At 37.1% G+C, this 57,671-nt stretch carries 55 protein-coding genes, 1 tRNA gene, 1 rRNA gene, 1 pseudogene and 2 riboswitches (1 of these 60 running past the window's edge); of the genes and pseudogenes, 14 read left to right on the top strand and 44 right to left on the bottom strand.

Translation table 11 applies throughout. The annotated features are described in order from the left end of the window. The 7 genes from C9J35_RS17430 to C9J35_RS17400 form a co-directional block, all read right to left on the bottom strand. Positions 1 to 1,394: the 5' portion of a bifunctional homocysteine S-methyltransferase/methylenetetrahydrofolate reductase gene (locus C9J35_RS17430; protein WP_107925566.1), read on the bottom strand. It extends 454 nt beyond the left edge of the window; only the first 1,394 of its 1,848 coding nucleotides appear in the window; the start codon lies at positions 1,392 to 1,394; its stop codon lies off the left edge, out of view. Positions 1,395 to 1,489: 95 nt separating this feature from the next. Next, a riboswitch (SAM riboswitch) is annotated at positions 1,490 to 1,591 on the bottom strand. Positions 1,592 to 1,716: 125 nt separating this feature from the next. After that, positions 1,717 to 3,105, bottom strand: a complete 1,389-nt coding sequence (hemG, locus tag C9J35_RS17425) for a protoporphyrinogen oxidase (RefSeq protein ID WP_107925560.1) — start codon at positions 3,103 to 3,105, stop codon at positions 1,717 to 1,719. Positions 3,106 to 3,368: 263 nt separating this feature from the next. Continuing rightward, a complete protein-coding gene (locus C9J35_RS25110; protein WP_167396000.1) occupies positions 3,369 to 3,869 on the bottom strand; it encodes an IS3 family transposase in 501 nt (166 codons plus the stop codon). Positions 3,870 to 3,883: 14 nt separating this feature from the next. Next, entirely contained in the window at positions 3,884 to 4,102 is a 219-nt protein-coding gene (locus C9J35_RS25105; RefSeq protein WP_107925556.1) for a helix-turn-helix domain-containing protein, read from the bottom strand. Between the two features lie 129 nt (positions 4,103 to 4,231). Then, on the bottom strand, positions 4,232 to 5,521 hold the full coding sequence (locus tag C9J35_RS17410) for a globin-coupled sensor protein (RefSeq protein WP_107925554.1): 1,290 nt from the start codon (positions 5,519 to 5,521) through the stop codon (positions 4,232 to 4,234). Positions 5,522 to 6,073: 552 nt separating this feature from the next. Beyond that, entirely contained in the window at positions 6,074 to 7,360 is a 1,287-nt protein-coding gene (locus C9J35_RS17405) for an SEL1-like repeat protein (protein WP_107925552.1), read from the bottom strand. 74 nt (positions 7,361 to 7,434) lie between these two features. Next, a complete protein-coding gene (locus tag C9J35_RS17400; protein ID WP_107925550.1) occupies positions 7,435 to 8,451 on the bottom strand; it encodes a YdcF family protein in 1,017 nt (338 codons plus the stop codon). A gap of 180 nt (positions 8,452 to 8,631) precedes the next feature. Here C9J35_RS17400 and C9J35_RS17395 point away from each other — a divergent pair, with 180 nt between their 5' ends. Together C9J35_RS17395 and C9J35_RS17390 are read left to right on the top strand one after the other, a co-directional pair. Next, entirely contained in the window at positions 8,632 to 9,105 is a 474-nt protein-coding gene (locus C9J35_RS17395; RefSeq protein ID WP_107925548.1) for a hypothetical protein, read from the top strand. Continuing rightward, complete coding sequence (locus C9J35_RS17390; RefSeq protein ID WP_107925546.1) at positions 9,093 to 9,380, top strand: DUF2653 family protein; 288 nt, start codon at positions 9,093 to 9,095, stop codon at positions 9,378 to 9,380. Before C9J35_RS17395 ends, C9J35_RS17390 begins: the two co-directional genes overlap by 13 nt. Before the next feature lie 56 nt (positions 9,381 to 9,436). On the opposite strand, the gene C9J35_RS17385 is transcribed toward C9J35_RS17390, so the two are convergent. The 4 genes from C9J35_RS17385 to C9J35_RS23735 form a co-directional block, all read right to left on the bottom strand. Next, positions 9,437 to 9,868 (bottom strand): potassium channel family protein, encoded by a 432-nt coding sequence (locus tag C9J35_RS17385; protein ID WP_235616349.1) that lies wholly within the window; start codon positions 9,866 to 9,868, stop codon positions 9,437 to 9,439. Positions 9,869 to 9,958: 90 nt separating this feature from the next. Further along, on the bottom strand, positions 9,959 to 11,578 hold the full coding sequence (locus C9J35_RS17380; protein ID WP_107925542.1) for an S-layer homology domain-containing protein: 1,620 nt from the start codon (positions 11,576 to 11,578) through the stop codon (positions 9,959 to 9,961). Between the two features lie 100 nt (positions 11,579 to 11,678). Then, positions 11,679 to 12,860, bottom strand: coding sequence for an endonuclease Q family protein (locus C9J35_RS17375; RefSeq protein WP_107925540.1), 1,182 nt, complete (start codon positions 12,858 to 12,860; stop codon positions 11,679 to 11,681). A 74-nt stretch (positions 12,861 to 12,934) separates the two neighbouring features. Next, positions 12,935 to 13,105, bottom strand: coding sequence for a hypothetical protein (locus tag C9J35_RS23735; protein ID WP_167395999.1), 171 nt, complete (start codon positions 13,103 to 13,105; stop codon positions 12,935 to 12,937). A 152-nt stretch (positions 13,106 to 13,257) separates the two neighbouring features. Here C9J35_RS23735 and C9J35_RS17370 point away from each other — a divergent pair, with 152 nt between their 5' ends. The 4 genes from C9J35_RS17370 (at position 13,258) to C9J35_RS17355 (ending at position 15,046) form a co-directional block, all read left to right on the top strand. Continuing rightward, positions 13,258 to 13,836 carry a TetR/AcrR family transcriptional regulator gene (locus tag C9J35_RS17370; RefSeq protein WP_107925538.1) on the top strand — a complete coding sequence of 193 codons (579 nt, stop codon included), beginning with the start codon at positions 13,258 to 13,260 and terminating at the stop codon, positions 13,834 to 13,836. Positions 13,837 to 13,906: 70 nt separating this feature from the next. Beyond that, a complete protein-coding gene (locus C9J35_RS17365) occupies positions 13,907 to 14,260 on the top strand; it encodes a DMT family transporter (RefSeq protein WP_107925536.1) in 354 nt (117 codons plus the stop codon). After that, on the top strand, positions 14,260 to 14,574 hold the full coding sequence (locus C9J35_RS17360; RefSeq protein WP_107925534.1) for a DMT family transporter: 315 nt from the start codon (positions 14,260 to 14,262) through the stop codon (positions 14,572 to 14,574). The genes C9J35_RS17365 and C9J35_RS17360 overlap by 1 nt, the downstream gene beginning before the upstream one ends. Positions 14,575 to 14,737: 163 nt before the next feature. Then, complete coding sequence (locus C9J35_RS17355; protein WP_054768352.1) at positions 14,738 to 15,046, top strand: monooxygenase; 309 nt, start codon at positions 14,738 to 14,740, stop codon at positions 15,044 to 15,046. A 130-nt stretch (positions 15,047 to 15,176) separates the two neighbouring features. Here C9J35_RS17355 and C9J35_RS17350 read toward each other — a convergent pair whose 3' ends face one another. After that, positions 15,177 to 15,977, bottom strand: coding sequence for an ABC transporter ATP-binding protein (locus tag C9J35_RS17350; protein ID WP_107925532.1), 801 nt, complete (start codon positions 15,975 to 15,977; stop codon positions 15,177 to 15,179). Between the two features lie 5 nt (positions 15,978 to 15,982). Continuing rightward, positions 15,983 to 17,050 (bottom strand): FecCD family ABC transporter permease, encoded by a 1,068-nt coding sequence (locus tag C9J35_RS17345; RefSeq protein ID WP_107925530.1) that lies wholly within the window; start codon positions 17,048 to 17,050, stop codon positions 15,983 to 15,985. Between the two features lie 153 nt (positions 17,051 to 17,203). Then, a riboswitch (cobalamin riboswitch) is annotated at positions 17,204 to 17,391 on the bottom strand. A 189-nt stretch (positions 17,392 to 17,580) separates the two neighbouring features. Between C9J35_RS17345 and C9J35_RS17340 the strand changes: the two genes are divergently transcribed. Together C9J35_RS17340 and C9J35_RS17335 are read left to right on the top strand one after the other, a co-directional pair. Continuing rightward, positions 17,581 to 18,177 (top strand): biotin transporter BioY, encoded by a 597-nt coding sequence (locus tag C9J35_RS17340; RefSeq protein ID WP_107925528.1) that lies wholly within the window; start codon positions 17,581 to 17,583, stop codon positions 18,175 to 18,177. A 170-nt stretch (positions 18,178 to 18,347) separates the two neighbouring features. Further along, positions 18,348 to 18,920, top strand: a complete 573-nt coding sequence (locus C9J35_RS17335) for a YdhK family protein (RefSeq protein WP_107925526.1) — start codon at positions 18,348 to 18,350, stop codon at positions 18,918 to 18,920. 475 nt (positions 18,921 to 19,395) lie between these two features. Here C9J35_RS17335 and C9J35_RS17330 read toward each other — a convergent pair. From C9J35_RS17330 to C9J35_RS17310, 5 genes and pseudogenes are all read right to left on the bottom strand, one after another. Beyond that, positions 19,396 to 19,689 (bottom strand): annotated as a pseudogene (locus C9J35_RS17330) (winged helix-turn-helix domain-containing protein); the annotation flags it as partial. Positions 19,690 to 19,749: 60 nt separating this feature from the next. Continuing rightward, a complete protein-coding gene (locus C9J35_RS17325; RefSeq protein ID WP_054768351.1) occupies positions 19,750 to 20,292 on the bottom strand; it encodes an NADPH-dependent FMN reductase in 543 nt (180 codons plus the stop codon). 62 nt (positions 20,293 to 20,354) lie between these two features. Continuing rightward, complete coding sequence (locus C9J35_RS17320; RefSeq protein WP_107925524.1) at positions 20,355 to 20,972, bottom strand: nitroreductase family protein; 618 nt, start codon at positions 20,970 to 20,972, stop codon at positions 20,355 to 20,357. Between the two features lie 26 nt (positions 20,973 to 20,998). Further along, positions 20,999 to 21,982, bottom strand: coding sequence for a ring-cleaving dioxygenase (locus tag C9J35_RS17315; RefSeq protein ID WP_107925522.1), 984 nt, complete (start codon positions 21,980 to 21,982; stop codon positions 20,999 to 21,001). Between the two features lie 52 nt (positions 21,983 to 22,034). Further along, a complete protein-coding gene (locus C9J35_RS17310; protein ID WP_107925520.1) occupies positions 22,035 to 22,469 on the bottom strand; it encodes a MarR family winged helix-turn-helix transcriptional regulator in 435 nt (144 codons plus the stop codon). A gap of 185 nt (positions 22,470 to 22,654) precedes the next feature. On the opposite strand from C9J35_RS17310, the gene C9J35_RS17305 reads away from it, so the two are divergent. After that, complete coding sequence (locus C9J35_RS17305; RefSeq protein WP_167396001.1) at positions 22,655 to 24,628, top strand: catalase; 1,974 nt, start codon at positions 22,655 to 22,657, stop codon at positions 24,626 to 24,628. Positions 24,629 to 24,752: 124 nt separating this feature from the next. Here the strand turns inward: C9J35_RS17305 and C9J35_RS17300 are convergent, their stop codons facing one another. The 9 genes from C9J35_RS17300 to C9J35_RS17265 all read right to left on the bottom strand — a co-directional run bounded on the left by C9J35_RS17300 (position 24,753) and on the right by C9J35_RS17265 (position 33,083). Then, positions 24,753 to 25,220 (bottom strand): YusW family protein, encoded by a 468-nt coding sequence (locus C9J35_RS17300; RefSeq protein ID WP_107925516.1) that lies wholly within the window; start codon positions 25,218 to 25,220, stop codon positions 24,753 to 24,755. Between the two features lie 125 nt (positions 25,221 to 25,345). After that, positions 25,346 to 27,574, bottom strand: coding sequence for a YcdB/YcdC domain-containing protein (locus tag C9J35_RS17295; RefSeq protein WP_107925515.1), 2,229 nt, complete (start codon positions 27,572 to 27,574; stop codon positions 25,346 to 25,348). Positions 27,575 to 27,705: 131 nt separating this feature from the next. Then, positions 27,706 to 28,995 (bottom strand): glycoside hydrolase family 18 protein, encoded by a 1,290-nt coding sequence (locus tag C9J35_RS17290; RefSeq protein WP_107925513.1) that lies wholly within the window; start codon positions 28,993 to 28,995, stop codon positions 27,706 to 27,708. Between the two features lie 114 nt (positions 28,996 to 29,109). After that, the gene (locus C9J35_RS17285; RefSeq protein WP_054768350.1) at positions 29,110 to 29,664 is read right to left on the bottom strand and encodes a hypothetical protein; all 555 of its coding nucleotides are present in this window, start codon (positions 29,662 to 29,664) and stop codon (positions 29,110 to 29,112) included. Next, positions 29,648 to 29,776, bottom strand: coding sequence for a hypothetical protein (locus C9J35_RS24595; protein WP_268807935.1), 129 nt, complete (start codon positions 29,774 to 29,776; stop codon positions 29,648 to 29,650). The genes C9J35_RS17285 and C9J35_RS24595 overlap by 17 nt, the downstream gene beginning before the upstream one ends. A gap of 97 nt (positions 29,777 to 29,873) precedes the next feature. Further along, positions 29,874 to 30,377: a hypothetical protein gene (locus C9J35_RS17280; RefSeq protein WP_054768349.1), complete on the bottom strand. Its 504-nt coding sequence runs from the start codon at positions 30,375 to 30,377 to the stop codon at positions 29,874 to 29,876. Continuing rightward, a complete protein-coding gene (locus tag C9J35_RS17275) occupies positions 30,377 to 30,886 on the bottom strand; it encodes an RNA polymerase sigma factor (protein WP_107925511.1) in 510 nt (169 codons plus the stop codon). The genes C9J35_RS17280 and C9J35_RS17275 overlap by 1 nt, the downstream gene beginning before the upstream one ends. 138 nt (positions 30,887 to 31,024) lie before the next feature. Beyond that, positions 31,025 to 31,753, bottom strand: a complete 729-nt coding sequence (locus C9J35_RS17270; RefSeq protein ID WP_107925509.1) for a hypothetical protein — start codon at positions 31,751 to 31,753, stop codon at positions 31,025 to 31,027. Then, positions 31,746 to 33,083, bottom strand: coding sequence for an AAA family ATPase (locus C9J35_RS17265; protein WP_107925507.1), 1,338 nt, complete (start codon positions 33,081 to 33,083; stop codon positions 31,746 to 31,748). The genes C9J35_RS17270 and C9J35_RS17265 overlap by 8 nt, the downstream gene beginning before the upstream one ends. 752 nt (positions 33,084 to 33,835) lie before the next feature. On the opposite strand from C9J35_RS17265, the gene C9J35_RS17260 reads away from it, so the two are divergent. From C9J35_RS17260 to C9J35_RS17250, 3 genes are all read left to right on the top strand, one after another. Beyond that, a complete protein-coding gene (locus C9J35_RS17260; RefSeq protein WP_107925505.1) occupies positions 33,836 to 35,587 on the top strand; it encodes a methyl-accepting chemotaxis protein in 1,752 nt (583 codons plus the stop codon). Positions 35,588 to 35,653: 66 nt separating this feature from the next. Continuing rightward, positions 35,654 to 38,827 carry a non-ribosomal peptide synthetase family protein gene (locus C9J35_RS17255; protein ID WP_107925503.1) on the top strand — a complete coding sequence of 1,058 codons (3,174 nt, stop codon included), beginning with the start codon at positions 35,654 to 35,656 and terminating at the stop codon, positions 38,825 to 38,827. Further along, positions 38,827 to 39,504, top strand: coding sequence for a 4'-phosphopantetheinyl transferase family protein (locus tag C9J35_RS17250; RefSeq protein ID WP_107925501.1), 678 nt, complete (start codon positions 38,827 to 38,829; stop codon positions 39,502 to 39,504). The genes C9J35_RS17255 and C9J35_RS17250 overlap by 1 nt, the downstream gene beginning before the upstream one ends. Before the next feature lie 139 nt (positions 39,505 to 39,643). On the opposite strand, the gene C9J35_RS17245 is transcribed toward C9J35_RS17250, so the two are convergent. From C9J35_RS17245 to groES, 7 genes are all read right to left on the bottom strand, one after another. After that, complete coding sequence (locus tag C9J35_RS17245) at positions 39,644 to 40,654, bottom strand: ABC transporter substrate-binding protein (RefSeq protein ID WP_107925499.1); 1,011 nt, start codon at positions 40,652 to 40,654, stop codon at positions 39,644 to 39,646. Between the two features lie 10 nt (positions 40,655 to 40,664). After that, positions 40,665 to 41,426 (bottom strand): ABC transporter ATP-binding protein, encoded by a 762-nt coding sequence (locus tag C9J35_RS17240; protein WP_107925497.1) that lies wholly within the window; start codon positions 41,424 to 41,426, stop codon positions 40,665 to 40,667. 3 nt (positions 41,427 to 41,429) lie between these two features. After that, the gene (locus C9J35_RS17235) at positions 41,430 to 42,479 is read right to left on the bottom strand and encodes a FecCD family ABC transporter permease (protein WP_425312821.1); all 1,050 of its coding nucleotides are present in this window, start codon (positions 42,477 to 42,479) and stop codon (positions 41,430 to 41,432) included. Positions 42,480 to 42,975: 496 nt separating this feature from the next. Further along, the gene (locus tag C9J35_RS17230; protein WP_201262086.1) at positions 42,976 to 45,027 is read right to left on the bottom strand and encodes a HAMP domain-containing sensor histidine kinase; all 2,052 of its coding nucleotides are present in this window, start codon (positions 45,025 to 45,027) and stop codon (positions 42,976 to 42,978) included. Next, positions 45,014 to 45,700 (bottom strand): response regulator transcription factor, encoded by a 687-nt coding sequence (locus C9J35_RS17225; RefSeq protein WP_054768346.1) that lies wholly within the window; start codon positions 45,698 to 45,700, stop codon positions 45,014 to 45,016. The genes C9J35_RS17230 and C9J35_RS17225 overlap by 14 nt, the downstream gene beginning before the upstream one ends. 611 nt (positions 45,701 to 46,311) lie before the next feature. Beyond that, a complete protein-coding gene (gene groL / locus C9J35_RS17220) occupies positions 46,312 to 47,949 on the bottom strand; it encodes a chaperonin GroEL (RefSeq protein ID WP_107925491.1) in 1,638 nt (545 codons plus the stop codon). A gap of 59 nt (positions 47,950 to 48,008) precedes the next feature. Further along, positions 48,009 to 48,290: a co-chaperone GroES gene (gene groES, locus C9J35_RS17215; protein ID WP_054768345.1), complete on the bottom strand. Its 282-nt coding sequence runs from the start codon at positions 48,288 to 48,290 to the stop codon at positions 48,009 to 48,011. Between the two features lie 172 nt (positions 48,291 to 48,462). Between groES and C9J35_RS17210 the strand changes: the two genes are divergently transcribed. Then, positions 48,463 to 49,227, top strand: a complete 765-nt coding sequence (locus C9J35_RS17210; RefSeq protein WP_107925489.1) for a CPBP family intramembrane glutamic endopeptidase — start codon at positions 48,463 to 48,465, stop codon at positions 49,225 to 49,227. 209 nt (positions 49,228 to 49,436) lie between these two features. Here C9J35_RS17210 and tatC read toward each other — a convergent pair whose 3' ends face one another. From tatC to C9J35_RS17195, 3 genes are all read right to left on the bottom strand, one after another. After that, the gene (gene tatC, locus C9J35_RS17205; protein WP_054768344.1) at positions 49,437 to 50,255 is read right to left on the bottom strand and encodes a twin-arginine translocase subunit TatC; all 819 of its coding nucleotides are present in this window, start codon (positions 50,253 to 50,255) and stop codon (positions 49,437 to 49,439) included. Between the two features lie 17 nt (positions 50,256 to 50,272). Then, positions 50,273 to 50,458, bottom strand: a complete 186-nt coding sequence (tatAY, locus tag C9J35_RS17200) for a sec-independent protein translocase protein TatAY (RefSeq protein ID WP_268807934.1) — start codon at positions 50,456 to 50,458, stop codon at positions 50,273 to 50,275. 152 nt (positions 50,459 to 50,610) lie between these two features. Next, on the bottom strand, positions 50,611 to 51,246 hold the full coding sequence (locus tag C9J35_RS17195; RefSeq protein WP_107925487.1) for a redox-sensing transcriptional repressor Rex: 636 nt from the start codon (positions 51,244 to 51,246) through the stop codon (positions 50,611 to 50,613). Positions 51,247 to 51,493: 247 nt separating this feature from the next. Between C9J35_RS17195 and C9J35_RS17190 the strand changes: the two genes are divergently transcribed. Next, the gene (locus C9J35_RS17190; protein ID WP_107925485.1) at positions 51,494 to 53,437 is read left to right on the top strand and encodes an ABC transporter ATP-binding protein; all 1,944 of its coding nucleotides are present in this window, start codon (positions 51,494 to 51,496) and stop codon (positions 53,435 to 53,437) included. Positions 53,438 to 53,926: 489 nt separating this feature from the next. Here C9J35_RS17190 and tsaD read toward each other — a convergent pair whose 3' ends face one another. From tsaD to rrf, 7 genes are all read right to left on the bottom strand, one after another. Further along, positions 53,927 to 54,946: a tRNA (adenosine(37)-N6)-threonylcarbamoyltransferase complex transferase subunit TsaD gene (tsaD, locus tag C9J35_RS17185; protein WP_107925483.1), complete on the bottom strand. Its 1,020-nt coding sequence runs from the start codon at positions 54,944 to 54,946 to the stop codon at positions 53,927 to 53,929. Continuing rightward, positions 54,946 to 55,398: a ribosomal protein S18-alanine N-acetyltransferase gene (gene rimI, locus C9J35_RS17180; protein ID WP_054768343.1), complete on the bottom strand. Its 453-nt coding sequence runs from the start codon at positions 55,396 to 55,398 to the stop codon at positions 54,946 to 54,948. The genes tsaD and rimI overlap by 1 nt, the downstream gene beginning before the upstream one ends. After that, positions 55,391 to 56,098 (bottom strand): tRNA (adenosine(37)-N6)-threonylcarbamoyltransferase complex dimerization subunit type 1 TsaB, encoded by a 708-nt coding sequence (gene tsaB, locus C9J35_RS17175; RefSeq protein WP_054768342.1) that lies wholly within the window; start codon positions 56,096 to 56,098, stop codon positions 55,391 to 55,393. The genes rimI and tsaB overlap by 8 nt, the downstream gene beginning before the upstream one ends. Further along, entirely contained in the window at positions 56,095 to 56,544 is a 450-nt protein-coding gene (gene tsaE / locus C9J35_RS17170; protein WP_054768341.1) for a tRNA (adenosine(37)-N6)-threonylcarbamoyltransferase complex ATPase subunit type 1 TsaE, read from the bottom strand. The genes tsaB and tsaE overlap by 4 nt, the downstream gene beginning before the upstream one ends. Positions 56,545 to 56,655: 111 nt before the next feature. After that, positions 56,656 to 56,997, bottom strand: coding sequence for a hypothetical protein (locus C9J35_RS17165; protein WP_054768340.1), 342 nt, complete (start codon positions 56,995 to 56,997; stop codon positions 56,656 to 56,658). 266 nt (positions 56,998 to 57,263) lie between these two features. Next, positions 57,264 to 57,339 (bottom strand) — tRNA-Asp (locus C9J35_RS17160). 173 nt (positions 57,340 to 57,512) lie between these two features. Then, a 5S ribosomal RNA gene (rrf, locus tag C9J35_RS17155) occupies positions 57,513 to 57,628 on the bottom strand. Positions 57,629 to 57,671 lie beyond the last annotated feature (43 nt).

The following is a 57,671-nucleotide window of genomic DNA, read 5'->3' as shown; positions in this document are numbered from 1 at the left end:
GCCGCTACTGAAAAGTTTGCCTTTTTACGAAGTGGTTTTCCGGAAAATGATACCCCTTCATTTAACTGTTTAATAAGTTGAATAAGCTCCATTGAAGATACATCATAAACACTTGTCGCGCCGGGAAAGTCGCCTACCTTCGTGGGATCCCCAGTAACAGCTAAAATATCATGAATCCCAAGTGCATTTAAGCCCATCAAATGCGATTGTAGACCAATCAAGTTACGGTCACGGCATGTTATATGCGTCAGTGGTCGTATTCCTTGCGTTCCCTTCAGCAAAGCGCCCATTGCTACATTGCTAATGCGCGGGGAGGCTAAAGAATTATCCGCCATCATCACCACATCGGCACCTGCATCGTAGAGCTTTTTGGCACCTTTCATAAAACCATCAATTTCTAAATGTCTTGGTGTATCTAGTTCTACAATGATCGACCGCTCTCGCTTGACCTTTTCATGTAACGGCTCAAACGTTGTTGGTTCTGCCTCACGAACAATTTCAATCTTTTCTGGCTTTGCATACTTTTCTTCCACAGGTGCTAGCTCTTCTAAGTATTTTTTAGCCGCCGCAATATGCTTGGGTGTCGTTCCACAACAGCCCCCGATTAAACGTACGCCTTGATCGCGTAAAGCTACTGCAGCTCGACCAAAGTAATCTGCCTCTGACTCATATACCACACGTCCGTCCTCCACATCTAACAGAGAAGCATTCGGATAGGCTGACATAAATGCCTTGTCAGGAAGCTCTACGCCTTCAAACGCTTGAATAGTATGATGTGGGCCTAGTCGACAGTTAACACCAACTACATCCGCACCGAGTGTCTCTAACTCATGTAAGGCATGATTTAATGTCATCCCGTTTTGCAATACACCAGGTTCATGCATGGATACTTGTGCAATAATCGGTAAATTTGTTTTCGTACGTAGCATGGACAACGTTGCTGTTAACTCTTCAAAATCATAATATGTTTCTAGTAAAAGGCCGTCTGGATTGCCTGCAAGTAACACAGTTGCCTGCTCTTCAACAGTCACTAAGATTTCTTCTAAAGTTGCATCACTTTTACGAATACCACGAATTCCTCCAATTGTGCCAAGTACAAATTGTCCACCATCTGCCGCTGCACGCTTGGCAATCGTAATGGCCGCTTCATTGAACTGTTGCACACGCGCTTCTAAGCCGTAGCGCGCTAATTTAACCGCGTTGGCACCATATGTATTGGTTTGGATAATATCAGCGCCCGCAGCAATATATTCACGATGAATTTTTTCAATTAATTCTGGTCGTTGTACATTCATTTCCTCATGGCAGTATTCCAAGCCATAACCATATAACACTGTGCCTATTGCACCATCTGCTGTTAAGACGTGTGTTTTTAACTTTTCAAGCAATCCCATAAAACATAACCTCGCTTCCCTTGTTTTCAACATAAAATATAAAAAGCCTTCTTTTACAAAAAAGAAGGCTTTAACGAATCGTAATTGTTTTTTCCTTCTCATCTTCGGACCAACAAGGTCTTCTGGATTTAGCACCTGACACGAAGTTGGTTGCTGAAGCGTCACAGGGCCAGTCCCTCAGCTTCTCTTGATAAGAATGTATTATGAATTTTTTAAATAATTAAAAGAATCATATCGTTTACAAACGATAGAGTCAAGACTATTTCACGTAACAAAGGATTTTTCACACGAAATATATGTTTTTTGAGTTTTTCCTAAAAAATCAAGATAATTTTTCTGCTAGCTCTTCACCAATTTTTTTACCATTTTGAATACAAGCACCGATGCCTACGCCGAAATAAGAACAACCTGCAATTGATAAATTAGGATATCTTTCTGAAAGTTCAGCTGTTAGCCCCTTTAAAGCTTCCTGATGAGCCAAATCATATTTAGGCATTTGATTAATCCATTTTGAAACATTCACAACTGTTGGTTTCTCCTCAATACCTAAGCTTTTTCGCACATCATCTAGTGCTACTGCAGCCAGTTCCTGCTCTGTCATTGCTCGTAATTCCTCATACGCAGGGTTAATGCTCTTATAAAATAATCGCACAAGTAATTTACTGTCTGCTGAAGTATGCTTCCATTTTCGGCTCGTCCACGTTGCCGCATTGCATTGTAAATTAGCATTGTGTGACACGATAAAGCCCGTCCCGTCTGCTGGTAGGACAGCATCTGGTACATCAAAGCCTAAATAAATCGTAATCGCTGATGCTGTATTAAATCGTTCAAAATAATTATTTAATGACGTGTCCTGCAATAAATACTGTACCGCTTCGTTAGGTAATGCTAATACAATATGATCTGCTTCCATGTTCACACCATTTGCTAACGTAATTACATAGTGATTTTCTTGCTTCGTTACCTGTGTTGCGGCTATCCCTTTGAGAATTTCTACATCCGTTAATGTTTCTTCAAGTCGGTCAATAAGTGATGATAAACCTTTTTTAAATGAAATAAATTTTTTATTTGCAGCTTTCACAAATTGCTCACGGTTCGCATCAAAACCCTTGATCACACTACCATAATCATTTTTATAATCAATTAAATACGGTAACGTTGAGCCAATCGATAGTTGATTTAAGTCACCAGAGTATACACCAGCTAGTACTGGTGCTATTTGATTTTGAACAAGTTCATCACCTAAATAGTATGTTAAAAACTCACCAATGGAGCTTTCTTTTGTAAAGTCAACATTGGGCATTGTTAAATCTTTTAATGCCTCCTGTTTTCCTGCTTCTGAAACAAGTGTACTTGCTTCAAGAGATGCTAGACTCATTGGAATACCAAATGTCGTGTCTGTTGGAATTGCATGTAACTCATTATTAGTATAGATATAAGATATACCCGTTTCGTTGAATACAAGTTCTTCTTCAAACTCAAGCTCCTGTACTAGCTCCATGACCCCTTTATGTCGTGCCACTATAGAATCTGCTCCTGTTTCCATTATAAAGCCTTGTTCATAAGCGGAATGTAGCTTGCCTCCTAAATAGGCATTTTTTTCAATGAGCACCAGTTTTACATCCAAGTTTTTTTCCCTCACCTGGCGTTGTAAATAATGCATCGTACACAACCCTGTAATTCCGCTACCTAATACAACCACTGTTTTCATCTTAACCGCCCCTATTTCTTTATTTCTCTCCATTCAGTATAAACGCTTTTCGCAAAGAATTACGTTAAACCCTTTACAAATTTAGCAAAAATGGATTTTTCAACATAGCTTCCAAACATATCAGGGGTCTGCTTTATCTAAGTAATGTGCTATGTTTTTCGTGAACAAGATAAAAGACGTATGTGGCCAACTGAATATCGGTCACCACGATGTGTGCTCCTATCGCTTCTTCACTTTATTCTTTTGCTATCGCAGATAAATTGTCATAGGGTGTGACAACCCTTAGCCTCTAGCATATCATGGACGAGATTATACACTGGGCGATTCATTACTGTGTATGCAATAATTTCGCCATTACATAAATCAAGGACAGGTGATAAATAGCGTTTCTCACCAAATAGATGGAACTCTGTCACGTCTGTTACCCATTTCTCGTTCATATTCTTCGTTGTAAAATCACGTTGTAATATGTTTGGGGCAATTTTTCCGACTTTTCCTTTATACGAACGATACTTCTTCATACGGACTTCACATTTTATGCCAATGGCATTCATCAAACAATTAATCGTTTTAGGATCATGATGAATGCCGTATTTTTTTAGTTCTTTGGTAATCCGACGATAACCATAACGTCCTTTGTGTTCATGATAAATGGACTGAATTGCGGCTTTCACATCCGTGTATTTATCAGTACGATTCAAACGCTTTTCCCAGTAATAATACGTACTACGTGGAATATCAGCGACTTTGATGAATTCCACCACTTCATAAATTCCCTTTAGTTCATAAAATTAAGTACATTCATTTTATAGTCAGCTGAATATTTTGTATAGGATTTTAAGAAAGCCTCTACACCATTTTTTTGATAACGGCGAATCCAATCACTGACAACTCGATCTGTCACTCCGATATCTTTCGCAATTTCACTCATGGATTCATCTCCATTTAAGTATCGTTGTACTGCTTGAATACGTTGTTCAACACTTACCTTTGCCATAAAAAAAATCCCCGTAAAAGTTAGATTGGTGTCTAACTTTTACGGGGCAGATCAAAGTGAAGTAGCATGCTTTTATCATCTTATAGATAGCTCCAGTTTCTATGTCAAAAGCACAGTCAGGTCTCTAGTCTAAGTTAAATTTTGTGCGAAGTTTGCTAACTTGTCTGCTGAATCTGTTACTTCGTTAAAAGATAGTCCAAGCTCACTTAAAATTTCTGTAACAGCCTGTACTTCTTTTTCCATACGGTCATTTTGACATTTTGCTTCTGTCATAGCTTCCAATATTTTATTGAATTGACCTTTCGTTTGTACCATATTTTCCTCACCAGATGCTACCTCTTCTTGAATATTACTAAGTGAATAAACGAGTTTGTCTGTCCGCTCATTCGTTTTCTGCAATAATCTCGCCACTGCGGTGACTGATTCTTTCGTTTGGCCTGACAATTTCCGTACTTCATCTGCTACAACACTAAAGCCTTTTCCAGCATCTCCAGCACGAGCAGCTTCAATTGCAGCATTTAATGCTAGTAGGTTTGTTTGGTTCGCAATATTTGTTACAACATTCATAATCGATTCCATTTCCTTTGACATATCTGACAATTGTTCAATGTTATCTGTAATGTGATCGAGTGAGTGAATAATATTATTCATATTTATAGATTGGTGTTGTAATCGTTCTCGACCTTCTAGTGCCTGACTTTCGGCTAAAGTGGACACATGAAGAGATTTTTTTGCCAATTGTTTAATTTCATCGGATTGCATATTTAATAGATGAAAGGAGGCATTTGTTTCTTGAGAAATCGCAGCAAGACACTCTGAGGATTCTACAATTTTTTTTTCGACCTCTTCTTTTCCACGTTCAACGTTTTCCTTGAGTTGCACAACTGTATTCTCAAAAGACTCTAATACTAGCTGCTGTTCAAAATTTGAAATCTTAGAGATAGCACGAATCGTGTTGAATTGGTCAATCGGATGTGCTACATGTTTTTCTACTAAGTCTGTAAATGATATGCATAAATCTTGGAAAGCACAAATATACCATTGTGTTCTAAGTCCAATATGTACATGTACTTTTGCAATACTAACTCGTCTTTTATAAAAGTCTTCATCTATATTTCCATTAAACATTTCAACGATATGACGACGGAGTGTGACTTTCAACTTTTCCACAGAACTGTGTCTATTAATGATGTCAACTAAACTTTGCTCAGTAACAATCATGTCATAAAATCGGTCAACAATGTGATTAATATTGCCCTCAACAAATGGTTTGAACGCTTTTAAATATTGTAAATCTTGCTTTGTTAAATTGAGCATTTCAATCTGCTTTAGCATTGGCTGGTGATTAGAAATATCCATTTTAACGGTGTATTGTTGCAAATCTAATGCCGTTGCCTTTTTTTGCTTCTGAAAAATCACACATTTTCCCACTTTCATTAACGATTACTTTTGAAAAGCTGAGCCATATCCTATATCCGTTTACCAATATATATTTATAAATATTCAAAAATATTCCAATATCTTAAATAATATTACAATAAAATAACATCATATAATTCCACAAAAATAATCATAAATTTATTAATTTACACTTTCAAAATCTCTCATATACATTATACATTTTATCCCTGATTGTCAATTTAATGATACCCATTATATACCATTTATTTTATTATTTTGGTTAGGGAATTTTCTTCACTTACCAAAATAATGCATAAATAATAAAAAAGCTACTCCAATTTTTTTGAGCAGCCTTCATCATTTAATGCTTTTTATTCACGCTTCACGTCTTTACGTGTTTTAACCATTACAATTTTCATAATAATAATCTGTTATTTTAGCTAACATAAATACTGTTATCCATACCCTATGCTTACTATCCTATAAAAATACCTAAATACAGGTATTTATAATCATTAACAACCAATATCACAAATGAATATAAGTACCTATATGATTTTAATACTAACTTTACAATTTTTCTAATTCTTCAAGTAAAGCAGTGGCTTCTTCGATACCCGCTTCAGCTGCAAGCGCATACCATTTTTTAGCCTCTTTAATATTTCTTGGAATGCCTTCCGCTTTGTTATATATATGCCCAAGTTGTAATTTTGCCTCCGGGTCCCCTTGAAGAGCTGCTTGTTTGAACCAATGAATACCTTTTTCTATATTACGAATTCCTGTTAAACCTTTACTCCAAATAAAACCTAAATCGTAAAAGGCATCCACATGATATTGCTCCGCAGCTTTTTCATACCAATATAAACCGCGGTTCACATCTCTTGTTTGCCCTAATTGCCCTTCAAGATATATTCCACCAAGTCTGTATTGTGCCTCTATATAGCTTGATTCGGCTGATTTTTTATAAAAAAGAAATGCTTGCTCTTCATCAACTGTCACAGCCAAACCTTGCTCATGTATTATACCTAATGTAAACATAGCCTCTGCTACACCTTGTGTTGCGGCGAAGTCGAACCACTGCTTCGCAAGTGCCATATTTTCTGGCACACCTTCACCATTAAAATACATATCCGCTAAGTTATTTGCAGCATCTGCATGCCCTTGCATAGCTGCCGCTTCATATAGCGAGAAAGCGCGTTTATAGCTTTCCGTCACACCAATACCCTCAAAATAATAGTTACCCAACACATATTGAGCTTCTGCATTGCCCTGTAATACTGCTAGTTCAAACCATTTAATCGATTTTTCAGGCTGGAAGGATATGCTATCATTTGTACTATAATATTCCCCAAGCTCAAATTGAGCTTCAGCATCTTTTTCTTCAATGGCCTCTTTATATAAGTCAATTATTTCTTCATGATCTAAATCTTCCTCATCCAATACATCTACTTCTCTGTCTTGATGGATAAAATACCATTCCACTACATCTAGTACATCGTCAACAACCTCAGTTGTATACGCTAATTTCTCTAGTGAAGTAATTTGCCAAATTAAAATATAAATAGGGAGAGGGATTGCTTCACGTAATAAATCATCATATTCTGCTAAAAGCGTTAAAACATTTTCCTGTATCGTTTGTGTTTGCTCTGGATGTACAATTTGTAAATGACGTTGCTGATTTTTCCTTAAAAGCCCCTGTACAACTTGATACAGCATTTTTTGCAAGGTCGTTAGTTGCACTTCCTCAAAAGTCAGTAGTGCGATGTTTTGTGCAAACCATGTATTTTGTGTATGTGTTAGCTGTTGTAAGGATGCAATTCGTTCCTTATTTTGCTTTGCTAAAAATTGTCCATACATTGTTTTTCCCTCCCCTGCGCGCTATGTAAAAAAACTGCCTTATCATCATTATATGGAAGGCAGTTCAAGAATGGTTACACATATGCTCTCAGTATTATTCCTACAAATAATGTAATGAATAAAAAGACTGTCACATGAACCCATTTATACATTTCTAATAAACCTATAAATTCGCGAGTAAAAGCATTAGGTAAATAATAAAAAGCTGTTTTTGAGCCAACGCCTTCTGCATCGAGTTTCGCCCTTTTTGCATAAATACTTGCGCGAAATACATGGAAATTATTTGTGACAAACAAAGAACGATATTTTCTTCCTTGGGCATGTGCATCCATTATTGCTTTGGAGAAAGCCATGTTCTGTTCAGTATTTGTCGATTTATCTTCCATGAGTACTTTTTGTTCTGGTAAATGATGCACATCAACAATATATTTTTTCATAGCGTAGGCCTCAGATACTCTTTCATCATTCCCTTGCCCACCTGAAACAATAATAACAGGTCGTGCACCGTTTTTTTTATATTGCTTCACGGCTTCGTCTAAACGACTAGCTAAAAGAGGTGGCACTCTGTCACCAATTAACCCAGAACCAAGCGCAATAATATAATTAGGCTCATAAGTTAGAGGTGTAAAATGATACACAGTTGCATAGGCCAGCACACTCGTATATAAAAACATTGTATAGCCAAATATTAAAAAAGCATAGAAGAAAAGAATATGCCATATAGGATGTTGGATATTAATAAAAATAATAAATACATACCATATCATCATGATAAAAAAGCTTAGACCAACAATCGCCAATAATAAATTCCGAAATTTACGCCCTTCTTTTTCCAGCAAAACTTTACTATTAAAAAACATTGCAATCGACAATATAAACATAACACTAGGAAAGCTCCCTAGAAGAATTACTATCCCCATCTCCGACACGATTCCCTGCTCATTTGGGAGCAATAAAGGGTAATGCATGATTATTTCTCTCACTATAAACAACCCGAGTAAGCCTAGTACAACCGCGTTGATAAAACGCCTTTTCTCTGTTAAATACAATAGTAAAAACAGTGCTATAAATCCTATTAATGATTGAATCATTATGTTCACCCCATACTTTAGTGTTTTTCTAACTTTTATAGAGACACTTCTTGTTCATATATTTTGTTATTCCTTAATTTACGGAAGCGATTATTTTGTTTTTCCCGTTCATTCATGTAAAATTCCTATTAAGAACTATTTTATGACAAAACAAAAGATTATGTTGGAGGAATGTAAGTAATGAAAAAAATTCTTGTTGCTCTTTTTGCAGCGACACTCATGTTTGCGTCTGTTGGTGCGACACTTTTAGTTTCAGATACACCTACTGCAGAAGCAAAATCGTACAAATCAGGTAAAAAAGGCTTTTCAAACAATAACAATAGCTCAAATATCCAAAAAAATCAGGATACATCTAAAGATCAAAATAATGCAACAACAAATAAAAATACGACTTCTACAAAGAAAACAGATTCGGCAACTGCTAAAAAGGGTGGCTTCTTCTCTGGCGGTCTTATGAAAGGTTTAATGCTAGGTGGATTAGCAGGTCTACTATTCGGTAGTTTATTTAGTGGAATGGGTATACTTGGAAATATTTTAGGATTATTAATTAACTTTGCAGCGATTGCAGTTATTGTGATGCTAGTCGTAAAAATCTTCAATATGTTCAAAGATAAAAAACGCAAAGAACAGGAAGCTACACAATGGCACAAATAATTAATGAGCAAGATATCATAAATGCCATCTGCTTATCACAAGCATATCACAAAAAAATTCAACCAAATGAAGTAATGGTGGAGCTTATGTATGATGATGAAACAGGCTTTGGGGCAGAGGTTGAAATTGCTGGACAAACAGAAATTTTAAATACTGCTACAATGATTGGTGCATTACGTGTATGGATTAAAGACGTGCTACATGGCGATCCATTCTCAACGGGTATTGAGCTTGTGTTAGACAATGAAGAAGGCATTATTGCTAAACTTTCATAGTTATCAAAATAAAAGAGGTTCAATAAATCTGTAAACTAGATTTATTGAACCCTTTTTTAATTTTTACTAAATTTTTTTAATTTTTCTTGTTCCCCTTCTTCACTTGAAAAATTAATCATCGTTCGACCTAGCATTAAAAGCATAATAAACATAACCCCTGTACCAATCACTAGATAAATCATCGTAAATACTTTTGAAAAATCACTTGTTGGATAAAGTCCTGTCTCAACGCCTGTTGGAATTAGACTGACTACTGCAAAAAATAAGGCATCCAGCCAATCCCAACCTTCTATCCCCTTATAAAACATGGTACCCGAAAAAATGATTAAAGACAGCGTCGTAAACAATGATATAAATTGTGGTCGTTTAAATGCCCTCCATAATCCCCGCAATAATCTTTTTGTAGATAAAATAAAAGACAGCATTTCATTCTCCTTTACAACTAACAGCTTATTAAAAATATACTTGGTTTTTAAGTTAAACGTCAAAAGGTAGAGTTCCTGATTTGAAACCTCTACCTTTTGTTATGCCCCTACTAGATACTGTAACAGCAGGTACCTTAAGGATTTGCATAGTTTTTATTTCAATAGCTTACTAAAATTCACAAGTATTTTCGCTGCATGACTTCGTTTTGTCGAAGTAGCTGGTAAGAATTCACCATTACTACCTGTTACCATTCCAAACTCATATAGCATAGCGATTGCACGTTGTGTCTCCACGTTATATGTCGCGATATCCGTAAATGGCACATCATTTTTTGGAACATAAGCTTGCTTCAATTGTTGTTCATAGGCACGACTAATCATTAACGCTAATTGTGCACGACTAACGGGTTGGCCTGGGTTAAATTGTCCATTATTACCCTTTATAAGACCATAAGCATATGCAGCTGAAATTTCTTGTTGCGTCTCTGCATCATAGCTTGCGATATCTTTAAATGGCGCTTTTTCTTTTGTTGTTAAACCAAGGCTTCTTACTAACATCGTCGCCATTTGAGCGCGTGTTACATTTTGCTCTGGTTTAAACGTGCCATCAGAGTAGCCCTTCATAATACCCTCCTGTGCTGCCTTTTGAATAAAATCCTTGGCCCAATGGTTTTCTGTATCTGTAAAGCCTAATGTACCCTCAGTCGTAAACTTTACTGTTGGACTTTGTACACTTTCATTGCCCGCTGCATCTACTGCTTTTACCGCAACAGTATAAGCCGTATTATGTGCTAGGTTTTCAAGCTTAATAGTCGTTTTATCAGCACTCTGTGATGAAGTTAGCTGTCCATTTACATAGATATTATAATTTGTAACCCCTATATTATCAGTTGCTGCCAGCCATTTCACCTGTACTGTGGTACTATTTTCGACATTTACTCGTATTGCAGTAGATGCATCCCATAATTTACTTGTTTTAATCATTGGTAAAAATGCTTCGTTGGCAACTGCTAAGTATCCAGCTTCACTTAAATGAATATTTTCTGGGTTTGGTAGATAGTTTGCTACATCTTTTGCAACAACCTCAAAAGTAGGGACAAATACTGCACCCGCTTTCTCTGCGGTTGTTTTAATTGACGTATTCATGACTGCTAGTAGCACTTTAAATTGTGACTGTAAATCTTCGTTGAAGTAAGGGAAAGAATTATAGTAACCCATGACGTAAACTTGCGCCTGAGGATTTAAGCTACTAATTTCTTCTAAAATAGCCGCAATATTTTTCATTGCTTCATGAGAAGCTTTTAAAATTTGTGCTGCGTTCACGCCTGTTGCAATTGACTCGTTTAAAATTGGCAATAAATCATTAGCACCAACTGTTAGCGTTATTAACTCTGCTTCTTTAATAGACGCTCGAAGTTTTACCTGCTCACTTGTGTAACCAAAGCCGGTCACTGGTTTTTCCACATCGCTTTGTAAGTCTATCAACACATTTTTTGTTGTATAGCCTGAATAGGCAAATCCTTTGTTATAGGATGTTATCAATCCCTCTTGTTGCAAAACTTGCGCTACAAAATCTGTATAGCCCAATCCAATGACACCGACCTCATTCATACCATGTGCCAAGGAATCACCAAGCGCTACGTAATCTACTTGTTCAATCCAACTCGGTGCTATCGTATCATTCGTTTCCTGTGCACTCGCAACTACCGGAATTGTTAATTGCAACGCTAGTACACTAGCAGCTAAAAAACGGATTTTTTTTGAAAATTGCATATTCCTACTCCTCCTAACAATCTAATAGTAACTAGTTTACTAGATAAAGGATAAAAATAGGTTAAATAATTACAAGATTTTGCAATTTATCGTTGTACTGTTAGTTGTTGTTCTGTTCGATTTCAACTTTGCCATAAACACCGCCGCCACCAACAGCAATACCTAATTGACCTGTTCGTGCCAAATCAATCATTTTCGCAATTTTATGTGGCACGATTTGTTCAAGCTGTTCTACTGTAACTCGATGCAAGATAGCCATCTCTGTACCAAAAGCTTCGATTAAGCGTTCCATCGTTTTAGGCCCTAACCCTGGAATAAATTCAAGAGGTACTTGATGAATATAAGGAGGTCTCTCACGTCCATGTACTATCGGCTCTGATAATTCCTTGATACGCGTCGCAACCCCTTTTATAATTTGCTTACTGTCACAAACTGTACAGCTCGTTGCATCTGTTTTTAGCTGTTCACCACATTTTGCACATACTGTTTGATGGTATTTACCAAGCAAGGGATTTAATCCATAATTGGCAACAATGGTACGACCTTCCCATTCATGAAGCGCTTTTTTTAGTTCTGAGAAGTTTGGCTGCTTTAATCGTAGTTTTTGATATTCACGTGCTATTTTCCCGAGTGAATGTGCATCAGAATTTGTCACGAATGTATATTGTTGAAGTTCCCTTATACCACTCACCATTTCAGTATCTGAGCTTAAGCCAAGTTCAATCGCATCAATTAGCTGTGGATCAAATACTTCCGTCATACTGCGATGTACGCCTTTACCAAATAAGCTTTTAAAAGGTGTAAATACGTGTGCAGGAATAAAAAGTCCTCCTATTTCATACACTTTTTGTTGCAATGTTCGACCATCACAATAAATACGTTGAGAGCTCAAATGGATATTTTTCATATGTTTATGCATCCAATCAGAAAACTCCTTCATTTTCATAAGTGTTGGAAAATAGGCCAGTACATGAATGGGACCTTGACAGTTACTATCATATATTTCAATTTCTGAGCCTGGGATAACAATGGTCTTTTGAAAACGCAGTCCCCCTTCAGCTAATTCCTCCAATTCACCTTGTTCAATCATATTCGACATTTCCTCTATTACATCAGGTGATTGACAATCAATAATACCAATTATATCTAACCCTTTTCTAGCACTTGCTGTCTCTAGAATACGCGCAAATGTTAAATTTCTACTACCAGTTATCTTTACTGCACGCCCACTTAGCGTACGCCCAATATGAATATGTAAATCTGCATAATACTCTTTAAACACTGCAAACCTCTCCTTTAGTAATACTTTTTAATAAAATGAAAAAACCTTACATAGCTGCAAGGCATTTTTCATAATTATGATGGATGATTATTAGGAGTGCTATTAGAAGCCTGATAAGCACCCGAACCCTGTGGTGGCATTGTTGCAGAATCATACGCAACTAACGTTACACCTATCTTCTTCTCTAGCTCATTTATTTTATCGAGCTGCTGTTGATCTAATTGAGCAAACTTAACCTCTTCCATATTTCATCACTTATCCTTTCAAAAGTAAAGTTCCCGGAAAAGTTTTGATCTATACTAAAAAATAATTGACTGATTATCAGTCATTTCCTTTGACTTCATAGCCTCTATTCCGTAACATATTAAATAAGCATTGCAAAAGCGAGGGGTTTCATATGTCAAAAGAAGAAAAAATTATTCAAGCCGCTATTGAAGTATTTCGTGAAAAAGGGATTGAAAAAGCGAAAGTATCCGATATCGTAAAAGCTGCTGGGATTGCACAAGGTACATTCTATCTTTACTTTCCATCACGTCTATCCGTAATGCCAGCTATTGCAAAAGTCATGGTCGAAAAAATTATTGCTGCAATTGAACAAGGTGTTCATGGCCAAGAATCATTTGAACAACAACTTGAAAAGGTAATAAATATTGTCTTTTCGTTAACGGAAGAATATCGAGATGTCTTTGCTCTAATTTATGCGGGTATTACGCAGACCGAGCATATGAAAGAATGGGAAAATATCTATGCACCGTATTATGCATGGATGAACAATTTCTTATCATCGGCACAAAAACAGGGTATTATACGTGATTCTTTAAATACAACACGCTCCACGAAGCTTATTATTGGTTTAGTAGAATCGGCAGCTGAACAGATTTACTTGTATGATGACAGTGAGGATGCAACCATTAGACTCCAAAAGCTTGAACTTCTTGATTTTTTACACCATGCTCTCGGCTTACGTCACAACTAGTGACGTTCTCTTTTACGATAAAATTGACTGATTGTCAGTCATGAAATTCACATAAGAAAGGAATTTAATTATGCAAAAAGATTGGGTTTATGTTGGGTTAACGAGTTTATTTGAATTATTTTGGATATTTGGCTTTAATGTAGCAAGTTCTTGGTGGCATTGGATTATTATTGTATCCCTGATTGCTCTTGATTTTCATTTTCTCTCTAAGGCTTGTGAAAACCTCCCTACCGGCACTGTCTATGCAATTTTTGCTGGAGCAGGGACAATCGGTACGACTCTTATGGACGTTTTTATTTTTGATGGTGAATTTAATTCTATAAAGGCAATCTTTATGTTTATTTTAGTTCTTGGTGTTATTGGGCTTAAGTTGGCCGATAATTCACCAACAGATAAGGAAACAAAGAAAGGGGCAAAAGCATAATGGGTTGGTTACTAGTTTTATTAGCATCTATTGCAGAAATTGTTGGTGTCATAGGTTTACGTTTCTATAGTCAGAAAAAAACTGTACGTGATTTCTTATTATATATTGGCGGTTTTGGTCTGTCATTCGCTCTTTTATATGCCTCCTTTAACTATTTACAGTTAAGTATTGCCTATGTTGTCTGGATTGGCATTGGTACGGTTGGTGCAGTAGTTGTTAATATTATTTTTTTCGGGGAATCTAAAAACTTTACCCGAATCATTAGCATTATTGCCATTATCATTGGTGTAGCTGGTTTAAAAGCAGTAGCATAAAGCTATAATAGACATAATTACTTTTTCATATTTCAATGGCATCCGCTTCAGTCCATTATGTTGTTAACTATGGGGGAAAAATAAACACATTACACATTGAGGATGTCAGTTACCCACTAGTTTTGTATGTGATAGAAGGTAGCATTATAAAAGGACTGAAGGTATGGCTTATTTATTACAGGTTGACTTTACAATGGACGGACCTTTTGGCGTAGAGATGGCTGAGGGTTTGCAAAATTTAGCAAGAAGTATTAATGATGAAGAAGGTTTCATCTGGAAAATATGGACCGAGGATGCAACGGCCAAACAAGCTAGTGGCGTGTACTTATTCGATTCGAAGGAAAGTGCTGAAAAATATTTAACTATGCATTCTGCTCGTTTAACTAGCTTCGGTATTACTAATATTCGTGGCAAAATTTTTGAAGTTAATGAAACATTATCTACAATTAACCACGGTCCAATTCAAAAATAAAAAGTAAAAAGTAAAAATGGACGTTTCTCAAATAAATTGGGAAATGTCCATTTTTCATTTTTTTGACGTCATGCATCTTGCTTTTATAACATGTTCCTATGTACATGCTAACATAATTGCTTCAAGTATTTTAAATAGAAGGTTCTTTCAAAGCTTTTTTTGTGAATTGTTCAGACACATATGTTAAATAAGGTTTGCCCGTCAAATGGTGGATTTGAATATCTGCATATACACCAAATACTTCCCGTAGTAAAGCTGGTGTGAGCACTTCTTCTGGAGTTCCGTGACAAACAATTCTACCCTGCTGTAAAACATAAATATAATCACAATACATTGCGGCGATGTTTAAATCGTGTAGCGCAGCCACTACAGTCAAATGTAAAGTTTGAATTAAATCCATTAGTTGTAATTGATGCTGAATGTCTAAATGATTCGTTGGTTCATCTAGGATAATCACTTGTGCTTGCTGAGCAAGAGCACGTGCAACCATCACTCGTTTTTTTTCACCTCCTGAAAGAGAGCTAAAGCTACGCGTTTCTAAATGGTCAATGCCCGTTTGGAATAAGGCTTCTCTAACAATTTTAAAGTCATCTTCATGGTCAAGTTCAAATAATTTTTTGTGTGGAGTTCTTCCCATACTAACCAAATCTCGTACTTGAAAATCGAATAATACGGGTGTTTCCTGACTAACTACAGCTAAATTTTTAGCAATGGATTTACTCGACTGCTTTAAAATATCTTTCTCGTCCAGTAAAACCGTCCCGCTTTCTGGCTTTAATAGACGATACATATTTTTTAAGAGTGTGGATTTCCCACTTCCATTCGGACCAATTAAGCCGACAAACTGCTTCTCCTTTATTCGGATGCTCACTTCATGTAAAATTCGCTGATCATGCATGGAGAACGATACTTGTTTTGCTTCTAATGTCATATTTTCTAATCTCCTTCACCGAAAGAATAATTGTTACGACGCAGTAACCAAATGAAAAAAGGTCCTCCACAAAATGCAGTAATAATACCAATTGGCATTTCCTCTGGTGCAATTAGTATTCGAGCAAGTGCATCTGCCCAAACCAAGAAAATTGCTCCCAATAAAGCACTAATCGGGATAACGTATTTATAATTTGAGCCTACGATTAACCGTACGATATGCGGAATAATCAAACCAACAAAGCCAATTGCGCCGCTTACTGCAACTAGTACGCCGGTAAGTAAAGAAACTAGAAGAACAAGTTGTATTCGGAATTGTTGTAAATTAACCCCTAAGGTTACTGCTGCTTCTTCTCCAAGTAGTAACAAATTTAAATTTCGATAATGGAGCCAAAGCAAGACAAATACAATGACAAAAATAACCATCGGGATGAGAAGGTTACTCCATTTCGCTCCTGCAAGGCTGCCTAGCATCCAATACATGACTGCCTTCATGCCCCCCTCTTGCTTCGACATCATTAATATAAAGTTCGAAGTGGCAGATAAAATAAAGGATACCGCCATTCCTGCCAGTAATAAACGAAAAATAGAAATACGCCCGCCAACACGCGACAAGAAAAACACTAATACAATCGCGATTAATGAGCCTAAAAAAGCTGAGATAGATAGAGCGTATATGCCAAAAAATGAAAAAGCGCCTAAAATTATAACGGCTGTCGCACCAACAGTTGCACCTGATGAAACTCCTAAAATATACGGATCTGCAATAGAATTACGAACAAGTGCCTGAATGGCAGCACCTGCTATGGCTAATCCTCCGCCAACGATTGCGGCGAGTAAAACACGTGGCACACGAATTTGCCAGATGATAATTTCTTGAGAGCGACTCCAATCTTGCTCTATCCAATTTTGGAAGAATGGTATTTTTGAAAAGATAACTTTCCATACGTACAACGGTGTAATAGAAACAGAACCTATCATGATGGCGAATGTAATGGAGATGATGAGCAATAGAAGGAGCAGCATAGAAAGCAAGATAAATTTTTTATTTGGGAGTACTGTCTGTTTATTCATCTGTATATTAACTCCTAGTCAAAAAATGATAGATGGGAAGCAATAAAAAAGGGTATTCTACGCAAAAAATTTGCATAGAAATACCCTGGAATAAACAAAAGTAAGAAATGTATCCTTCAATTGTCCGTAATTGCTTGCATCCTCGTGGGCATTACAGGTAAAAACTAATTGGCAGGTCTCCTGGCTTCGATTCATCGTTGCTATGATAGCCTTCCCATGTTGAACAGTGGCTTATATATCATAGAACTCCTCGTTACAGTTGCGGGACAGCGTCGGATTTCCACCGACTTCCCTTTTAAGTGATGCTTTAGGGGCATCACACCAATAGTATCTGAAATATTAAAATTATGACGATTCTAACATACATAATTATTGTAGTCTATACATATTTTTTCTTTTTGACATATTTAGGCTATGAATTTTCTAAATTATCAACAACAGTTGTGTTAACCTAATAAAATATAAAGTTGACACAAAGTTTTTATTTTCTTAAAATATCACTATCAACTTTACTAAATTGGGGTGAAATTATGACAATAGTAGCACAACATTCACATCACAAATTAACAACAGTCGATCTTGCGTACATAGGCTTATTTTCCACATTAATGATGGTTGGTGCCAATATTACTTCCTTTGCACCTTTCATGGTAGTTGGTAGCGTACCTATCACTTTACAAACGTTTTTTGCTATTTTAGCAGGACTTATTCTCGGTAGTAGAAAAGGGGCACTTGCCTGTACCGTCTATATGTTGATTGGTTTAGCCGGGGCACCTGTATTTGCCCGTTTCGGTGGAGGCTTTGGACAAATCTTAAGCCCTACATTTGGCTTTATCCTAACCTTTATTTTAGTAGCCTTTATAGCAGGGCTTATAATTGAAAAAAGCGCTACGAAGAAGAGCTATGTCATAGCTGCTCTAATTGCTACATGTATTAATTATTTTCTGGGTACAAATTGGATGTATTTTGCTTACAAGCTATGGGCTAGTGCACCTGAAGGTTTCACTTACAAAATAGCCTGGCTTTGGATGATGCCTCCGTTACCAAAGGATATGATCTTAGCAGTATTCGCTGGTATTTTCGCATATCGTGTACAAAAAGTGCTTCGGATTATTCCTGTAAAATAATCCGAAGCCTATATCGATAAAAATGCCGCTTCTTTAGCTTATGAGCGGAGTTTTTTTTAGTATAGATATGACCATGGGTATCTTATGTCTGTAAAGGCAACTGCCTTCATCCATAGTTTCTGCACATTTATTTGCTACATTTATAGCAAATGAAGAAGGAGGAATTGGATATGAAAAGACCAAGAATTTGGCATGGAGGCTTACTAATGGTAGTTGCTGTTTTGGCATTATCCGCATGCTCTAAAGAAGTAGCAGATACAGAAAAAGACGCCCCTGCTGAACAGCATACTGAAATGGATCATTCTTCGATGAATCATTCCCGTTCTGGTGAAGTACCAGCAACTTTGAAAAATGCAGAAAACCCAATGTATCCGGTTGGTAGCACGGCTATTATTAAGGATGGACATATGGAAGGTATGAAAGGAGCAGAAGCAACGATTGTTGGTGCTTATGATACAACTGCTTACATTATTTCGTATGAACCTACTACAGGCGGCCAACGCGTGGAGAATCACAAATGGGTCATTCATGAGGAATTATTCAATCCCGGGAGCGCACCATTAGCACCTGGAACAGAAGTAAAAACGGATGCATCCCATATGGAGGGCATGGAAAATGCAACAGTACGTATCGATGAGGCACAGCAAACAACGGTTTATATGATTGATTATGTTTCAACAACCAATAATGATGTAGTAAAAAATCACAAATGGGTTACTGAAGAGGAACTCACAAAAAAATAAAAAGATGTAGGGGCTATCTAAAAAGTCCTTCAAACGGTAAAAATTCGCTTCGCTTTCCGTGGGCAAGGCATGAGCTGCACCGGGGCAACAAATTTGTTTTATGTGCGAAAGTGAAACGTCAGCCACAAATGTGTTTTATGTGCGAAAGTGGAACGTCAACAATAGGATGTTGGTCACGAAGGCGTTGTCATAGAACGTGAGGACTTTAGTCTTCGTGCCACTTGTCGCTCCCTGCACTTGTCTCATGCTCTTGCTTTTCTTACTCCTGTCGCTACGTTCACTCTATGCTATCGTCGCAAATAACTGCTCCTGTTGCAAATACGATTCGTTAGGAGTCTACGCGTTTTTTAGCTTTCATCAAAAAATGGATACTTTAAACATATTATTTTTACTTTTAGCTATGATTCTAAGATTTTCTGTAGTCATGAAAGCAAACATACTTTTATTTAGTGGTTTCAGTCTGCCTTATTTGTCCTCAACCGTCTGGATCAATAGATTTTTGCCATTTGTAGCCGATTCCCCACACGGTTTGCAAGTAATTATCGGCTGGAAAACCGCTTTTTCTTAATTTCTCACGCAAATTACGCACATGCGAATCAATTGTTCGATCTTCAATCGAGACATTAAATCCCCACACGGTATTTATTAGATGCTCTCTAGAAAATACCTTATTTTGGTATTCAAGAAATAATGCTATCATGGAAAACTCTTTTGGTGTTAAAGAAATTTCTTCCTGTTGAAAATGCACTTCAAAGGACTCTTTATTTATTACATAGTCTTTATTTAAATAAAAAAGATGATTCTCATTAAGAGAAATCATCCTTTTATTTTAAACGTATTTTGGCATCCAGTTTAAGAAGTTTTCGATAACTTGGTCAAGGAATTGAACAGTACCTGCATCTGTTAAATTGCCTTCGGCATCGAATTTTGTGTGTACAGCCCCAATATATACATCATTACCACCAAATAATGGTGAGTTTATGCCTGGTGAGAATAAAATATCACGTAAATGTAATTGTGCTTTGACAGTACCTAAGTTACCCATAGAAGCACCCATTATGAAGGATGGTTTGCCAATCATTACTTTGTCTACACGAGATAACCAGTCAATCGCATTCACCATAACACCCGGTACTGTACCGTTATATTCCGGTGTTACCCAAAGGACTGCATCTGCCGCTTTTACTTTTGCTTTAAAATCTAAAACAGTTTGTGGTGCTTCGTTTTCAATATCTTGGTCGTACATGGGTAAATCACGTAAGCTTAATACTTCAAGCTCTAGTTTTTCTGTATAACGTTTCTGAATAAATTTTGCTAATTGCATATTATATGATTCTTTACGGATACTACCTACGATTGCTACTACTTTCATGATGTTCCTCCTATATTTACATTACTTTTATTATTTGTTAAGCTATTTTATTTTATACCGCACTAATAATAAGTTGCAAATTCTTCCACTGGTTTACGATAGCCACGTAAGCGACGACTACTTTCTTTTTCTTTGCCGATTGTAATCATTAGGGCAATTTCATGTGTTTCAGGCACATTGAACAAAGCACGCATTTTTTCTTGATCAAAACCAATCATCGGACATGTATCCCAGCCACGATTTTTTGCAGCCAACATGAATAACATAGCTGAAAGAGACGCATTTCGAATCGCATCCTTCTTCATAAAATCATCACCACGTTCCTCATAAAATTTCGTATTATCATTAATGAGACTTTCTAGTTCATAATCAGTAATAATACCTAAATCAACCATCCCTTGGCTAATATGGGCCGTTTGTTTATAGGCTTCTTTATCTCCTAATACTAAAATGACGCCTGAAGCTGAATGCACCTTATATTGACCAAATGCCGCCTCGCGTACTTTTTCTTTCATTTCCTCATCCAATACAATGATATATTCTGCATGCTGTAAATTAAATGCTGATGGCGCAAGCTTTACATCCTCTAAAATTGGACGAATATCATCCTCGGTCATGTGAACCCCTTGGATAAAATTGTTTGCCGAACGACGTTTGTCAATTAGCTTTGTAAATTCCACTTATACGACCCCCAAATATAAAATCTTCATTCATATTCTTTATCGAATGAAATCGTGCTTCTTACAGTATCAATTGGACGTACTAGCCCTTCAATTTGTGCACGTTTAGGTTCTAAGAAAGGTGGCAATGACAATTTTTCACCTAGTGTTTCGTATGGCTCGTCGCCCATAAAACCTGGTCCATCTGTTGCCCATTCAAATAAGATTTGTGGTGCAACGCGCGCATAAAGAGATTCAAAGAAGTGACGGTTTACATAACCAGATGTATGGAAGCCAAAACCCTCTAGACGTTCTGTCCATTCATCTAAAACGGCACGATCTGCGACACGGAAGGCAGCATGGTGTACTGTCCCAAAGCCTTGACGTGCTTCTGGTAATACAGTGTTATATTCTACAACAATTTGCGCACCGTTACCGCCCTCGCCAACCTCGAACAAGTGGTAGTCACCTTCTTCTGCAATCTCTGTGAAGAGCATTACTTTTTCAAGCATTTCTTTAAAATATTTAAAATCAGCAACACGCACAAATACTGGACCTAAGCCTGTAATGGCATATTCAAGTGGAATCGGACCAGCTTGCCACGGTGTGCCTGATACTACACCTGTGTTGTTTTCATCAGAAATAAGTTGGTATTGTTGGTCATCAAAATCAACAAAAGATAATGTTCGCTTACCAAATTGCTCTTTAATGCCTGTATGCTTAACTTTCAGTCTATCGAATCGTTTTAGCCAATAATCTAATGCTACATCAGTTGGCACTCGGAAAGATGTTTTTGATATTTCATTTGTTCCATGGGCACCTTTTGGAATATTTGGGAAGTCAAAGAATGTCATATCTGTACCTGCACTACCTTTATCATCTGCAAAAAATAAATGATACGTTTGAATATCATCCTGATTGACAGTTTTCTTTACTAAACGCATACCTAATACATACGTAAAAAATTTGTAATTTTCTTCGGCACTACTTGTAATTGCTGTAACATGGTGAATACCTTTTAAATGATTCATACTATTAACTCCTTCTATTTATCTCGATTTCGAGATATGTGTGTAAAAAAATTTATTTTTTAGCGGCGTTAAGGCCAACTTTTTTTAGTAACAGGGTCATTGTTTCCACTTCATGTTGATCTAATACTTCAAAAATTTCATTTATAATCTGCTCATGCTGCGGAAAAATTCTATCTATCAATATCTGTCCTTCATATGTTAATAATGCATAGGTGACGCGACGATCTCTTGGACATGCACGACGAGCAACAAAGCCTTTCTGCTCAAGTTTATCAATAACATAGGTAATACTACTGCTAGCTATTAATATTTTCTTGCCAATGACTTGAATCGGCTGTTCGCCATAATGGTACAAAAACTCAAGCACCCCAAACTCTGTTTGATTTAAGTCATATTGAAGTAAATCCTTCTTTGTCGCATCTTGCACTGCTTGATAAGCTCGGAACATGACCGTAAATGCTTTTAGATTACGATTGTCTTCCTTCATACGACTCCCTCTCTTCATTTATCTCGAATTTTAATATCTTTAATTCGAGATAATAATAACATATAGATTACCAAACATCAACCAATTTACCTTCTCTTATACTTTCTACAATATGTTTGTTAAATTTCCTCGCGGGTAGAAGATAATTGAAACTTATAAAGGAGGATTCTACATTGGTAAAAGAAATGAATAACAAACAACAGCAGTTAGAAGCATTCCGAGTAAGTGATGAAGGACAAGCTTTAACAACCAATCAAGGATTAAATATGGCAGAAGACGAACATTCCCTGAAAGCAGGGGATCGTGGTCCTACCCTACTGGAAGATTTTCATTTCCGTGAAAAAATGACCCATTTTGATCATGAACGTATTCCTGAAAGAGTAGTCCATGCTCGTGGCTCAGCTGCACATGGCACTTTTGAAACATATGAATGTGCGAGTGATATTACCAAAGCACAGTTTTTAAATGGCAAAGGCACAAAAACACCTGTATTTGTTCGTTTTTCAACAGTGGCAGGCTCTAGGGGTTCTGCAGATACTGTACGTGATGCACGTGGTTTTGCAACAAAATTTTATACGCAAGAAGGCAATTATGATTTAGTCGGTAATAATATTCCCGTATTTTTCATCCAAGATGCCATTAAATTCCCTGATTTTATTCACGCAGTAAAGCCAGAACCAAATAATGAAATTCCACAAGCGCAAAGTGCCCATGATACATTCTGGGATTTTATCGCTAATAATCAAGAGTCTGCGCATATGGTCATGTGGCATATGTCAGATCGTTCAATACCACGAAGTTACCGCATGATGGAGGGCTTCGGTGTTAATACGTATCGATTTATCAATAAAGAAGGCAAAGCCCATTTTGTAAAATTTCATTGGAAACCGCTATTAGGCATTAAATCTCTTGTGTGGGATGAAGCACAAATTATTGCAGGTAAAGATCCTGATTTTCACCGTCGAGATTTATGGGAAGCAATAGAACGAGGGGACTATCCGGAATACGAGCTAGGTGTACAACTTATCCCTGAGGAAGATGAATTTAACTTTAGTTTCGATATACTTGATGCTACAAAGTTATGGCCAGAAGAAGAAGTACCTGTGCGTATTCTTGGAAAAATGACGCTCAACAAAAACGTTGATAATTTCTTCGCTGAAACAGAACAAGCAGCATTTCATGTTGGCCATGTGGTACCAGGTATTGATTTCTCAAATGATCCTTTGCTACAAGGTCGTTTATTCTCTTATACAGACACACAGTTGATAAGACTTGGTGGTCCAAACTTCCATGAAATCCCTATAAATAAACCTATCTGCCCTTTCCATAATAATCAGCGTGATGGCTATGGTCGCCAAACCATAAACGTTGGACAAGTTAGCTATCATAAAAATTCGTTAGCTAATAACACGCCTCGGCCTGTCCCAGTAGAAGAAGGTGGTTATGCCCATTATGAAGAAAAGGTGGATGGACATAAAGTACGTGCCCGTAGCGACAGCTTTAAAGACCATTTTTCACAAGCAAGACTTTTCTGGCTCAGTATGACCGATATTGAGAAAAAACATATTATAGATGCCTTTAGCTTTGAAGTAGGTAAAGTAAAAAATAAAACTATACGTAGACAGGTAGTTGATATGTTTGCCCATGTAAGTCATACACTTGCCACTAATCTAGCAGATAATGTTGGTTTGGCTCTTCCGCAAAAAGTAGAAGTACCCAACATTCAGCAAACATCTCCAGCAGTTAGCCAAGAGCTAAATTCTGTAGATAGTGTGAAAACACGTAAGGTCGCGATTCTCGTATCTGAAAACTCCGCCCACAATTTAGATGAAATATTGACTTCTTTAACGAAAGAACATATTATTGTTGAACTTATAAGTACGAAACAAGGGATGTATCAACATCACGAAATTAACCAAACATTTGCTACGGCGACTTCCGTGTTATATGACGGTGTTTATGTTACTACACCTTTTGCAGATGCTAATGATCAAAATAAAGCCCTACATTTTATACAAGAAGCCTTTGATCATTCTAAAACAATAGGCTATACCGAAAATGTCTCATATTTGCAAGCAATAGCGAATAAAAACGGTGTTACGAATTCACCTGAGTCCTTTATGCAAGCATTAGCAAAGCATCGTCATTGGGTTCGTTAATAAACAGAGAGCCAGTTACCCGCAAGTAAGCGGTGGCTGGCTCTTACTTTACGTCATCCTTTAAAAAAGTAAAAAAAGAAAAAGTCCCCTATACAGATTTATGCATAAGGAACATTTTCTTTATTTACTTTATTTGTTTAAATTCCTTTTCTGTGCCATCAGCAAACTCCACTTCGACTTCAATGGATTGAAAATCGTCTGCAATGCCAAACACTGAAATTACCTGTTCAATCACTTTGTCATTGGGTGTTGTCGAATCAAATGTTAACTGTTTAAATAATGGCTCTAACTTTGTATAAGCCTCGTCACCTTGAAGCTTTTCATTGTTTCGATCATCCTTTAACTTTGCTTCGATGCCCGATTTTTTATTTTCGAATTCTACTTCATAAGACTCTGTTGCAGAATAATCAACATCCAATGAAAACTCTAGAAAGTTAAACTCCGTTAGCTCAGTGGCATTTTCATTCACTTGTTGCGTAGTATTTTGCTCAGTAGGAGCATTAGCTGGTACATTTTTTACCTCATCCTTATTACAACCATACAGCACTCCTGCTAGTAATAGCGCTGCTAATAAAAACTTAAAACTTCCCATCACACACACTCCTTTCTATCATTATTATTCCCAAATAGAGAGCAAACAAACCTAAAAAGAGCATCTCCTCAAATGAGGGGACGCCCTTTCAGCTAAACCGTATTCATCTAGTGCATAAAGTTACATTAATAATAGTAATTACGACTACTATTGTTGTCGTGCAGTGCACGTGCTAAGCGAATTGTAGAAACTGCTAAATCAGCATATGTCACTTTTTCAGTAGCATTAAAGTTATTTTGCTGCGCATCGATTAACCCCATTGCACTTGTTAAAGCTACAAAGCCAGCGTACTTTGGATCGATAGTGCCTGCATCAGCAAAGTTTAACTTATAAATATCGCTATGCTTTGCAGCATTTTCTAAACGTAATGCACGGATATACCATTCTGCAAGCTCTTGACGAGTCAATGTTGCATCAACTGCAAATTGCTCAGCTGGTTGTAAAATGCCCATAGTTACAGCTTGTTCAACTATTGCATACAATGGATGTTTACTATCTATGTTATTGAAGGATTGCTTACCTCCCTCTTCACCATATGGACCAAAGTAGCCATATGTCATAGATTTCAGCATAATTTTCAATGCCTCTCCCTTTGTCACGGCTGTATCCGCATTAAAGCTCGCTGGATCTTTAACTTCTAACACATTTTGGTTCAATAAGTAATTCAACTCATCAGCAGCAGTTGGGTGAGAAATTACTGGTTGTTCTTTTGATTCTTCTATACTATTTAGCCATTCTCCAGTAATGGCATCAATTTGATTGAATAAATTACCACCAAAAGTTGGGGAATACACTAAATTAAAGTGCTGTTTATCCTCACTATCTTGCTTAGCATATTGGAGCTGTAACTTAAGTGCCTCACTATAGGAAGCTTTGGCTTTATCAGCTGCAATAGCCTTGCTTGCAGTTGGCCAATTCTCAATCTTTTGCTGATTAATCGATAAAGAACCTAATGAACCATCTGCACCAATCGTTACATACAATTCATCGCCAACAACTGCAATACCATTTACAACACGTGGGAAGGAGAAGTGATATTGTTTGCTATATTGATCTAATACAACATCATCAATTGGTTTCGAATATTCATGCACATAGGATGGCGCCCATTCCTTTAAGTATTCGATAGCCTTCGCCAATGCTGCATCCTTAGAAATAGTAGTTTCTTTATCACCTGTCTTTGTGAATTCTCTACGTATATCATGGTACTGTAAAATTTCACCTGTTGCTTTATTAATTTCAAATGAAGAACCTGAACCACCATTATCATACATGTACGAATAACCTACAGAGTAAATTGTCTCGCCATTTTCGTTTTCTCTTTCATCAACCATTTCAATCTGTAGCTTTGCTTTGTCAGGATCGATTTTCAAGAAAGATTTTGCAAATTCTTCAACTTCTGCAATCGTCATGCCACTCTTTCTCGGTGCAAGTGGTTGTGATGAAAGCTTTTCTACGCTTTTCGTCTTTGGCACATTTGAAGAGAAGCCATTTGCTGTTTGCCACTGACCTGTTAAAGCATGTACGCCGTTGAAACCTGAAGCTGGCATATAGACAAGTTTTACATTACGGTCGCCTGTTTGATAGTTATAATCAATAAAGTAACGTAGTTCTACTGCCAAATTATCTCGAACTTGTGCCAGTATATCTGCCTCATTTTTTTTCTGTTCTAAACCATCGAATGTGGCCTTAGTAATAGCCTCTGTATTACGATACATACCAGTAATTTCTCCATTACCTAGCACATCAATAGAGACTTGCTGATCGCTAATCGGCACACCACTATGTGTTGGCGAATAAACGAACGAGTAAGAAATGGGCTGTGATAACGGTCTATTTATATTAATATCATAGCCAAAACCGAAGCCATCATCTCTCAGTTTGTAGCTCGCCGTATTCGGAAATTTGTTTAGGAAATCCTGTGCAATTTTTTGTGCCTCAGCCTCTGAATACTTTGCAGGGTACACAGCATCCGCTATATTAGCAGGTTGATAATGGAAATTTTCTAATTCTAAATCGTCTCCCTTAAAGGTAAAACTACCATAAACATCTTTACCATTGATTGTTTTATAGAAGCTTAATTCGTAACGAATTGTCGTATCATCTCTAAAGAAGTGTCCACGTCCCGTTTGAAAATCATTATCTGTTACGAAATTAAACTTATCGGGAAATATTGTACGCAATTGCTTAATAAGCGTGCTTTTAGTAACATTTGTCTCCGTTGAAGCTACTTGAATCTCAATTCTCTCTGGTGATTCCTTTCCATTTGCAGAAGCTTGCGCAATTGGTGAAAGCACACCAACAGAAAATGCAGTAGACGTTAGAATAATTCCTAACTTTTTAAATTTACCCAAAATATCCCTCCTAAAATACTATTTACCATAATTATATACTACATTACCAAAATTGGGAATGTTATTTACAGATTATTTCCACATTGAAGAAAATAGATTGGGTATCGAGTAAAAGTGATATCTATAATTCCTCATTTCTTCACCACGTCAAAATTTGAGCCAATTAATAACCAGTTTTGTGGGAAAGGTAGGCCTAGTTTCCAATAACCAATCCCACGAAGCTTATACTGTTTGATTAAATTGAACTTTGCTTGTATAGATCTTGCATCTTCAAACCACAAAATATGTGCTCTCCCCTGTTCATCGTAATATTCAAAGAAAGGCGCTTGCGCCCTCCAATCAAATTGTATGGCTGCATTATATTTTTTTGCTATTTCAATGGCCCTTTGTGGGCTAACTGCCTCTGCAATTGGACCTCCTTGTGCAAAAGGCAATGTCCAGTCATAACCATATAAGTTCTGCCCGAGCAATACTTTATTTGCGGGTATCTCGCTTACTGCATATTTTACGACTGCCTCTACCTCCGGAAGTGGTGATACAGCCATTGGAGGTCCCGCAGAATAGCCCCATTCATACGTCATGAGCAAGACAAAGTCCACAATTTCGCCATGTGCTTTGTAGTCATGCGCAACACCCCATGGACCCTGCTGAGCGGCACTCGTTTTCGGAGCAAGTGCTGTAGAAACCGTATAGCCCTCTGCATGGAACCGCTCCACTGCTCTTCTTAAAAAATTGTTGTATGCTTCTCGTTGGTCACCTGGTAAATTTTCGAAATCAAAATGAATATCCTTAATGCTACCTACCCGCTGTGCTTCTTTTATAATGTTATCAAAAAGTAAATCTTGTACTGCTGTGCTTTGGAAAATATCCTTTGCTAACTCGCCACTAAACCGGAAATCTTCTAGGTTAGAGATAACCATCGCCAAAGATGCCCCTGTATCATGGGTAATCTCTGTCACACCTTGGCTTGGTGGCACCTTTAGTGACCCATCTCTCCTTACCTCATAACTAAATAATGCAAGGTACGTTAAATAAGGGCCCGCTTCCCTAGCTTGACTCAATAGTGCTTCACTTACAGATGTACCTCTAGGCTCTAAATATGCTAATGTTTCAGCCCTCGTTTTCGGAGCTGGCGGAATATAAAGTCGCATACCAATTGATAAAGGCTGATTTGCACTAATGCCGTTTACCTGTGCTAGCGTTAAATAATTAATGCCAAAGCGTTGGCCAATTGTCCATAAACTATCTCCAGGCTGCACATAATAAAAACTCCCCACAATTGGAATCACAAGTGCTTGCCCAATGACTAATCTGTTAGGTTCAGGGATTTGATTGGCGTCTACAATACTCTGAACCGTTGTCCCATATGCTTGCGCAATACCCCATATGGACTCTCCTGCCCGTACAACATGTATTTGAATGTGCTTGCCTCCTTCTTAGTGTGGTGAAATCATACCTATAAAGCTTATGAAATGGTAAAGGAAAACATGTCATTGTAAAACACACATAGTTAGCCATATAAAAAGGTCCAACGCTTATTGTAGCGAATGGACCTTCTTCATTTCTTTAAAGTATTTAGAGCCAGCACGGCAATAGATACTAAATAGTATATAGGCCATTAACTGTAACATAGCTCCTATAAATAGCATATTTTCTCGCAAGCTAGCCCCAACATTCATAGCAAAAGCTTGAATCACAAATCCACAAAGCATCAGTGCCATAAACTTTTGATACGTTTCAAATGTTTTAATTTCTAATTGTTTTTGCTCATGTACATGTAGCAATAATTGAAATACACAATACATAAAGACAATCAGTAAAAACTGTATGAACTGTTCGCTAACTTGCCCAAGTAGCATTGAACCAAGCCATTGATCTAACTCTACTAAAAATGACATCACCATTAAAATAAAGGCGAAAATTTCTGACCAAAGCTTTAAATTATGTACTACCGGTAATAGATAAAGACCATAAACGAAAAACGCATACCCAATAAAATCTGGTAGAATATCAGGCGTTTCACCATATAAGCTCATATCAACATAAATAAAACTAAAGCCACCAATTAGATAATCATAAGGATTTTTCATTGTTCTGTGTCTCCCTCATTTCTGAAGTTGTGGGCGTCATGCATAATACCTCTTCATGTTTCTTCACATATATCACGATTTCTCGCTCCACATGAAAGATTGTTGTTTTCATCGAATGAAACTCCTGCAGTACCTCATCTATAATCCCTAACGAAAGATGTTTTTGCTGCATCGTATACGGTTCAATTGTTACCGTTTGTGGTGTTTCTTTACCTTCCTTCTTTGTCAGAGAGGGATAACGATTGATCTTGATCATGGTCAAAAGATTTACTGTTCGTAGGTACAGTGGGTTCTTCTAAATGCTGGTTCTCAGCGTGCACTGTGTTCATCACCCAGGCCAGAAAAGACAGTGAAAACATCAAAAAGATAAACCATCCTTTCGTATAGCCCTTACTAAATACAAAAATAATAAACGTTAGGAGGGCTATCAATATGCATAAGCTGCCTGTAAAAACAAGGCTTTTCTCCTGAGTAATTGAAAGTTGTGCTGCACTTTTTATATCTAGCGTTTGACCTGTACAAATCATTATTAAAAATGCTAGAACAGCCATTGTTACTGGAATCGTCAGTATTGTTGCAACAGAAACACGTTTTCTTTTTACGATTTGACCTTTTTGTAATTGTTGACGCATTTGATTTGAAAATACTTTATCTGGCTCTTTATCAGGACGTTCTTTTAGCACATCAAATAGCTCATTGTCGAAGTCCCCCATCAATCATCCCTCCCTACTGTTTTACGTAGCCTTGCCATCGCCCGATGAAAATCGACACGTACCTTCACTTCTGAAATGCCCAGAATGGCTGCTGTTTCTTGAATAGTGTAATCCTTTAACATACGGCAAATAATGATTGTACGATCATGCGATTTTAACGTCATTAAAGCTTCTTGAACTGTATACCATTGCTCGTTTTTTTCTATTATTTCTGGAGGTTCCTGTATATTACTTATTAGTGGCTGTCGATTAAGCTTCTCTGTTAACAGGCGCTTAATTTTTTGTTTTCTATGTATATCTACAGCTGTATTTCGAGCAATTGATAAAATCCACGTTTTTATCTTATTTCTATCCTTCAGTTGCCTAAGCTGTTTAAGTACTTTTAAGAATGTCTCTTGTGTAATATCTTCTGCCTCTTGCTTACTATTCGTATAGTAAAGTGCAAAATGATACACATCACGATGATAGGCATCATACAATTGTTCGATTTGACTTTTCTCCTCCAGCAAAACTTCACCCCACCTTCCATTTGCAAATAAGTCGTTACAACGATTGAATTGTTACACTTTATTCAAAACTTCTTGCTAAACATGAAAAACCCCCCATTCACGTCTTATCATGGGAGGTTCTCTTCTCATAAATTATTTTTACACATTAGACTTAATCATTTCAAACAATAAGGGCACATTTGTTCCACGCTGTAGAGAATTACAGCCTTCCATTAAAAACGTCCAGCTTTCCTTCATTTTTTCCCTATAAGAAAGCGCGGGATTCACAGGAAGAAACTCCCCGAGAAATTCTTCAATGGAACCCGATAAATTGTCAATAAAGGTATCTGCTTTATGAATCTTTTCTGTCGCAACTTCATTGCGCTCATTCCACAAAACATGCTCTAAATTAGTTGAAAAATAAAAAAGTTGATAAGGTACTTTTAAGCGATTAATGCTAAAGTGATTATGGGCCATTAGAATTTTGGCATTATTTGCTTTCATCTCATTACGTTGTTCAATCTGCTCTTTACGTTTCTCTGTTTTTACGAATATGGCATCCTCTGTGTAGTATAAATTTTGTTCAATATCTGACTTTACTTGAACAAATTCTGGCGCTATAAAACACCCATCCGCATCAGTAATATGAACGACAGCAGTTAAATCCTGCGCTAAAAACTTATACTTCTGTAAATAGTTGTGAATAACTCGCCCCACACTATTTTTAATATTAGGTATATTTTTTTTAGCATCCCACTTCGTTAAAATATCCTCTCGTTGCACATCAAAACGAATTGTCGAATTACCAAAATGCTCATCTAGATAATCTTCTAATACAATTTGCTCTGTTTGTCCTTCTACAATAATTAATAATACCTTTTTAGTCATGTTGCACACCTGCTCTTCTAAAAGCACGCTTGATTTTAAATGTTTTTGTTTCCCTATAAACTTCTTCGTCCTGTCCACCTAATTGAATTGCACGTAAATAGACATCTCTCGCATTATTCACTTCTTTAATCCCTTTGAGTTGCATATAGCGGGTATTTTCATTTGTCGTCGTAAACCATAAATTTTTAATGGCAAGCACCTCTAACACACGTAAATTGTGGGAAGTAAAAATTAGCTGTCCTTTCCCGCCCTCATCAATCACTGTTAACAACTCACCTAATAAATATTCAAAAACACCTGAATCTAATTCATCGATTATCACACAAGCATTCGGGTTATTATAGACTGCTATTAGTACACTAAGTACGGAAATAATTTTTAATATTCCTTCTGATTCAGTACGTAAGGGTAATTCACAGTCACCCCGTTGCGATAAAAATTCAAAACGTATTCCCTTTTCACCGCTATCTAATGTTTGCTCTGTAATAACATTAATCTTAATTGTTAACTCTGGAATAATCGTTGATAATACTCGATTACTTTGTTCAATTACTTCGCACAATATATAAAAGGCATCCTCTGGTAATAATGCTGGTCCCTTCAAATCATATGGAATTGAACCACGTGTTCTTTCTAAATGGACGCTAAATGGCATAATGCGTTCTTCAAATAAAGGAGCAATGTTTTGGTTATTCACGACATGCAAATCGCGATTAAAATCGATTGCCAAATTATGAAGCAGCTGCATTTCTAATTCCGTTAATTTCTCCTGTAATATAGGCTTTAAATCTTTGTGGAAGATAAATGACATATATTGTTTTCTCGCCAATTGATTGATGACAAGCATTTGGACGCGCAATTTTTCATTCATATCTGCAAGGGATGCATTGCGTATCTGCACATCCTCTTCTGTTGCATACAAAAGTACCTTCGAGCGCTTGCCTTTCTCATTTTCTCGATATGTCACACGCTCGGCGGTTGTGTATAGTCTTTTTTCATCTTCCTGTAACTCTACAAAATAATTGACATAAAAAGTACCAAATTGATTTTCTACAAGAAATTCTATTTCGATGTTTGCTTTATCCTCTCCTGCAAGAATCATTCGTTTTTCTCGAGCAGGCAATTTCACATCAGCAATCCAACCAGAAATGAGTGTCTTCAGTAAAGCAAATGCATCAACAATTGTCGTTTTCCCTGAACCATTTTGTCCGTATAGACCCACAACATTTGCCTTAAAGAATGTCTCAAAATCTACCACTAATGTAATTTCACCACTGCGTACATTTCTTAAATTTCGGACTTTTATTTTCTTGATTTTTATAATCGCCATGATTTTTAACATCCTTAACAGTATTTTCTTCTATTATAATTAATTTTGTTATATTTTATAACAATTTCGATTTTAAGATATTTCCCTATCCTTTAGTCTAGGACAAATCAATCCACGAGTAGCGCCCAAGATAAGTAAGTATACAAATAAAAGACTTCCCTACTGTTCAGTATGAACTATGGGAAGCCTTTTATTTAATTTAAGAAAATTTTATTTACAAATCATACTACAAGGCAAATGTTAGCCATAATTATTTTACGTAATAATAGCTTAAGAATCCAAAGAGTGACTGTCTGAAAATGGTGATGTCGTTATATATTTTTGTGTGTACTATACGCTTAAGGTTAGAACTTCCACTAAAATAGACATCCTCACTCTATTTTAGATTCGTACTATTATAGTATACTTTTTAAATAACAATATGCACAGACACCTAAAATAAATGGTAAAAAAATACTATTATTTTCATTAGCGTATCAAAGTTTTACTGTGTAAATAGTTAGTTTTTTGGGTTGTGAATCAGATTTTTTGGCAGTATAGTTGATTATGATTAGGAAATGAATGGATTACTTTACTATTTTATAATAAATAAATTGACATAAAAGTAAATTTAATACCATATGTGATTAATTCAGTCTAGCTACTTACAACTATATGTACTATTTCATTTACTTTTTGCCATGAACATCATCGGTTATCCATTTTTCGCTAGAAATATGTCTTATAGTAATTTTAGGAGGAAGAGAGAGAGTATGAAAAAAAGCAAGAAACAAAACTTGTCAATCAGTAAGAAATTGACAGTTATAATGGTAAGTATTTTATTGTTATTCGGATTAGTCACTATGGGACTTTCCTATTATATTGTAAAAAATAGCAATTTAAAAGATATGGATCAATCCCTCTATGATAAAGGGATGATTTTATCTCAGACAATAGATCTTGATACACTAAATTCTATATTGGAACAGCCAAGCGCTGATAATCCAGATGCTCGCCGTTTGACAAACGAAATGGATAAAATCAACGACGCTTCTGACATTATCACAAATCTATATCTTATTACAGTAAATGGCGAAAATATAAATGCTCCTGTTCTTTCATCTAGCATTTTAGATTTAGGTGCAGAATATAACCAAGATATGATTGCAATGGGCCTATCCACAGATTTTCTTGCAAGAATCAAAGAGGTATTTAAAACAGAAGAGGCAACTGCAACCGATATATATAGCGATGAGTTTGGCAGCTATAAAACGGGATTAACACCTATACTGGCTGAAGATGGCTCTGTCTTAGCCGCTTATGCAATTGACTATGATGTTTCTATGGTAACAGCTAAAGCGATGTCAGAAGCATTATGGACATTATTAGTTACCGTTATTTTCTTAATAGGTTCTTCAATCGTAGTTTATTCCTTATTAAAAAAGAAACTAACACCAATTCAACAACTTTCACAACAATCAAAAAAAGTTGCTGAAGGGAATTTGGAGCTTGAAGCTTTGCCTGTTAAATCAAACGATGAAATTGGCTTGCTGACTAATAACTTCAATTTAATGATTGACAATTTGAGAACAGTCATTCAAAGTGCAACGAATGTTTCGTCACGTGTCTCGAATTCGGCACAAGTTTTATCTACACATATGCAAGTGGCAACAGATTCTTATAATAGTGTAGCTTCATCTATGCAAGAAATTGCTGGTGGTGCGGATTTACAAGTACAAAAGGCACAAGAAAGTTCAATTACAATTGAGGAAATGAGTATCGGAATCCAACGTATTGCAATGACGTCTAATCAAATATCTGAATCCTCTATTCTCGCATCAGAGGAAGCTGAAAAAGGAAATGATTCTACCAACAAATCTGTGGCGCAGATGAATGCAATCAGTAATGCGGTAAATCAATCGGCAGCATCCGTCAAAATGTTAGGTGCACATTCAGGTAAAATTGAAGAAATCGTCGGTATTATTACAGGCATTGCATCTCAAACGAATTTACTGGCGTTGAATGCTGCGATTGAAGCGGCTCGTGCAGGAGAGGCTGGAAGTGGCTTTGCGGTAGTTGCAGATGAAGTACGCAAACTTGCTGAGCAATCAGAGGCATCGGCAAGGGAAATTTCTACACTTATATCTCATATCCAACATGATACAAATGAATCTGTAAATGTGATGATGCGTGCTGTAGAGGAAGTAGACAATGGCTTGGTGATGATTAATGATTCCGAGAAATCATTTGGCCAAATTCTAACTTCGATTCATCAAGTTTCAGGTCAGATTCAAGAGTTATCAGCAACAATTGAAGAAATGGCCGCTGGTATGGAAGAGGTAACATCATCTGTTCAGGATACAGAGGAATTTTCGGTAAATTCTAGAGATAATACACGAGCAGTAGCTGAGGCTTCTGTATCTCAGCTGGATGCTGTGCACAAAGTATCAGATGAAGCACAGGTGTTAAATGAGCTATCTACTGAACTATCAACTGTTGTTAATTCATTTATAGTGAAATCATAATGAAAAAGTATTCAATGGGAATGACTTTTCCATTGAATACTTTTTTACAAATAGGAGTTGACATGATTGAATATAAAACATGGACTTGACTTAATTACACCAGATGTTAATACGGAAACGAATGAGCTAAAGTTTCTACCTACTAATCGTACGCAACTATTAACGAATAAGGAAAAGTTATTATACCTGGCGCTAAATCAAACGAATTCCTCTTATGAAAAAGATAAAACTATACCAGAAATTTTTTATCAATCAGCTGCATTGTTTGCAGATAGAATTGCCTTGTCGTTTGATGGTGGCACGATGACTTATCGTCAGCTAAACGAACGCTCCAATCAAATTGCCCATATGCTAGTAGCTAATGGACTACAAAAAGGTGATTATGTGGCAATTGTCATGGAACGTTGTAAGGAAACTGTCGTCAGTTTGCTAGGTATTTTGAAAGCCGGTGGCGTATATGTTCCTATTGATCCAAGCTACCCAAAGGAACGTTGTCACTATCTATTGAACGATACAGGTGCACCCTTCATACTAACCAAAGATGACCATACTTTATTACTTAATGATTTACTACATAGCGATTTTCACACTCGCACAATATTTATCCTAAATCAGATGGAAGAGACATTTTCAAAACACAATATCAACATTGATTTAGCCCCTGCTGATTTAGCCTATATCATTTATACATCGGGATCTACGGGCAAGCCAAAAGGGACGATGCTTAGACATTATTCTGTTGTCAATTTAATAACGGATAATCAAAGAATTTATAAATCCTCGGAGCGAGATGTCTATTCTCAATTTATCTCCTATAGTTTTGATCCATCTATTACAGAAACATTTACAGCTTTCTTCTCCGGTGCTAGATTGCATATGTTAACAACTATAGAACGGGTGTCGATTGAGGCATTTGCAGATATGATTAAGCGTGAAAGAGTGACAACTGCTACTGTACCAAATGCTTTCTTTACTCAACTCGCGACTTATCTCCCTATAGAGTACAAAGATGCACTGACATCACTCAAATATTTGTCAGTCGGTGGAGAAGCACTTATGTCTGCCGTTTTACAAAAGTGGCAAGAAAAATTTGGCACAACTACGGAAATTATTAATGTCTATGGCCCAACAGAATGTACAGTTCTATCTTCTTATTACAAAGTAAACAAAGCCATAAAGGACAACCAATCAAGTATCCCTATCGGTAAACCGATTGCAAATTATGAAATGTATATTGTCAATAAGGATGGGCAACTTTGTCCGATTAATGAACCTGGGGAATTGTATATCGCAGGTACAGGTTTAGCTGCTGGTTATTTAAATCAACCTGAAAAAACCGCCGAAGCATTTGTCCCTCATTTGTTTTCGGATAACCCTGAGAAATTGATGTATCGAACAGGTGATTTAGTGCGCTTATTGCCGAGTGGTGTCATTGAATTTGTCGGTCGCAAAGATTCGCAAATCAAAGTAAGAGGGTTTCGAATTGAGATTGGGGAAATTGAAGTCGTAATGGCCAACCAACCTTGCATACAAGAAGCAGTGATTCTCGCGAAGAAAATGGCGGATGGAAATAATAGCCTATTTGCTTACTATACTGTATCCAGTGGGATGCAGGTGAATCAGGCAGAAATCAGAGACCATTTAGCACGTAATTTACCTGAATATATGCTACCTGAACGCTTAATCGAAGTTCAAGAAATGCCTTTGTCCCCTACTGGTAAAATCGACCGCAAACAATTAGCTGAGATGGATGTTGCAATACCTTTAACAAGCCACTATGATGCGCCAGAAAATGCAATACAGCAAATGCTAGCACATGCTTGGGAACATGTACTCGGGATTGATCGTGTAGGGATTCATGATAATTTCTTTCATATTGGTGGACATTCACTAAAAATATTGGAAATTCTTGTTCAAGTAAAAAAACATGCGCCTTTTTTAAAAATCCAAGATTTCTTCCAGTATCAAACAATTGCAGAATTAGATAACTATATGAGCAGCTATCAACCTGAGGATAATGCTACAACTGATCATTCGGCTGACTTTGTTCTGAAGAACTTGATGGAGCCAAGTGTTCTACCAATCACTCAAACTACGAAACCATTGCCAATGAATAATGTCTTATTAACAGGAGCGACAGGCTTCTTAGGAAGTCATGTTTTACATGAGCTATTGACTAAAACGACTGCTCATATTTACTGTCTCCTAAGAGAAAATGCACATGCAACGCTCGATGAAAAATTAACAGATAGTATGCAATTTTATTTCGATGATTCAATTATCGCTATGTTGGATCAGCGTGTAACAATCATTCAAGGAGATTTAGCAAAACCAGCACTCCAATTATCAACGGACGATGAGCGTACACTTACTGACAACATCGATGCGATTATTCATTGTGGTGCCGATGTCAGACATTTTGGAGCGGTTGCACAATTTCGCGATGTCAATATTGAGGGTACGAGGTACTTGCTTAATCTTGCGAAACGCAAAGCTGGAGTTCATTTCCATTATGTTTCAACAATTGGGATTCCAGAGGAGCTCGCGGCAAAGCAATGGGTACCAAATCAAGTTCATGGAGATTTTAACTATGATGTTTCACTTGAAAATGTTTATAACCAAAGTAAATTAGAGGCTGAGAAGCTCGTTAGAAATGCTGTTGAAGATGGGATTCCAGCTTCTATTTACCGTGTAGGAAATTTAACTTGTCATTCCGAAACAGGTAAGTTTCAGCGCAATATGGATGATAATGCTTTTTATCGAATGATTAAATCAATGCTTTGTTTAGGGAAAACACCAGAAGCTAACTGGCATGTTGATTTTACACCGATAAATTACGCGAGCCAAGCACTTGTTGCATTAGCATGCCAGCCGAATTCAAACGGCCATACATTCCACATATGTAACCCTGTACCCCTAACATATCTCAATTTCATTGAAGGCCTGAAGGGACTTGGCTATGAGTTGGAAGTGATAGCGGCAGACGAGTATGAATACTGGTTATTGCACGCAGACCATCCACAAACATTGCAGGAATATTTAGCATTAGCCATTGCTCAGCTTGAGGGTGATGGAGCAAACGATTCCCCATTTATCTTTAATACAAATAAAACGCAGGAATTTCTAATGAATACGGATGTCGCTTGTGCTGAGCCAAATCCAACCTTTATCAAAACAATGATAAATTACGGTATCCAAATGGGCTATTTTCCAAAGCCACTCTCTGTGGGAGTCAAATAATGTCTTGTTCAAGTAGGGTGAAAAATGGCGTACACTTATTCATGCTACCTCTTGGCCCACAATTATTACAATGGGAATCTGAAGCATTGTTATTGAACCTTCCAGATGAAGATTGTATAAGAACATTAAGGTATAAGCACTGGCTGGATCGGCAGAAGGCATTACTTGAGACCGTTCACATTAGATGTATGATTCGCGAATTTACAGATTTACAACATGCAAAAATTACTCGTAATTGCATTGGCCGCCCGTATATTACCAACAACAATCGTTGGCAAGGCGACTTTAATCTGTCACACTCTGGCGATTGGATTGTCGCTGTGCTAACCCATCAAGGTCGTGTTGGCGTCGATGTTGAAAAGATAGATCGTTTCAATGAAGATATAATGCCATATGCCCTGTCAGAGGCAGATATATATATGATTAATCACTGTTCTAAAGTCAATCGAGCAAAGTTATTTTTTGAGCTCTGGACAATGAAGGAAGCAATCTATAAAACAGGACTATTTTCGAATGCAACGCCAACGCTACTGGATACGGTTGTATTAAAAAACAAGTGTAATGACATTTATACACAATTGTTATATGTAGATCAAAAACATCCTGTTACAGTTTGTTGGGACCGCGAGCTGCTCCTTGTTAAGCAAACTACATTGAACAGGAGCCAGCTTGTTTAATGCAACCACTATTAATCGAATCTAGTCATACAAAAAGCCCCTAATGCAGCTAATTTGAACTGCAAGGGGGCTTCATTTTTTACTTATTTTAGAATGCTCGGAAGCAAGCATATTTTCAGCATGCGCAACAACATTAATTCTATTTAAACAAGTCTGGATACATTTCTTTTGCTAAAAGTTCCATTCCGTCTATCGTATTATACCCATAGCCAAACAAATAATTGTAATCTACTATATACATCTGTTTATTTTTGATTGCCTTCATGCTTGATAATTTTGGATTGGCATAGATGGCTTCACGCACTTTTCCAAGGTCTGAGCCATCCCAATTAGGTATAATTAAGACATCTGGATCAGCCTCAATAAGTGTTTCAACACTTACATCTCCTACTTCATCCTTAAAAATATTATCTAACTTAATCATATTAAAAGCATCATTGAAGAATGTTTCACCATGTGCTGGATAGACAAAAAGCTCCTTTGGATCGTTAGTATGCAAATAAGCAAATGTTTTGTGCTCTTTAATACTTTCTAATTTTGAAGTAATTGTTTCTTGTCGGTCTTTAAGCTCTTTTATAAAATTATCTGCTTTATCTTGAACACTAAAAATTTTACCGATGTTTTCTATGTCTTTATAAATAGAAGCATACGTTCCGCCTGTAACTGATGACTCTAGTACATAGGTTTTAATATTCATATCGTTGAGTGTATCTACAGTACCTACACCCCAATCTGCATTATCAAATAAACCGCCTCGTCCAAAGACTAAGTCTGGGTTAGTTCCTAAAGTTACTTCTTTACCAACATATTCATCACTTAGAATATTTAATTTCGAGTAATCTTCCTCTACTGATTTGTCGGGTTCTCCAAAGTTGGCCCCTACCCCTACAATTTTATCGCCTAAACCTAAATGCAATAATAGCTCTGCTGCTGGACGAGTATTAGCCATAATTCTTTCAGGTGCTTTATCAAACACTTGATCTTTGTTAGCCCATGTTGTTCCGCCTTCAGCTTTCGAAAAATTTTGAATCGTCAATGGGTAATGCTCTTGCGTTTCTTTTTCCGTTGAGGTTTTTTTAGTTGTTCCTCCACAAGCTGTTAATGTTAACACCGCTGCTAAACCAATTCCAAGTAATAATTTCTTTTTCACTGTGATCCTCCTATATTCCATACGCAAAACTCAATCCATTTGTAACAGGATTCGTATATGTTTGGCATTTTATTTGATATAATGCTTGAATTGTATCTGATGTTAAAACTTCTTCTGGTGTACCGTGAGCATAGACCTCTCCCTCTTTTATTGCGTACAGATAATCGCAGTAATGCGCTGCCATTTCTAAATCATGAAGCGCTGCAAGAACACCTATGTTCAAACTTTTTACACATGATAAAATTTCAATCTGATAGCGGATATCTAAGTGGTTCGTTGGTTCATCTAAAATCATAAATTTAGGTTGTTGCGCGATAGTTCTCGCAAGAATAACCCTTTGTTTTTCCCCACCAGATAACGATAAGAAACCACGATTTTTGTATTCAAGTAAATTTGTAGTTGTTAAGGCTTCCTCGACAATCTCAAAATCTTCTTGTTTATCGGACTCTAGCATTTTTTTATGCGGTGTCCTGCCCAACATCACCATTTGTTGTACTGACAAATCAAAATGCATTTCATTAAACTGCCCTACGACACCCAACCGCTGAGAAATTTTTTTCTCGGAGGTTTTTAAGACATCTAAATCATCTAAAAAAACAATGCCCTGTTGTGGAACCAAGCTTTTATAAATACTTTTTAATAGCGTTGATTTCCCACATCCATTTGGTCCGATAAGACCAACAAATTGTTGTTTTTTTACGTGGATTGAAACATTTTTAATAATTTCTTTCTTCCCTATCTTTATTTCCATATCCTTTGCAGTCAATTCCATTTTCTACCCTCCGAAGTTGTAGCCTTTTTTCACAATCATATAGATAAATAATGGCGATCCTATAACTGATGTGATGATACCAATAGGCAATTCAACATTATGTATTAATGTTCTTGACAAGATATCTGCCCAAATCATAAACAGTCCGCCTAAAAGTAAAGTCCCTAACATTAATCGTTTATGATCCGCTCCAAAAATCCCCCTTGTGATATGTGGGATAATCAAGCCTACAAAACCAATCATTCCTGCGTATGCGACCATTGTTCCTGTAATAAGTGCAGTGACAATCATATAAAATTTACGGTAGATGCTTAAATTAATACCAAGGGTAATAGCTGATTCATCACCTAGAAGCATCGTATTTAATACGCGATGTTGGAACAGGAACAGTCCACCACCAAGTAAAATTACTACTGCCATGATAGGCGTTTTCTCCCAGCTTGCAGAGGCCAAGCTTCCCATAGACCAAAATGTAACAGTTTTAATTCCTTCGGCATCATTAGCAAAAAAGATAATTAAGCTTGAAAAAGAACTACATAATGCGCCAATCACAACCCCTGAAAGAACGAGTTTTACGGATGTCGCTTTACCGCCTATACTCGATAAAATAAGTACTGCCATTGACGTAAACATCGCACCAACAAAGGCACCGAACGCTACACCAAATTGAGCCAAAAGCGCACTACTACCAAAGCCCACTAGAATGGCAAATGTTGCACCTAAAGAAGCACCTGACGAAATGCCCAGTATATAGGGGTCAGCAAGCGGATTTTGCACAACTGCTTGCATGACGGTTCCACACAATGAAAGACCTATGCCAATCAGCAATGCCAAAATAACGCGGGGCATCCTCACCTGTAAAATAATATTCAAGTAGGATTCACTTTGGACATTATCGAGCGAGCCAAGCCGCCCATTGGTCATAGCATGCAATAATATATCCATAGATTGCTTGAACGGTATATTGACTTGTCCTATCGATACAGAAAAAACGGCGGATAACAATATTAAGGCTACTAAAAGAACAATAATCGCATAATAAATATTGCCCATCCCGATTCTGTTTATATCTTGTTTATCCAAGATTTCACCTCTATCTACATTACTCACTTCAAATGATAACGATTATCATTATCATTTTCTTTTGTATTGTAAGATATAATTAGTTGAAAAACAACAAGAAATTTTATTATTCATTGTTTTACTGAATTGAGAACAAATAGTTTGCTAGTGCAATATGACAATAACATTCATTTAAGCATGGTTTCTTTTATGGCAATTACAACAGAAAATATTCATAAAAAGAAAATCCCATGATTTACGAAACATAGAGTAGAATTTGATAATCCATTCTATTGCTACCAGATAACACGGATCTTAAGAATCATCAACACACAAAAACACCTCTAAATATTTTTGAGAGGTGTCCCGCGATAAATAGTAGTGCCCTTAATAATACGATTAGTCTACACTTTACTCACTGCCCTTTTGTTTAACTAATCGACTAACGAAATACTTACAGCAGTTCTTCTAATCTTCCGTTGCTACATTATTCATTTGGAAATTTTGGTAGATAAATCATTGCCTTAAATAAATCGCCATCTACTTGAACTAAGAACTTTCCGTGCTGGATGTGAATAAGGCTTTCAGCAATCGACAATCCTAATCCGCTACCTTGACTTGATCTAGATTCATCCCCTCGTTTAAAACGTTCCATTAGCTCATCGACTGAAATATTTAATTCATATGCTGAAATATTTTTAAATGTCACGAGTATTTCATTCCCTAAATCTTCAACATCAATATAAACCCTTGATGCAGGCTGTGCGTATTTAAAAATATTCGAGAATAAATTTTCGATGGAGCGCCATAGGAGTTTACCATCAGCCTTCACATACACCTTTTCTGTTGGGTTAGCTAACTTAAAATCTAATGACGATGCTTCAATTTTTTCACCCATTTCCCCTATTCCTTGCCTTAGTAATGATACGATGTCAATCCGTTCTAACTGAACAGGGATACTTCCACTTGATGCTTTAGCCGCTTCAAATAAATCATCTGTTAAGAGCTTGAGTCTTTTCGATTTTTGATCTAACACGTCTACATATTCAGCAATTATTTCAGGGTCGTTTTCTATTTTTAATAAATCGACATACGTAATGATTGACGTTAAAGGCGTCCTGATATCATGCGAAACATTCGTAATGAGCTCTGTTTTTAAACGCTCGCTCTTAATCTCACTATCCACCGACTTTTTTAACCCATCGGTAATACTATTAATATTCGATGCAAGTCGGCTAAACTCTCCTTTTCCGTCTACTTCAATTCGATGAAGAAGATCCCCATTCTTAATTTGCTCTACGCCCTCTTTAATGCGGTTAAACGACTTCACCTTTTTCATTGCAAACCAGGCAGCTAGACCCATGGTAATGGGAAATACGAAAAACGTTGCCGCAACTACTAATGGATAACCAATGACAAGCAGCACGACTTTCACACCCATACTGCCACTATCAAATACATGTTTTACTAAAAGAAAAACCTTTTTAAGAATTTGATATATGAGTGTATGCTGAAATAATGATCTATTTTTGATATGCTTTACGAGCGATAAAATCATCAGTAAGGCAATGATAAAAATAGGTACCGTGAGGAGCATGGACATATCATGCAACACTTCAACAATCACTGCTATCCACATCGCTGTTAAACAAACGACTATCACAATGTTGAGATCATTATATAGTTTGTCAATGACATGAAAATGAATTTCTTTATCTTTAAATGACGTTCTTCCAATAACTATGATTAAATAAACCAAAGATAAAATAAATCCTGCTAGAAATACTATGCATTCATTAAGAGAACTTTTGGCAATCGTTTTGTCTTTTTCCCATTCCTGCATTTTTTGTTGTAAGAAAGATTCTTTAAACGCCACATAAATAATGTCTGTTTGTGGATTCAACATTTCAACTTCGCGTGTAAAGTAATCTAAGTATTGGCTTTCTTTCACTTCATTTGGATAAAGTTTTTGTTGATAATCCTCAAATAGCATATAAGCACCAAATGATTCAAATTGCTCTTTCTTATTTAGTTCACTATTGGAGAATACATGTTCACCGTCACTCGCATAAAACATGATTCCCTCATATGCTTCTAATGTGCTGAGTAACCGATAAAATTCTCTTACCTGTTCTTTCATGCTTTCGTCTTTTTTACTATTTATGTCATCAGCATATTTTTCTTGATACATGCGCTTATTTTCTACTTCACTCAAATTCGGATTATATCTGTATGAATAACGGAAGTCATTATATAAATCTTCTTCGATTTGTCTAATATCTTCTTCTGTTAGTGTCTTACCACTTAAAATATGTTCTTCACTTTTGTATTTTCCGATTAATTGCGCTAAGGAGGCAATAAGGCTGTAACTTTCATCAGCGAATGCTCGGCTTTCAAAATAATTATCTTGATTTATGCTACTAAGATGAACCTCATCAAATTCCATGTTGATAATTGCCTTCGCTGTACCCGTTAAACAAACGATGGCAATCAGAAACACAACCACTTTCGTAATGAGTGCATGACTAATATTTCTCAACTTTATACCCAACTCCCCATACGACTTTTAAATATTTCGGCTCTTTTGGATTTATTTCAATTTTTTCTCGAATCTTTCGAATATGAACCGCAACCGTATTTTCTGGATTAATGGCCCTTTCATTCCATACCTTTTCGTAAATCTCTTCAATTGTGAATACTTTCCCAGCATTTGCTGTAAGGAGCTTTAAAATTTTATACTGCACTGGTGTCAAATGAACCTCTTGTTTATCAACCGTAATGACTTTCTGTTCATCATTAATCATGAGCCCGCCCGTTTGAATTACATAACTACTCACCTCAAGACTGCCAAATGTCGTATACCTTCTTAGCTGAGATTTCACTCTAGCCACAAGTTCTAAAGGATTAAATGGCTTGGCCATATAATCATCAGCTCCGATATTTAATCCGAGTATTTTGTCATAATCCTCCGACTTAGCAGAAAGCATAATTAACGGAATCATATTATCTTGCCGAATCTTCATCGTCGCCGTAATGCCATCCATTTTTGGCATCATAATATCCATAATAATTAGGTGAATAACGTGATCTCGAATAACATCGATTGCCTCTATACCATTGTAAGCTTTGAATACTTGATACCCCTCATTTTCTAAATAAATGCTAATCGCTCTTACAATTTCTTTATCATCATCACAAATCAAAATGTTCAACTACAGTCACTCCTCCATCTCTTTAGGCTCATGTGATCACCCTATAGGATTCGTATAAGGATATAATACTAATTAAATCTTAACAAACTCACACACCAATTCTTAAGATTTTCTTATTGTTTCCTATGTACATTATAAACGGCAATAGACAATTCTGTTTTTCCTGATTCCATTGAACAACTGGAGGAAAAAGAAAGCACTTGCACTGTTCTTAAAAACTACTAAGAATCAAGGTTTGGCGCTAGACTACTTGATGTTTCTTATCACGGATACCCTATCGTCAGCAAAAGAGTACAACTCAGGATGGCTAGACTTCTTGCAATCACAAAGTTAAAACCTGACTTCACACCTCACTCATTTTGTCATACACTCCACTTTTAGTAGAAGAGGTTTAGCACTCGAACAAACCATGGATAGACTTGACCACTCAGATGATTAAATCACTAAGAATGCCTAGCTCCACGTTACAAAAGAAATGAAAAAAGAAGCTTCTCAAAAGTTTATACAACTCATGAGAAGCCTCGATTATATTTCTATATGTTAGCAAAATGTTAGCATTTCACTTTTAGCTTACATACAAACCCTTAACTATCAAGGGTTGTAGCAGTTTATTACATCATGCCGCCCATACCGCCCATGTCAGGCATACCCATGCCTGCGCCTGCGCCTGCTGGTTCTGGAATATCTGCAACAACCGCTTCAGTTGTTAAGAATAGAGCTGCGACAGATGCTGCATTTTGTAGAGCTGAACGAGTTACTTTCGCTGGGTCTACTACGCCTGCTTCCATCATATTTACCCATTCGCCTGTTGCAGCATTGAAGCCTACACCAATTTCTTCGCGTTTTAAACGATCAACGATGATTGAACCTTCAAGACCTGCGTTGTTTGCAATTTGACGAACTGGCTCTTCTAATGCACGAAGAACGATTTTAACGCCTGTTGCTACGTCTCCGTCTGCTACGTCCGCTGCTTTTTCAACTGCTGCGTATACGTTAAGAAGTGCCGTACCACCACCTGAAACGATACCTTCTTCAACAGCTGCACGCGTTGAGTTAAGGGCATCTTCAATGCGAAGCTTACGTTCTTTTAGTTCAGTTTCTGTGGCAGCACCAACTTTGATAACTGCTACACCGCCAGCTAGTTTAGCAAGGCGTTCTTGTAATTTCTCTTTATCAAATTCTGAAGTTGTGTCAGCAAGTTGCGCACGAATTTGGCCAATACGCCCTTCAACTGCATCTGCACCGCCAACGCCTTCTACGATTGTTGTATTGTCTTTTGTGACAACCACTTTCGCTGCTCGACCAAGTGAAGTAACATCCGCAGATTTTAGATCTAATCCTAATTCTTCAGTAATAACTTGACCACCTGTCAAAATAGCAATGTCTTCAAGCATCGCTTTACGACGATCACCAAAACCAGGTGCTTTCACCGCTACAGCGTTGAATGTACCACGAAGTTTGTTTACAACAAGTGTTGCAAGAGCTTCACCCTCAACATCTTCAGCGATAATTAATAGTGGACGACCTTGTTGTACTACTTGTTCTAATAATGGTAAAACTTCTTGGATATTTGTAATTTTTTTATCTGTAATTAAAATGTATGGGTTATCAAGCACCGCTTCCATTTTATCAGTATCCGTTACCATATAGTGAGATGCATAGCCACGGTCGAATTGCATACCTTCTACAACATCAAGTTCAGTTGTGAAGCCTTTAGACTCTTCGATTGTGATAACACCGTCGTTACCAACACGTTCCATAGCTTCTGCGATTAATTCACCAACTTCTTCGTCAGCAGCAGAAATAGCCGCAACTTGTGCGATCTCTTCTTTGTTACTTACTGGACGAGAAATTGCATGTAATTCTGTTAGAGCTGCTGCTACCGCTTTGTCGATCCCTTTACGGATACCCACTGGATTGGCACCAGCTGTTACGTTTTTCAAACCTTCACGGATGATTGCTTGTGCAAGAACCGTTGCAGTTGTTGTACCATCCCCTGCGATTTCGTTAGTTTTAGAAGCAACCTCTGCTACTAATTTTGCGCCCATATTTTCATAGGCATTTTCAAGCTCTATTTCTTTTGCGATAGTTACACCGTCATTTGTAATAAGTGGTGAACCGAATTTTTTTTCTAAAACGACGTTACGACCTTTAGGACCTAATGTCACTTTCACTGCGTTTGCTAATTTATCTACACCTTGAAGCATTAATGAACGAGCTTCTTCTGAGAATTTAATATCTTTTGCCATTTGAATTTACCTCCTGGAATGGAATATTCGTTAAGCTTAATTTAAATAGTTGTGTTTTATTAAATAATTGCAAGAACATCGCTTTCACGTAAAATTAAATATTCATTGCCTTCATATTTCACTTCTGTACCCGAGTATTTAGAGAATATAATGTGGTCGTCAACTTTAACGTCAAGCTCTACACGTTGTCCGTTTTCTAAAATACGACCTGTCCCAACTGCTACTACTTTACCTTCTTGCGGTTTTTCTTTCGCAGAATCTGGTAGTACAATTCCAAATGCAGACTTTTCTTCTACCTCGATTAGTTCGATTACAATACGATCTCCTAGTGGTCTTAACAAGTGAAACAACCTCCTAATAATAAAATATTTGTTGAGAGTTTATTAGCACTCTATATCAATGAGTGCTAACACATTTATTATGATAATCAATCACTTCTTTTTTTGCAAGCCAGAACTTCGAAAAATTTTGTTTTCTTTCCATATTCCTCTACAATAGAAAGGAAGCATATGAATGGAAAGGATTTTGTCAGTGAATAATTCTCTAAAAGGTATTAACCATAAAAAAACGGCTCTTTATGTTTTAATCATTTACATTATCATGCAGTTGTCAGGCAGATGGCTCATTTTGCCGTTCCACAAAGTTGTGATGAGTACGACGGGTTTACCTGCTGCGCAGGCGGCTCCAATAACGCAAGGTTGGTATATCGCGCTTAGCTTTGCCATTGCTTTGATTCTAAGTTTAATTTTAACATCTCGTGACAAATCATTTTGGGATGTCTATCAAGGTAAAAAGGAAACAATACCACTAACAATTATGTGGGGTATTTTAGGTTTCTTCCTTGTATTTTTCGGACAAATGATCGGTGCAGCTATTGAAATGGCCATATTTGGCATCGAAGGCGGCTCACAAAACACAGCTGATATTGTTGCTATTGCCAAAGGTGCCCCAATCGCTATTTTAGCTATTGTTGTATTTGGACCTATTTTGGAGGAGTTCGTCTTCCGCCGTGTTATTTTTGGCTCGCTTGTCCAAACAACGAACTTCTGGGTAGCGGCCATCGTGAGTGCCATTTTCTTCGCGCTCATTCACTTCGATTTTTCACATATCTTGCTCTATACCATTTGTGGTTTGATCTTTGCTTTTTTATATCACAAAACAAAAAGAATCTGGACATCAATCATCGCACATGTAATGTTAAATGGATTTGTGACACTCGTACAATTCTATGCAGAACCACTACAAAAGTTTCTTGAAGAACTAGAAAAAATGCAATAAATTTTTTAACCGCTCTGGTTTTTCTAATATCCGAGCGGTTTTTCTATTGCTGGGTACTAATATAACGTATGCTAAGCAATAAAAGACTATCAGCGCATTCTATTATTAGAACGGTGTGAAATACCCGAGCCCTATTTAATAATTACCATCCCCTAAATAACAAAAAGCCCGGTGCATCTAGAATGCAACGAGCTATCATGAGTTAACTATTATTTTAATTCTTCAATTTGTCGGCGCTGTTGCTCAAGAGCTTCTTCAATCTGACGCTTTTGCTCAGCCTCTTGTTCTTCCTTCAAACGAATTTCTTCTGATTTTAAATATTTCTTATAGCCAACACGTGAAATCATGATACTAACTTCATAAAGCATAAATAACGGCACTGAAACCATTAAATGTGATCCTAATTCAGGTGGAGCTATCAATGCAGCACAGACAAACAGTGCAAAATAAGAATATTTTCGAATACGTATTAGTAAATTAGGACTTAATAAGCCTATACGTGAAAAGAACAATACCACAATAGGCAGTTGGAACAGAAAACCAAAAGGTATTGTAAGTTTAAATAAAAATGAGAAATATTCATGTACACCTATTACCTGAGTAATTTCAAGTTCCCCAGATAAATTCATCATAAACTTCATGACATATGGGAACAGTAAAAAATAAGAAAAAGATAATCCGGCAATAAATAAAATAAACGAATATGGTATATAACTTAGTGTTGCTTTACGCTCTACCTCACGGAGACCTGGGCTAATAAATGCCCATAATTGATACATTAACACTGGTGAAGAGAGAATAAACGCAAGTAAAAAAATCACTTGAAAATATATAGCAAGTGGTGTCGTCACATCAAATGCATGGAGTTCTAAATTATATGATTTACCTGTATCTTGAATATACTTTACAAGTGGTTTTGCAACAAAGAAGCTTCCAATCATCGCTAGCGCAAAGAAAACGGCAACAATGAAAAGCCGTTTTCTTAATTCTTCTATATGTTGAATGACAGTTAGATCTTTTGGATTCATTCCTCAAACATCCTAACTTACTTATCTAGTTCTTTCTTTTTCTTGTCATCATCTTCATCGTCTGCTAATCCTTTAGTAGCATTTTTGAATTCACGAAGAGTTGAACCGAATGCTTTACCTAGCTCCGGTAACTTCTTAGGACCAAAAATTAATAAAGCAACAACACCGATAATAATGAGGCTCATAGGACCAATACCACCCACTAAAGCCACCTCCTCTTTATATCCACCATTTTAACGCATATTTCGTCATTTTGCTAACTAATTATATGTGAAAGTTTTTCGTCTAGATATCTTTAAACCGTTGAATATCTAGCACCGTGATTTGACAAAAATTCCAATCCTCTATGTAATCTCTATTCTTCCTGATTACGTATTAAATAAATTAATGCCTGCAATTCTACCGACAAATCAATTGTTAACAGTTGCATCTTCTCCGGTACCGTAATGCGCTCTGGCGTAAAATTTAATATACCCTTGGCATTCATCGCCGCTAATCGGTCAGCCATTTTTTGTGCTGAGCGTGGTGATACCGTTAATATTGCAAGTTCCGCGCCGTATTCCGCATACTTTTCTTCTAATAAATCAGGGTGATAAACAGGAATATTACTTGTCATTTTCCCCTCTTTTGGTGCCTTTGAATCAAATGCAACCACAATATGTGTATTATGATTTTTCTGGAAATTATACTTTAATAACGCATTACCTAAATTCCCTACACCAATTAACGCCACTTTTGTTGTTTCATGCTGATCAAGTGTTTGGCTAAAAAACGTTAATAGATGCTGTACATCATAGCCATACCCTTTTTTGCCCAGCGCTCCGAAATAAGAAAAGTCACGGCGAATAGTTGCAGAGTCAATTTTCATTGCTTCACTCAGTTCCTTCGACGAGATACGTTCCATACCCTCTTGTGCAAAGTTTTGGATAAATCGATAGTAAAGAGGAAGTCTTTTGGTTGTGGCTTGTGGAATTTTCACATCTTGTTTCAAACTTTTTCCTCCTTATAAACACATCAAATTCGCCTCAGCGGATTTGAATACTGATTTTGAAACATGCTTATACGATTAAAATTTTTGACATCCACTGGGGGATTTCCCTTTAGTTAGTGGCGTCTATTACGCCACTAACTAAAGGGAAATCGTTTCAATCTTACATGACAGCTCGGAATAAGTAAAGCACTGACATTGCAAGCAAATCTCCCATCCATTACACTAAGAAGGAATTGAGGTGTCAAGAATGATTGTATTACAAGTCAATCAACTATATAAATCCTTCATTGCAGATGAAATTTTAAGTGGCGTAAAACTAGAAGTTCAACACCGTGATCGCGTAGCATTAGTAGGGCGCAACGGCGCTGGTAAATCCACTTTACTAAAAATAATTGCTGGTCAAATGTCGTATGACTCTGGTGATATCATTATTCCAAAGGGTGTACAAATCGGATATTTAGAACAACATGCTGGGCTAAACTCTACATTATCTATTTGGGACGAAATGATGACAATTTTCGAAGCGCTTCATGCACAAGAGAAGACTTTACGTTCCCTAGAACAACAAATGGCTGACCCAGCTATTTATGAAAATGCCGATATGTACGCCAAAGTAATGTCCGAGTATGACCAATTACAGCACGATTTTAAGGATGCAGGCGGTTATCAATATGAATCAGATACTCGTTCTGTACTTCACGGTATGCAGTTTTATCCTGAAGACTATGATAAAGCTATTAGCTCGCTATCAGGGGGACAGCGTACACGTTTAGCACTTGCAAAACTCCTTCTGAGCAAACCTGACTTATTAATTCTCGATGAGCCAACTAACCATTTAGATATTGAGACACTGTCATGGTTAGAGACATATTTAAAAGGCTATGAAGGCGCGATTTTAATTGTTTCTCATGACCGTTATTTCTTAGACCAAGTGGTTTCGATTGTCTATGAAGTCTCTCGTCATCGTGTGACAAAGTATCCTGGAAACTATAGTGACTATTTAGACGAAAAAGCGAAAAACTATGAGCGTGACATGAAGATGTTTGAGCGTCAACAGGATGAGAAGGCTAAGCTTGAGGACTTTATCCAAAAAAATATAGCGCGTGCCTCTACGACAAAAATGGCTCAAAGCCGTCGTAAAATGCTCGAACGTACAGAATGGATGGACTCTCCCGATGGCGATGAAAAATCTGCTAGCTTCGGCTTTACGATTGACCGCCAAAGTGGCAACGATGTGTTGTCAATTGATGGATTAGCTGTTGGTTACGGGGAGAAGCAAATTTCAAGTGGTATTTCACTGCGTACTTTCCGGGAGGATCGGATTGCACTCGTAGGTCCAAATGGTGTCGGTAAATCGACTTTACTAAAAACCATTGTGAAGGATTTGCCAGCTCTCGCAGGGGAAATTCGCTACGGTACGAATGTACAGATTAGCTATTATGATCAAGAACAAGCGAAACTTTCGAGCAATAAAAGTGTCTTAAAAGAGCTGTGGGATGAATGGCCATTAATGAATGAAAAGGATATTCGTACTGTTCTTGGCCGCTTCCTATTCAGTGGAGAAGATGTTGATAAAGCTGTTACTTCTCTATCTGGTGGTGAGAAGGCACGACTTGCATTAGCGAAGTTGATGATGCAAAAGGCCAACTTTCTTATTCTCGATGAGCCAACCAACCATTTAGATTTAGACAGTAAAGAAGTGTTGGAAAATGCGCTCATTGATTATCCTGGAACTCTATTATTTGTATCGCACGACCGCTATTTCATTAATCGAATTGCAACAAAAGTTGTTGAGCTGTCGGGTGATGGCTCATTCGAGTATCTAGGTGACTATGATTATTACCTTGAGAAAAAACAGGAACTTTTAGAAATTGCACAAATGAAAGCTGCTGCTCAACCGCAAGTCCATACAGAAGCATTAGAAAAAACTTCTACCTCTAAAATAGACAAAGAAGTAAAAAAACGTGAGCGCCAAATTCGACGCTCCATCGAAGAATTAGAAGGAAAGATGCAAGAAATAGATACTGAAATCGCTCATTTAGAAGAAGCGCTTTGTAATCCTGAAATTTTTACAGATCATGAAAAAATTACGCAATTGCAAAATGAATTAGCTACCTCAAAAGAGCAACATGAGCTATTGGAAATGGAATGGCTTGAATTAAATGAAGAGTTGGAAAATATTATTGCATAACACTTTGTAAAGCCATGTGCCTTGTCACATGGTTTTTTTCTTTACTCGCTCTCATTTTTCATATATATTGGTCAAGTGCTATTTTTCGACAAAAAATGCCCACAGTTTTATACACACTATAAATCTAGTAATATCAACATATCAACAGACTTTTCCACATTGTCCACAATTCCAAATTATTTAATCCACATATTTTTGTGAAAAATAAGCTACTATATATAGAATAATCACAAGTTATACACAAGTTATCAACAAATTGTGCATAAGTACGGATGTTCGCAGTTTTTTCACAGGTTTTTTCAACAATCCTGTGGATAATTTTCTGAAAAATTTGTCAATTAACAACTTACTATCGTAAGCATATATTTACTTTATATTTTATAATTACTTTCCCTTAATTATTTTTTCAAAAAAGTAAAAAAAGGTATCCCAGAATCATTTCTGAGACACCTTGTTATCTTAAAAGTCATCATATAGCCACTAACAGCACTACTCCACCCAAGATTTTAACTCCATTCCTGGACGACCATTCATCGTCAGATTACCACGTTTACCAGCTTCAAACATCGGTGCTGCTGCAGCTCCAATCATTGCAGCATTGTCAGTACATAATTTCAATGGTGGTACATAGAATGGGATACCTTCGTCCGCAAAAGTTACCTCAAGTGATGTACGTAAGCCTTTATTCGCTGCTACACCGCCAGCTGCAATCACTTGCTTAACATTATATTGACGTGCTGCGCGTAATGTTTTTGCCGTTAACACTTCCACTACACTTTCCTGAAAGCCTTTTGCAACGGCTGTTGGGGAAATTTCTTCTCCTCGTTGATCCATATTGTGTTTATAGTTAATGACTGCAGATTTCAAGCCACTAAAGCTGAAATCATAGGAATCTTCCTCCAGCCAAACTCGAGGAAAAACAACAGCTTCCTCTCCTTCATGCGCCAACTGATCAATACGTGGGCCTCCAGGATATGGTAAGCCTAATACGCGCGCCACTTTATCGTATGCCTCACCTGCAGCATCATCTCGTGTTTCACCAATTACTTCAAATGAGCCATGCTCTTTCATATAAACAAGTTCCGTGTGTCCACCTGATACCACTAGAGCTAGTAGTGGAAACTCCATCGGTTGTACCAAGGCATTCGCATAAATATGTCCTGCTATATGATGTACGCCTAAAATAGGCAAATTGTTTGCAAACGCAAAAGCCTTTGCCGCATTTATACCGATTAACAACGCTCCTACAAGACCAGGGCCCTCTGTTACTGCAACTGCATCTAAATCCGCTGGTTTCATATTTGCCTTCGCTAATGCCTCTTCGATGACAACTGTAATTTGCTCAACATGGTGACGTGATGCAATTTCTGGTACTACCCCACCAAATCGTTTATGACTTTCGATTTGTGAAGCCACAACATTCGAAATAATCTCTGAACCATTACGAATAATGGCAGCTGCTGTTTCATCACAACTTGATTCAATTGCTAAAATAACTAGATTATCCATTATAAATTCACCCACATGACAAGGGCATCCTCCCCGTTATCTGTATAATAACCCTTACGTATACCGCCATCTTGAAATGCAAGCTTACGATAAAGATTTTGTGCCACTGTATTGCTCTCACGCACCTCTAGACTCATTACATCCATGCCGTGTTCACGTGCAATGCGTATCGTCTCTCGCATTAAACCTTCGCCAATACCACGCCCACGAGCAGTCTCTATAACTGCCACATTCGTAATTTGTGCAGCATCTATGACCATCCACATACCACAAAAACCTATAATATTATTGCTTTCATCCACTGCTAGAACGTAATAAGCATACTGATTTTCATGCATTTCATAGTAAAAAGAATCAAGTGTCCAAGGCACTGGAAATGATGCTAGCTCAATGGCATATACTGCTGGTACATCTTCAGATACCATTTTACGATACGTTACATCATTACTCATGTGCCTTCTCCTTTTGTTCCTTTAACCAGTTTGCCTCAGCCTCAGCAATACGCTTGTATTGCGGTATAAAATGATGTATTGCCTCTACGCTCGGCAAGTCTCTCATACTTGCTAAACGTATTACCTCACTAGCACGAGGTAAGTCATCACTAAATGGCGCTCGGAGCGCATAATCACCAAGGACCTCTATGATTTTATCCCAAAAGATATCGACATCTGCTCCAATAAATAATATTGGCGATTCAAAAGCCTTCAAACGGTTTAACAGTCCGTCTATATGATCGTGATAATCTGCTACAACCACATCGAATCCAGCTCCATTATAAACAGCTGTGTAGACATTATTACGACGCGCATCAAAGATAGGACAAATTAGTCCATCATAAAGTGCAGCATTGGCTGCCAATGCCTTTAAACTAGATACACCGACTAATGGCTTTTGTAGTGTCCAAGCTAGTGTTTTGGCAAGCGTGACACCAATACGTACACCCGTATACGAACCAGGTCCCTCTGATACAGCAATGGCATCTAATTCGTTGGTTTTTATTCCTGCGTTTGCAAGAATATTTTCAATTGCAGGCATTGCTCCTGCAGAATGTGTTAATTTAATATTTTGGATAACCTCTGCCACTACCTTACCATCCTTTACAACAGCAACAGAAAGCGGCGCATTCGCTGTTTCAATTCCTAACCAGATCATTTCATTAGCTCCTCACATAATGCCTCATATCGCTCTCCATTGGGCGTTAACACAAAACGACGTTCATTGTCCCCAATTCGGTAAATTTCAATTGCTAAACGTTCCCGCGGTAAATCCTGTTCGATTAAATGGGCCCATTCAACAACTGACACGGCATCCCCGTAAAATAACTCGTCCCACCCAAGGTCTTCATCGCTTTCCGCCAAACGATATACATCTAAATGATTAAAAGGTAAACGCCCCTCATACTGTTTGATAATTGTAAAAGTTGGGCTATTAACTGTTCTCGTCACACCCAGCCCTTTTGCGAGTGCCTTTGTAAATGTAGTCTTACCAGCGCCAAGATCCCCCTCTAACGTAATGGTATCCTGTGCTTCTAGTAATTCCGCTAGCTTTAGTGCAAAATTCTCCGTATCTTCTAGTGACCTCATAATTATTTCAAACATTTTCTTTTTGTCCTCTCCTAGCTACATTACTTCTAGTTTACCGAAACATGCGCAAATGTTCAAAGCATCCAGTAATTTTCAAAAAAATAAACACGTCCTCTTTAGACGTGTCTACTTTCTAGTGGAATGCCCTTTCACTATAATAATCTCTTTACTTAGCAATTTTTCATCCTTAAATTGAACAATATAGGCTTGCGTCAACAGTATTTCATCATCCCAGCGGTAATGATTATCCCTTACTTTTTCTCCAGGGCCTCCTGCTATTTCGATGACTTCTAAATATGTCATCCCTTCTTTTAATTGTTCAAATTCTGTTTGATTCATATTTTTTTGCCAGTGATACGTATTTGATTCTTCTATTTCAATAATTCGATCTATACACCCTCCCAAAATAACTAATAATCCTATGAATATGCCTGTATATATCATTCTCCAGAAATAGTAATATCGCATACAATCACCTCCGTACACTTCAATCTACTACTAACTCAGTACCCATCACTGTCGATTGAGAAACTTAAAACTTTTTGCTTATATGGAAGAATTAAATGCTTTCTGTCTCACTATACATATGTAATGATATACAATTTAGTTCCTATAACTTCCGTGTCTGGTCTTCTCTCAATTTGGTGTTTCCTTTTCAGCTAACTTATTATGCCACTATAAATAAAAAAGCCCTTATGATATTTTCATATCATAAGAGCTGTATAATCAATAAATGGCGGTCCCGACCGGGATCGAACCGGCGATCTCCTGCGTGACAGGCAGGCATGTTAACCGCTACACCACGGGACCTCTTTAAGACATTAATAAATATAACATAAATATTTTCGCTATACAATGTTTTTTTTCATATTTCCAACAAATATAGCAAAAAAAATTTTAATCCATGTTGCTACTATCAAAAATTTTAACTACCTAATAAAGTGCACAAAAAAACAGTCAGCACTCTGCTGACTGTCTTACATGCCTAGCGACGTCCTACTCTCACAGGGGGAAGCCCCCAACTACCATCGGCGCTAAAGAGCTTAACTTCCGTGTTCGGTATGGGAACGGGTGTGACCTCTTTGCCATCATCACTAGACTATTGTCGGCTTCCAATATACGTCGTCTTTCTTTGTCAGCTT

Origin of the sequence: Lysinibacillus parviboronicapiens, from assembly GCF_003049575.1 — a bacterium.
In the GTDB taxonomy this organism is placed as follows: domain Bacteria; phylum Bacillota; class Bacilli; order Bacillales_A; family Planococcaceae; genus Lysinibacillus; species Lysinibacillus parviboronicapiens.
The sequence above is the reverse complement of the archived record's forward strand: the minus strand, read 5'-3'. Positions and strand labels throughout refer to the sequence as shown.

Bases quoted from the DNA above. Each gene is read 5' to 3' on its own strand.
- hemG (WP_107925560.1), bottom strand. From the start codon at position 3,105: ATGAAAACAGTGGTTGTATTAGGTAGCGGAATTACAGGGTTGTGTACG.
- C9J35_RS25105 (WP_107925556.1), bottom strand. From the start codon at position 4,102: ATGGCAAAGGTAAGTGTTGAACAACGTATTCAAGCAGTACAACGATAC.
- C9J35_RS17405 (WP_107925552.1), bottom strand. From the start codon at position 7,360: ATGTATGGACAATTTTTAGCAAAGCAAAATAAGGAACGAATTGCATCC.
- C9J35_RS17400 (WP_107925550.1), bottom strand. From the start codon at position 8,451: ATGATTCAATCATTAATAGGATTTATAGCACTGTTTTTACTATTGTAT.
- C9J35_RS17395 (WP_107925548.1), top strand. From the start codon at position 8,632: ATGAAAAAAATTCTTGTTGCTCTTTTTGCAGCGACACTCATGTTTGCG.
- C9J35_RS17390 (WP_107925546.1), top strand. From the start codon at position 9,093: ATGGCACAAATAATTAATGAGCAAGATATCATAAATGCCATCTGCTTA.
- C9J35_RS17380 (WP_107925542.1), bottom strand. From the start codon at position 11,578: ATGCAATTTTCAAAAAAAATCCGTTTTTTAGCTGCTAGTGTACTAGCG.
- C9J35_RS23735 (WP_167395999.1), bottom strand. From the start codon at position 13,105: ATGGAAGAGGTTAAGTTTGCTCAATTAGATCAACAGCAGCTCGATAAA.
- C9J35_RS17370 (WP_107925538.1), top strand. From the start codon at position 13,258: ATGTCAAAAGAAGAAAAAATTATTCAAGCCGCTATTGAAGTATTTCGT.
- C9J35_RS17365 (WP_107925536.1), top strand. From the start codon at position 13,907: ATGCAAAAAGATTGGGTTTATGTTGGGTTAACGAGTTTATTTGAATTA.
- C9J35_RS17360 (WP_107925534.1), top strand. From the start codon at position 14,260: ATGGGTTGGTTACTAGTTTTATTAGCATCTATTGCAGAAATTGTTGGT.
- C9J35_RS17355 (WP_054768352.1), top strand. From the start codon at position 14,738: ATGGCTTATTTATTACAGGTTGACTTTACAATGGACGGACCTTTTGGC.
- C9J35_RS17350 (WP_107925532.1), bottom strand. From the start codon at position 15,977: ATGACATTAGAAGCAAAACAAGTATCGTTCTCCATGCATGATCAGCGA.
- C9J35_RS17345 (WP_107925530.1), bottom strand. From the start codon at position 17,050: ATGAATAAACAGACAGTACTCCCAAATAAAAAATTTATCTTGCTTTCT.
- C9J35_RS17340 (WP_107925528.1), top strand. From the start codon at position 17,581: ATGACAATAGTAGCACAACATTCACATCACAAATTAACAACAGTCGAT.
- C9J35_RS17335 (WP_107925526.1), top strand. From the start codon at position 18,348: ATGAAAAGACCAAGAATTTGGCATGGAGGCTTACTAATGGTAGTTGCT.
- C9J35_RS17325 (WP_054768351.1), bottom strand. From the start codon at position 20,292: ATGAAAGTAGTAGCAATCGTAGGTAGTATCCGTAAAGAATCATATAAT.
- C9J35_RS17315 (WP_107925522.1), bottom strand. From the start codon at position 21,982: ATGAATCATTTAAAAGGTATTCACCATGTTACAGCAATTACAAGTAGT.
- C9J35_RS17310 (WP_107925520.1), bottom strand. From the start codon at position 22,469: ATGAAGGAAGACAATCGTAATCTAAAAGCATTTACGGTCATGTTCCGA.
- C9J35_RS17305 (WP_167396001.1), top strand. From the start codon at position 22,655: ATGAATAACAAACAACAGCAGTTAGAAGCATTCCGAGTAAGTGATGAA.
- C9J35_RS17300 (WP_107925516.1), bottom strand. From the start codon at position 25,220: ATGGGAAGTTTTAAGTTTTTATTAGCAGCGCTATTACTAGCAGGAGTG.
- C9J35_RS17285 (WP_054768350.1), bottom strand. From the start codon at position 29,664: ATGAAAAATCCTTATGATTATCTAATTGGTGGCTTTAGTTTTATTTAT.
- C9J35_RS24595 (WP_268807935.1), bottom strand. From the start codon at position 29,776: ATGAAAACAACAATCTTTCATGTGGAGCGAGAAATCGTGATATATGTG.
- C9J35_RS17280 (WP_054768349.1), bottom strand. From the start codon at position 30,377: ATGGGGGACTTCGACAATGAGCTATTTGATGTGCTAAAAGAACGTCCT.
- C9J35_RS17270 (WP_107925509.1), bottom strand. From the start codon at position 31,753: ATGACTAAAAAGGTATTATTAATTATTGTAGAAGGACAAACAGAGCAA.
- C9J35_RS17265 (WP_107925507.1), bottom strand. From the start codon at position 33,083: ATGGCGATTATAAAAATCAAGAAAATAAAAGTCCGAAATTTAAGAAAT.
- C9J35_RS17260 (WP_107925505.1), top strand. From the start codon at position 33,836: ATGAAAAAAAGCAAGAAACAAAACTTGTCAATCAGTAAGAAATTGACA.
- C9J35_RS17250 (WP_107925501.1), top strand. From the start codon at position 38,827: ATGTCTTGTTCAAGTAGGGTGAAAAATGGCGTACACTTATTCATGCTA.
- C9J35_RS17240 (WP_107925497.1), bottom strand. From the start codon at position 41,426: ATGGAATTGACTGCAAAGGATATGGAAATAAAGATAGGGAAGAAAGAA.
- C9J35_RS17235 (WP_425312821.1), bottom strand. From the start codon at position 42,479: ATGGGCAATATTTATTATGCGATTATTGTTCTTTTAGTAGCCTTAATA.
- groL (WP_107925491.1), bottom strand. From the start codon at position 47,949: ATGGCAAAAGATATTAAATTCTCAGAAGAAGCTCGTTCATTAATGCTT.
- C9J35_RS17210 (WP_107925489.1), top strand. From the start codon at position 48,463: ATGGAAAGGATTTTGTCAGTGAATAATTCTCTAAAAGGTATTAACCAT.
- tatC (WP_054768344.1), bottom strand. From the start codon at position 50,255: ATGAATCCAAAAGATCTAACTGTCATTCAACATATAGAAGAATTAAGA.
- C9J35_RS17190 (WP_107925485.1), top strand. From the start codon at position 51,494: ATGATTGTATTACAAGTCAATCAACTATATAAATCCTTCATTGCAGAT.
- tsaD (WP_107925483.1), bottom strand. From the start codon at position 54,946: ATGGATAATCTAGTTATTTTAGCAATTGAATCAAGTTGTGATGAAACA.
- rimI (WP_054768343.1), bottom strand. From the start codon at position 55,398: ATGAGTAATGATGTAACGTATCGTAAAATGGTATCTGAAGATGTACCA.
- tsaB (WP_054768342.1), bottom strand. From the start codon at position 56,098: ATGATCTGGTTAGGAATTGAAACAGCGAATGCGCCGCTTTCTGTTGCT.
- tsaE (WP_054768341.1), bottom strand. From the start codon at position 56,544: ATGTTTGAAATAATTATGAGGTCACTAGAAGATACGGAGAATTTTGCA.
- C9J35_RS17165 (WP_054768340.1), bottom strand. From the start codon at position 56,997: ATGCGATATTACTATTTCTGGAGAATGATATATACAGGCATATTCATA.